The organism is Clostridium sp. KNHs214, from assembly GCF_000744935.1.
In the GTDB taxonomy this organism is placed as follows: domain Bacteria; phylum Bacillota; class Clostridia; order Clostridiales; family Clostridiaceae; genus Haloimpatiens.
On sequence record NZ_JQMW01000009.1, the window covers coordinates 173,015 to 230,685 of the forward strand.

53 protein-coding genes (2 of these 53 running past the window's edge) are annotated in these 57,671 nt (G+C 29.8%); 43 read left to right on the forward strand and 10 right to left on the reverse strand.

The features are described from left to right. The 7 genes from htpG to CC89_RS19400 form a co-directional block, all read left to right on the forward strand. Nucleotides 1–66, forward strand: partial view of a molecular chaperone HtpG gene (gene htpG / locus CC89_RS03425; RefSeq protein WP_035289057.1) — the 3' portion only. 1,809 nt of this gene lie to the left of the window's left edge; only the last 66 of its 1,875 coding nucleotides appear in the window; its start codon lies beyond the left edge, outside the window; the stop codon is at nt 64–66. A gap of 177 nt (nt 67–243) precedes the next feature. Next, nucleotides 244–1,143, forward strand: coding sequence for a helix-turn-helix transcriptional regulator (locus CC89_RS03430; RefSeq protein ID WP_035289060.1), 900 nt, complete (start codon nt 244–246; stop codon nt 1,141–1,143). A gap of 90 nt (nt 1,144–1,233) precedes the next feature. Then, a complete protein-coding gene (locus CC89_RS03435; RefSeq protein ID WP_502685624.1) occupies nt 1,234–1,494 on the forward strand; it encodes a zinc ribbon domain-containing protein in 261 nt (86 codons plus the stop codon). A gap of 585 nt (nt 1,495–2,079) precedes the next feature. Further along, nucleotides 2,080–3,972, forward strand: a complete 1,893-nt coding sequence (abc-f, locus tag CC89_RS03440) for a ribosomal protection-like ABC-F family protein (RefSeq protein WP_035289066.1) — start codon at nt 2,080–2,082, stop codon at nt 3,970–3,972. A gap of 51 nt (nt 3,973–4,023) precedes the next feature. Beyond that, nucleotides 4,024–4,572 (forward strand): pyruvate kinase alpha/beta domain-containing protein, encoded by a 549-nt coding sequence (locus tag CC89_RS03445; protein WP_035289069.1) that lies wholly within the window; start codon nt 4,024–4,026, stop codon nt 4,570–4,572. Nucleotides 4,573–4,659: 87 nt separating this feature from the next. Next, nucleotides 4,660–4,830, forward strand: coding sequence for a hypothetical protein (locus tag CC89_RS20350; protein ID WP_185750666.1), 171 nt, complete (start codon nt 4,660–4,662; stop codon nt 4,828–4,830). A 171-nt stretch (nt 4,831–5,001) separates the two neighbouring features. Beyond that, entirely contained in the window at nt 5,002–6,150 is a 1,149-nt protein-coding gene (locus CC89_RS19400; RefSeq protein ID WP_051931450.1) for a phosphodiester glycosidase family protein, read from the forward strand. 9 nt (nt 6,151–6,159) lie between these two features. Here CC89_RS19400 and CC89_RS03455 read toward each other — a convergent pair whose 3' ends face one another. Then, the gene (locus tag CC89_RS03455) at nt 6,160–7,011 is read right to left on the reverse strand and encodes a DegV family protein (protein WP_035289072.1); all 852 of its coding nucleotides are present in this window, start codon (nt 7,009–7,011) and stop codon (nt 6,160–6,162) included. A gap of 446 nt (nt 7,012–7,457) precedes the next feature. On the opposite strand from CC89_RS03455, the gene CC89_RS03460 reads away from it, so the two are divergent. From CC89_RS03460 to CC89_RS03485, 6 genes are all read left to right on the forward strand, one after another. Continuing rightward, nucleotides 7,458–8,222, forward strand: coding sequence for a 3'-5' exonuclease (locus tag CC89_RS03460; RefSeq protein WP_035289074.1), 765 nt, complete (start codon nt 7,458–7,460; stop codon nt 8,220–8,222). Between the two features lie 66 nt (nt 8,223–8,288). Then, nucleotides 8,289–9,311, forward strand: coding sequence for a spore photoproduct lyase (splB, locus tag CC89_RS03465; RefSeq protein ID WP_035289077.1), 1,023 nt, complete (start codon nt 8,289–8,291; stop codon nt 9,309–9,311). Nucleotides 9,312–9,357: 46 nt separating this feature from the next. Next, entirely contained in the window at nt 9,358–10,077 is a 720-nt protein-coding gene (locus tag CC89_RS03470) for a creatininase family protein (protein WP_035289079.1), read from the forward strand. Nucleotides 10,078–10,268: 191 nt separating this feature from the next. Then, complete coding sequence (gene surE / locus CC89_RS03475; protein WP_035289082.1) at nt 10,269–11,024, forward strand: 5'/3'-nucleotidase SurE; 756 nt, start codon at nt 10,269–10,271, stop codon at nt 11,022–11,024. A gap of 87 nt (nt 11,025–11,111) precedes the next feature. Then, a complete protein-coding gene (mntA, locus tag CC89_RS03480; protein ID WP_035289085.1) occupies nt 11,112–11,525 on the forward strand; it encodes a type VII toxin-antitoxin system MntA family adenylyltransferase antitoxin in 414 nt (137 codons plus the stop codon). Beyond that, nucleotides 11,522–11,947: a HepT-like ribonuclease domain-containing protein gene (locus CC89_RS03485; RefSeq protein WP_035289087.1), complete on the forward strand. Its 426-nt coding sequence runs from the start codon at nt 11,522–11,524 to the stop codon at nt 11,945–11,947. The genes mntA and CC89_RS03485 overlap by 4 nt, the downstream gene beginning before the upstream one ends. Nucleotides 11,948–12,023: 76 nt before the next feature. On the opposite strand, the gene CC89_RS03490 is transcribed toward CC89_RS03485, so the two are convergent. After that, entirely contained in the window at nt 12,024–12,677 is a 654-nt protein-coding gene (locus tag CC89_RS03490) for a 4Fe-4S binding protein (RefSeq protein WP_035289091.1), read from the reverse strand. A gap of 648 nt (nt 12,678–13,325) precedes the next feature. Between CC89_RS03490 and CC89_RS03495 the strand changes: the two genes are divergently transcribed. From CC89_RS03495 to CC89_RS03535, 9 genes are all read left to right on the forward strand, one after another. Beyond that, nucleotides 13,326–13,766 (forward strand): MarR family winged helix-turn-helix transcriptional regulator, encoded by a 441-nt coding sequence (locus CC89_RS03495; RefSeq protein ID WP_035289093.1) that lies wholly within the window; start codon nt 13,326–13,328, stop codon nt 13,764–13,766. A gap of 39 nt (nt 13,767–13,805) precedes the next feature. After that, complete coding sequence (locus CC89_RS03500) at nt 13,806–16,031, forward strand: ABC transporter transmembrane domain-containing protein (RefSeq protein WP_035289094.1); 2,226 nt, start codon at nt 13,806–13,808, stop codon at nt 16,029–16,031. Nucleotides 16,032–16,084: 53 nt separating this feature from the next. After that, the gene (locus CC89_RS03505; RefSeq protein WP_286161323.1) at nt 16,085–17,893 is read left to right on the forward strand and encodes an ABC transporter ATP-binding protein; all 1,809 of its coding nucleotides are present in this window, start codon (nt 16,085–16,087) and stop codon (nt 17,891–17,893) included. Nucleotides 17,894–18,142: 249 nt separating this feature from the next. Next, nucleotides 18,143–19,177, forward strand: coding sequence for an ABC transporter substrate-binding protein (locus tag CC89_RS03510; RefSeq protein WP_035289099.1), 1,035 nt, complete (start codon nt 18,143–18,145; stop codon nt 19,175–19,177). Nucleotides 19,178–19,623: 446 nt separating this feature from the next. Then, a complete protein-coding gene (locus CC89_RS03515) occupies nt 19,624–21,312 on the forward strand; it encodes an ABC transporter permease (protein WP_035289102.1) in 1,689 nt (562 codons plus the stop codon). 133 nt (nt 21,313–21,445) lie between these two features. After that, the gene (locus CC89_RS03520; RefSeq protein ID WP_035289104.1) at nt 21,446–22,519 is read left to right on the forward strand and encodes an ABC transporter ATP-binding protein; all 1,074 of its coding nucleotides are present in this window, start codon (nt 21,446–21,448) and stop codon (nt 22,517–22,519) included. A gap of 269 nt (nt 22,520–22,788) precedes the next feature. Continuing rightward, a complete protein-coding gene (locus CC89_RS03525) occupies nt 22,789–23,490 on the forward strand; it encodes an MgtC/SapB family protein (RefSeq protein ID WP_035289107.1) in 702 nt (233 codons plus the stop codon). 365 nt (nt 23,491–23,855) lie between these two features. Then, complete coding sequence (locus CC89_RS03530) at nt 23,856–25,682, forward strand: sensor histidine kinase (protein ID WP_035289109.1); 1,827 nt, start codon at nt 23,856–23,858, stop codon at nt 25,680–25,682. A 226-nt stretch (nt 25,683–25,908) separates the two neighbouring features. After that, nucleotides 25,909–27,477, forward strand: coding sequence for a response regulator transcription factor (locus CC89_RS03535; RefSeq protein WP_035289112.1), 1,569 nt, complete (start codon nt 25,909–25,911; stop codon nt 27,475–27,477). 59 nt (nt 27,478–27,536) lie between these two features. On the opposite strand, the gene CC89_RS03540 is transcribed toward CC89_RS03535, so the two are convergent. The 3 genes from CC89_RS03540 to CC89_RS03550 all read right to left on the reverse strand — a co-directional run bounded on the left by CC89_RS03540 (nt 27,537) and on the right by CC89_RS03550 (nt 30,319). Continuing rightward, nucleotides 27,537–28,052, reverse strand: coding sequence for a thioredoxin family protein (locus CC89_RS03540; RefSeq protein ID WP_035289115.1), 516 nt, complete (start codon nt 28,050–28,052; stop codon nt 27,537–27,539). Between the two features lie 300 nt (nt 28,053–28,352). Further along, entirely contained in the window at nt 28,353–29,489 is a 1,137-nt protein-coding gene (locus CC89_RS03545; protein WP_035288450.1) for an ISAs1 family transposase, read from the reverse strand. A 260-nt stretch (nt 29,490–29,749) separates the two neighbouring features. Further along, nucleotides 29,750–30,319 carry a PHP-associated domain-containing protein gene (locus CC89_RS03550; RefSeq protein WP_286161295.1) on the reverse strand — a complete coding sequence of 190 codons (570 nt, stop codon included), beginning with the start codon at nt 30,317–30,319 and terminating at the stop codon, nt 29,750–29,752. A gap of 335 nt (nt 30,320–30,654) precedes the next feature. Here CC89_RS03550 and CC89_RS03555 point away from each other — a divergent pair, with 335 nt between their 5' ends. From CC89_RS03555 to CC89_RS03585, 7 genes are all read left to right on the forward strand, one after another. After that, a complete protein-coding gene (locus CC89_RS03555) occupies nt 30,655–31,713 on the forward strand; it encodes an ABC transporter substrate-binding protein (protein WP_035289118.1) in 1,059 nt (352 codons plus the stop codon). After that, nucleotides 31,713–33,398, forward strand: coding sequence for an ABC transporter permease (locus CC89_RS03560; RefSeq protein ID WP_035289122.1), 1,686 nt, complete (start codon nt 31,713–31,715; stop codon nt 33,396–33,398). The genes CC89_RS03555 and CC89_RS03560 overlap by 1 nt, the downstream gene beginning before the upstream one ends. Next, nucleotides 33,361–34,296 (forward strand): ABC transporter ATP-binding protein, encoded by a 936-nt coding sequence (locus tag CC89_RS03565; RefSeq protein ID WP_035289125.1) that lies wholly within the window; start codon nt 33,361–33,363, stop codon nt 34,294–34,296. The genes CC89_RS03560 and CC89_RS03565 overlap by 38 nt, the downstream gene beginning before the upstream one ends. 877 nt (nt 34,297–35,173) lie before the next feature. Then, nucleotides 35,174–35,842, forward strand: a complete 669-nt coding sequence (locus tag CC89_RS03570; protein ID WP_035289127.1) for a response regulator transcription factor — start codon at nt 35,174–35,176, stop codon at nt 35,840–35,842. Next, nucleotides 35,839–36,858, forward strand: a complete 1,020-nt coding sequence (locus CC89_RS03575; RefSeq protein WP_035289130.1) for a sensor histidine kinase — start codon at nt 35,839–35,841, stop codon at nt 36,856–36,858. The genes CC89_RS03570 and CC89_RS03575 overlap by 4 nt, the downstream gene beginning before the upstream one ends. Nucleotides 36,859–36,987: 129 nt before the next feature. Then, the gene (locus CC89_RS03580) at nt 36,988–37,755 is read left to right on the forward strand and encodes an ABC transporter ATP-binding protein (RefSeq protein ID WP_035289132.1); all 768 of its coding nucleotides are present in this window, start codon (nt 36,988–36,990) and stop codon (nt 37,753–37,755) included. Continuing rightward, nucleotides 37,745–39,754, forward strand: coding sequence for an ABC transporter permease (locus CC89_RS03585; RefSeq protein WP_035289135.1), 2,010 nt, complete (start codon nt 37,745–37,747; stop codon nt 39,752–39,754). Before CC89_RS03580 ends, CC89_RS03585 begins: the two co-directional genes overlap by 11 nt. Nucleotides 39,755–39,961: 207 nt before the next feature. Here the strand turns inward: CC89_RS03585 and CC89_RS03590 are convergent, their stop codons facing one another. Continuing rightward, nucleotides 39,962–40,540, reverse strand: coding sequence for a Uma2 family endonuclease (locus CC89_RS03590; protein WP_286161296.1), 579 nt, complete (start codon nt 40,538–40,540; stop codon nt 39,962–39,964). 561 nt (nt 40,541–41,101) lie between these two features. On the opposite strand from CC89_RS03590, the gene CC89_RS03595 reads away from it, so the two are divergent. Further along, nucleotides 41,102–41,602 carry a GNAT family N-acetyltransferase gene (locus tag CC89_RS03595; RefSeq protein WP_051931452.1) on the forward strand — a complete coding sequence of 167 codons (501 nt, stop codon included), beginning with the start codon at nt 41,102–41,104 and terminating at the stop codon, nt 41,600–41,602. A 24-nt stretch (nt 41,603–41,626) separates the two neighbouring features. Continuing rightward, on the forward strand, nt 41,627–42,253 hold the full coding sequence (locus CC89_RS03600) for an HAD family hydrolase (RefSeq protein WP_035289144.1): 627 nt from the start codon (nt 41,627–41,629) through the stop codon (nt 42,251–42,253). A 145-nt stretch (nt 42,254–42,398) separates the two neighbouring features. Here the strand turns inward: CC89_RS03600 and CC89_RS03605 are convergent, their stop codons facing one another. The 3 genes from CC89_RS03605 to istA form a co-directional block, all read right to left on the reverse strand. Continuing rightward, entirely contained in the window at nt 42,399–43,643 is a 1,245-nt protein-coding gene (locus tag CC89_RS03605; protein WP_035289147.1) for an IS110 family RNA-guided transposase, read from the reverse strand. Nucleotides 43,644–43,828: 185 nt separating this feature from the next. Beyond that, nucleotides 43,829–44,587 (reverse strand): IS21-like element helper ATPase IstB, encoded by a 759-nt coding sequence (gene istB / locus CC89_RS03610; RefSeq protein WP_035289149.1) that lies wholly within the window; start codon nt 44,585–44,587, stop codon nt 43,829–43,831. Next, the gene (gene istA / locus CC89_RS03615) at nt 44,588–46,180 is read right to left on the reverse strand and encodes an IS21 family transposase (RefSeq protein WP_051931454.1); all 1,593 of its coding nucleotides are present in this window, start codon (nt 46,178–46,180) and stop codon (nt 44,588–44,590) included. A gap of 329 nt (nt 46,181–46,509) precedes the next feature. Here istA and CC89_RS03620 point away from each other — a divergent pair, with 329 nt between their 5' ends. The 12 genes from CC89_RS03620 to CC89_RS03675 all read left to right on the forward strand — a co-directional run bounded on the left by CC89_RS03620 (nt 46,510) and on the right by CC89_RS03675 (nt 56,936). Further along, a complete protein-coding gene (locus tag CC89_RS03620) occupies nt 46,510–47,259 on the forward strand; it encodes a DUF5694 domain-containing protein (protein WP_035289151.1) in 750 nt (249 codons plus the stop codon). A 662-nt stretch (nt 47,260–47,921) separates the two neighbouring features. Then, the gene (locus CC89_RS03625; RefSeq protein WP_035289154.1) at nt 47,922–48,611 is read left to right on the forward strand and encodes an HAD family hydrolase; all 690 of its coding nucleotides are present in this window, start codon (nt 47,922–47,924) and stop codon (nt 48,609–48,611) included. 87 nt (nt 48,612–48,698) lie between these two features. Then, nucleotides 48,699–49,121, forward strand: a complete 423-nt coding sequence (locus CC89_RS19405) for an NUDIX hydrolase (protein ID WP_051931455.1) — start codon at nt 48,699–48,701, stop codon at nt 49,119–49,121. Nucleotides 49,122–49,295: 174 nt separating this feature from the next. Continuing rightward, complete coding sequence (locus CC89_RS03635; protein WP_051931457.1) at nt 49,296–49,883, forward strand: HAD family hydrolase; 588 nt, start codon at nt 49,296–49,298, stop codon at nt 49,881–49,883. Nucleotides 49,884–50,139: 256 nt separating this feature from the next. After that, the gene (locus tag CC89_RS03640) at nt 50,140–50,715 is read left to right on the forward strand and encodes a DUF6431 domain-containing protein (RefSeq protein ID WP_035289157.1); all 576 of its coding nucleotides are present in this window, start codon (nt 50,140–50,142) and stop codon (nt 50,713–50,715) included. Nucleotides 50,716–50,822: 107 nt separating this feature from the next. Next, complete coding sequence (locus tag CC89_RS03645; RefSeq protein ID WP_035289160.1) at nt 50,823–52,082, forward strand: DDE-type integrase/transposase/recombinase; 1,260 nt, start codon at nt 50,823–50,825, stop codon at nt 52,080–52,082. After that, nucleotides 52,075–52,878, forward strand: coding sequence for an ExeA family protein (locus CC89_RS03650; RefSeq protein WP_035289163.1), 804 nt, complete (start codon nt 52,075–52,077; stop codon nt 52,876–52,878). Before CC89_RS03645 ends, CC89_RS03650 begins: the two co-directional genes overlap by 8 nt. Nucleotides 52,879–53,278: 400 nt before the next feature. After that, a complete protein-coding gene (locus tag CC89_RS03655; protein ID WP_035289166.1) occupies nt 53,279–53,785 on the forward strand; it encodes a GNAT family N-acetyltransferase in 507 nt (168 codons plus the stop codon). A gap of 56 nt (nt 53,786–53,841) precedes the next feature. Next, complete coding sequence (locus CC89_RS03660; RefSeq protein WP_035289169.1) at nt 53,842–54,300, forward strand: hypothetical protein; 459 nt, start codon at nt 53,842–53,844, stop codon at nt 54,298–54,300. Beyond that, the gene (locus CC89_RS03665) at nt 54,294–55,178 is read left to right on the forward strand and encodes a serine hydrolase domain-containing protein (RefSeq protein ID WP_035289173.1); all 885 of its coding nucleotides are present in this window, start codon (nt 54,294–54,296) and stop codon (nt 55,176–55,178) included. The genes CC89_RS03660 and CC89_RS03665 overlap by 7 nt, the downstream gene beginning before the upstream one ends. Nucleotides 55,179–55,287: 109 nt before the next feature. Further along, nucleotides 55,288–55,533, forward strand: coding sequence for a TIGR04076 family protein (locus CC89_RS03670; RefSeq protein WP_035289174.1), 246 nt, complete (start codon nt 55,288–55,290; stop codon nt 55,531–55,533). 614 nt (nt 55,534–56,147) lie between these two features. Then, entirely contained in the window at nt 56,148–56,936 is a 789-nt protein-coding gene (locus CC89_RS03675; protein ID WP_035289178.1) for a GNAT family N-acetyltransferase, read from the forward strand. A 280-nt stretch (nt 56,937–57,216) separates the two neighbouring features. Here the strand turns inward: CC89_RS03675 and CC89_RS03680 are convergent, their stop codons facing one another. Next, a protein-coding gene (locus CC89_RS03680; protein WP_035288450.1) for an ISAs1 family transposase crosses the window boundary here: on the reverse strand, nt 57,217–57,671 show its end. 682 nt of this gene lie beyond the right edge of the window; 455 of the gene's 1,137 nt are visible here — the last part of the coding sequence; its start codon lies beyond the right edge, outside the window; it ends in the stop codon at nt 57,217–57,219.

The window sequence follows — 57,671 nt, forward strand, 5'->3', positions numbered from 1 at the left end:
ATTGAAGGGCTTTCCATAGAGGATCCTGTACAATTTGCTAATGATGTATGTAATTTGATTAAGTAGTTTTATAAGAAAAATATATTAACTTGTATAAAGTCTCCAAAATTTAAATTTATAATATTTTGGAGACTTTATACTTATATATTCATTAAATTATTTGCTATGGATATAATTTAAATAGATTTTTTGAACTTTTCATGGGACACGGAATGTGTAGTATAATTATACAAGGTGATAAAAATGCAGATTAATAGATTATTTCAAATCGTATATATACTTTTGAACAAAGAAAAGGTGACAGCTAAAGAATTGTCAGAGAAATTTCAAGTATCGCAGAGGACAATCTACCGAGATATAGAAACTTTGTGTCAATGCGGTGTTCCCATTTATACTAATAAGGGTAAAGGTGGGGGAATCAGTTTACTTGATAGTTTTATCTTAAATAAATCGGTACTTTCATCACAAGAACAAAAAGAAATTTTGTGTGCTTTACAGGGGTTAAATGCTGTAAATTATCCTGATATTCATAATGTACTTTCAAAATTAAGTGCATTATTTGGTACCAATAATCCTAATTGGGTAGAAGTTGATTTTTCAGATTGGAGCCATGTACAAAAGGATAGGTTTATTTTAATTAAAATGGCTGTTACAAATAAAAAAGTAATTTGCTTTGATTATTACAGCAGTTATGGAGAAAAAACTTATAGGATTGTGGAGCCGCTTCAATTGTGGTTTAAGGATAAGACATGGTATTTAAAAGCATTCTGTCGTTCAAAGCAAAGTATGAGAATATTTAAGTTAACACGTATGAAAAATTTGAAGGCAACTGATGACTTCTTTGAAAGAACTTTACCTAAGGAAAATCCATCTATTCTAAATGATATACCTATTGCAAATGTAGTCACATTAAAATTGAAGATAGATGCTTCACAGGCTTATCGTGTCTATGATGAGTTTGATGAAAGTGAAATTTATAAAAATGAAGATGGCAGCTTTGTAGTTAAAGTTTCTTATCCAGAGGATGAATGGGTATATGGGTATATTCTTTCCTTTGGTCATTTTGTGGAGGTTTTAGAACCTGGCTATATACGGAAAATTATAAAAAATAGATTAGAGAAAACTTTAAAATTATATTCTTAATATGACATGCAGTTGTCATATTATACTTGATACAATGATGTCATAGCAAAGCTATATAATATGAAACAAGGAGGGAATATTATGGAGAATATGAAGTTTTGTCAGAGCTGTGGGATGCCTATGGGAGAAAATCAGCAGCTATATGGGACAAATAAGGATGGAAATAAAAATACTGATTACTGTGTGTATTGTTTTAAGGACGGAGAATTCACAGCTAATGTAAGCATGGAGCAAATGATTGAGTTTTGCGTTCCTCATATGGTAGCTGGTAATGAGGGAATGACAGAAGAAATTGCAAGACAAAAGATGAAAGAGTTTTTCCCAATGCTAAGGCGCTGGCAAACTAAATAAGAACTTTTCCTAGAATATATTGACAAAATATATAATATTGTATAATATGAATAATATAATATATATGCCTATAAGGTGCAGGAGGAATATCTTATGAATATAATCCATGTACCAGCTATGAATACAGAAATTTGCTTCGCATAGAGACCATAAATGAAAAGGTGATGCTTTATTCGGAGCTAAATGTTTATATGTCACCGCTGGAAAAGTAGAACAAAAAATATGATAAAAGTTATAGTTATTTAAAATTAGCTTTGTTAAAGTTTTTTTGTTGTGCAAAAATTTCAGCGAGGGTATATGTGTTAAGGTGATTTTATAGTATTTAACTATTTGTATAAAGAAATTAAAACATGAGTTTCTTTTTACTTAGTTTTTAACTAGTGAAAATTTTGCCACGGATAAAGTATCGTTATCCGTGGCTTTTATTATGAAGTTTAGCTGGTGTGGGCATCAAATAAATTTTTAATTAAAGGCCATGGGTATTTTAAATACTGATGGTCTTTTTTCTATGCATAAAATCAAAATAGCAAGTAAAATATGGACTTTGTTTAATTAAGCAAGGTGTAATTTGAAGGAGGAGTTAAAATGAGTTTATTAACACTAGAAAATATTTGGAAAGAATACAGAAACCAAAATGTATTAAAGGGTGCATCTTTAAGAATTGAAAGAGGAGAAAGAGTATCATTAGTAGGGCCTAATGGAGCAGGGAAAAGTACTTTAATTAAAATAGCTTTAGGTATTGAACAGGCTGATAATGGAAAAGTAGTTAAACCTAAGGCAACTAAAGTAGGATATCTATCTCAAGATATGATAGAATTGAATGATGTTAAAGAAGACACAGCCCTGTGTGTACAAGAGGTAATAGCTTTAGAGGAAAAACTTAAGGAATTAGAAATAGCTATGGTAGAATTGCATGGGGATAAGGATAAGAAAAAGTATGAAGCTATTTTAAAAAAGTATTCCAGTACTTTAAATAAATTCGAAGCTATGAATGGATACATTATAGAAAATAAAGTTACTAAGATACTTTTAGGATTGGGACTAAAAAAACAGGTATTAAAACTCCCCATAAACAAACTCAGTGGAGGGGAAAAGATGCGAGTTCTCCTTGCTAGGATATTAATTAATGAGCCAGATTTGATTATATTAGATGAGCCTACTAACCATTTAGATATTAAAACTATAGAATGGTTAGAAAATTTTTTAAAAAAGTTCAGTGGAGGTGTTCTAATGGTATCTCATGATAGGTATTTTTTAGATGAAACTTCCACAAGAATTGCAGAGCTTAATAATGGTACTATTTGTGAAAAGAGTTGTAATTATAGTAAATTTATTAAAGAAAAGCAGCGCATGAGAGAATACTATAGATGGGAACAGAAGGGATTAGAACTTAAAATAAAGAGAGAAAAGAAGATTATAGAAGAACTTAAATCTCACAGAAAAATTACAGCTTTTAAAAGTAGAGAAAAAAGACTTAATGCTTTTGTTGAAGAAAGGAAGAGAACGCAAGAAAATTTTAAACATTGTAATCATTTAAAGAATGATAATAAGCCTAAAATAGAATTTGGAAACGTAGATCACGCCAGCCACCATATTGCTTGGGCAATAAATTTAAGTAAATCTTTTGGAAATTTTACTCTTATAAAGGATGGAAATTTTAATATATATGGGGGAGAGTCAGTGGGAATCGTAGGGGACAATGGCTGTGGTAAGACTACTCTTTTGAATATTTTATTAGGGAAAGATAGAGATTTTAAAGGTGAGGCAACTATAGGCAATTGGGTTAAGTATGGTTATTTAGGTCAAGAAGTTAATTTTGAAGATGAAGATCTATCAATTCTACAAGAAATTATGAGTGTAAAGGAAATGGATGAAAAGGAAGCTAGATTTCATTTGAGTAAATTTCAATTTTATGGAGATGAAGTTAATAAAACTCTGAAAGTTTTAAGCGGAGGAGAAAGAGTCAGACTTCATTTTGTAAAGATGATTCTTCAAAATCCTCATTGCCTTATTATGGATGAGCCTACAAACCACCTGGATTTAGAAGCTAGAGAATCTATAGAAAAAGCTCTTAAAGAATACAAAGGAACTGTAATTGCAGTTTCTCACGACAGATATTTTTTAAATAAATCCATAAATAAGATTATTGAAATCTGTGATGGCAATATATCTACTTTTTATGGGAATTATGATTCTTATAAAAAGGAAAAGAAAAAAATTCAAGAAGGAAAGCAAAGCAAAAAGAACAAGATTAAAAATTTAAAAGTTAAGGAGCCGAAAAAGTCTAATGGAACTAAGAAAAAAAATCTAAATAAAAACAAAGAAGATTATAAGGAAATAGAAAATAAGATAATTTATTTGGAAGATGAAATTAAAGCTTTAGAAGAAAGTTTTAATGAAAACACTGAATATCAAGTATATACAAAATATGAAAGAATGACAAAAGAAGTAGAGAGGTTGTATGAAATGTTAGTATAGTTTAGTATGTTATAATAAGATAAATTACTGATTTGATTGGAGGATGATACCATGTATTTTAAGGAAAAAGGAAAAACAAATACTGAAAAATGTGTAGAAATTGCAATTAAGGAAGCAAGAAATAGACATATAAAACATATTGTTGTAGCTACTAATAGTGGATATACGGGGAAGTTATTTAAAGAAGCTAAAGATTTAAACATTATTTGTGTTACACATGCTTATGGATCTAAAGAGCCTGGTGAAAATGTTATGCTTCAAGAAACAGTAGAAGAGCTTAAGAATTTAGGACTTAAGGTGCTCACAACTACCCATGTGCTAAGCGGTGCAGAAAGAGGTATAAGTAAAAAATTTGGTGGAGTAAGCCCTGTGGAAATCATGGCTCATACTTTAAGGATGTTTGGACAAGGAACCAAAGTTTGTGTGGAAGTAAGTGTTATGGCTTTAGATGCGGGACTTATACCTTACGGCGAGAAAATAATTGCAGTAGGGGGCAGTGCAGAAGGTGCAGATACTGCTGTGGTTATAAGTCCAGCTCATGCAAATAATATATTAGACACTAAGATAAATGAGATAATATGCAAACCTAGGAATTTCTAATATCAATACTTTCTTTGTAATCTGTGGGTATTTCAATATAATTAATTGGAATACCTTCATTAATTTAATATATTAAAAATCTCTTCCATGAAAATGCCGCGCTTACCTATAATACTACAAGTTGGACTTTCATTTATTCCTAAGATTATAAATAATTTATTAGATAAAATAGGATCTTATATTTTAATTTATCTTTTAATTACTTATTTACCAAAGCAATATAGACCTTCTAAATCTTTAGAAAGAGAAATGAATTAAACAATTAAATTCAATTTTAAACATTTGCAAATTAGTAGACTATATCGTTGAATATGTAATTTTATTCAATGATATAGTCTATTTTAGTTATTGTAGTATAGAATTTTTTGTTTTTTTAGAAATATTACTATGCTATAATAAAATAAATTATTAATAAATGGGGGAGCAATGGTGAGTGATTTAATGACAGAGAGTTCAGTAGATAGAGATAAATTAATGGTTTCAAGAAAAGAAAGAAGAAAATCCAGAAAGGTGAAAAGAAAGAATAAAAAAAGAAAAAGATTTAAGCTACTATTAGCAATATTTATATTACTTACAGGTATGTATTCAAGCTTGGTATTTTTAGATATACCTGTAATTTCAGAACTTAGAGATATATACATAGAAACTGCAATGACAACAGCAACTCATCAATGGTTGGCTACATTATTTTTTCCAGATTGGCTAATAAATAGGGTTATGAGCAAAAAAGTGAATAATTCTAATTTAGTATCAGTTACAAATATAGATAAAGGTGCAAATGATAGTGAAAATAAAGGCACAAATAATGGACAAGCAGTAGATATTTTAAATCAGAGAAATTTAAAAGTTGGAGACAAAGATTATGCAGGAAATGACGTAGTTATAAATGATATTGAGCAAGGGATTCTAATATCTAAAGTTAATGGTGGGAAATTTAAAGGGAAAATTGCATTGATTGATGATCCAAAGAGGGTATTTGTGGGCACTACAGATAGAAAAGGTATTTCAGGAAGAGTGATTTTAGATTTTATTAATATATATGATGCTGTATTAGGTATTAATGCTAGTGGATTTAATGATGCTGGAGGTATAGGTAATGGTGGCAGTATTATAGGAGTTACATATGCAAATGGAGAAAAATGGGGAGAATATACAAGTGGATATGGAACAATAGCCTTTGACAAAAATGATAGGCTTATTGTTGGCGGAATACGAAATTGGGATAAATATAATATAAGGGATGGAGCTCAATTTTCACCTGTGTTAATCTCAAATAATAAAAAAATAATTAGTGGTTCAGCAGGATGGGGACTTCAACCAAGAACCATTATAGGACAAAGAAAGGATGGCGCTGTACTGTTTTTAGTTATTGATGGTAGGCAGCCAAGCTATAGTTTAGGTGCAACAATGGAGGATTGTGCACAGGTTATGCAATCCTATGGAGCTGTTACAGCAGCAGCCTGTGATGGTGGATCATCGTCTATTATGGCTTATGACGGAAAAATTTTAACAAAATGTTCTTCACCATCAAAGATTGGAAGACTTTTGCCTAATGCATTTTTAGTTAGAAAAAAATAAGAGAGCCTTTTAAACTAAAGGCTCTTTTTCTATGACTACACCTATAAGACCAGGACCAGTATGAACGCCAGCAACTGGGCTTATATCTCCAAAACCTAGATAAGTTATATCAGGGTTATCTTTTAGTGAATCGTAGAAGTCTCTACCTTCTTCGTAAGCACCACCGTGCATTACCCAAACTTTTGCCTTTGTATTATTTAAATTTTCCTTAACTATATCCATAAGTTTACTTCTTGCCTGTTTTTTGCCCCTTACTTTACAATAGGTATAATAGATTCCATCATCATTTATAGATATTATTGGCTTAATATTTAATAATTGTCCTAAAGTTCCAGATACTTTTCCAATTCGTCCACCCTTTATTAAGTATTCTAAAGTATCAACTATATAATAAACACTAATGTTATCTCTCATATGAGGAAGTGATGATACAATTTCATCATAACTTTTTCCATTTTTTATCATTTCACCACAACCTATAATCAGTGCACCAGCTCCAAGGGTTAAAGATTTTGAATCAAAAACTGTTATATTAAGATTAGTATGTTCACTGGCTGCAAGTTTTAATGTGTTATATGTGCCAGATAATCCAGAACCGATAGGAATTGCAATAGCGTGAGTATATCCTTCATCTTCAAGCTTATAAAAAAGTTCATGCATGTCTGCTACAGAGGGCAAGGATGTATGAGGAACTTCAACCTTTAAGTTGTCATATACTTGCTGAGGAGTTATATCAACTTTATCAATATATTCTTTATCCTTGTAAATTATTTTCAGGTTAAGTATTTTTACATCATATTTTTTTATAAATTCATTATTTAAATCACATGTGCTATCTGAAATTAAAGCTATTTTTTCCAAAATAATGCCTCCTAATAAATCAATTTAATACACGGTTTTGAAAACTACATGTAAGTATATTAATATAATACCACCTAGTGAGTAATATATCAACTAAAAGATTCCATAATATCATCAGTAAATAATATATGAGCTAAGGCACATTCAAATAAATAATAAGTCAGTATGGTAGTCTATTTTACGTCATACTGTGTCAACAGAACCCGCCGATAGCCTTACTAGCGCAGGGATCTGATTCCTTGTATGACACAAAATATACTAGCATCTTTGAATTGTTATTTCTTTTCATGTACTTAAAACATTCTAGCTAGGATGTATAAAATCCTATTATGGTATAATAAGATAAACTATTAATTTAATTGGAAGTATATTAATATGTATTTTAAGCAAAAATAAAAAATTAATACTAAAAGTATGAAATGATTTTGAGGGAGAATACGAATAAAATGAATTACATCATATTTGATTTAGAATTTAATCAAGGTTGGGATAAGCAAGAGAATAAAGTAATTATAAATTCAAAAAATCCTTTTGAAATAATTCAAATTGGAGCAGTTAAACTTGATGAAAATCTTAATATGGTTTCAAGTTTCAATAGATTAGTAAAGCCTAAAACATATAGACAAATAAATCCTTATGTAAGAAAGATAACTAATATAAGCATGAAACAATTGAATGAAGCGGAGGATTTCAAAAATATATGGAAAAAATTCATGAAATTTTTTACCGATGATAGAAATGTATTAGGTGTTTGGGGAACTTCTGATATTAAAGAACTACTGAGAAATATTGAATATCATAAGTTAGATTCATCAATAGTGCCGAGGGAATATATTAATATTCAGTATTATGCTTCTAAATATTTTAATTTGCACAAAGGCAAAAATATTGGACTTAAAAACGCAGTGGAACTATTAAACATTACAGTGAATAATGAATTTCATGATGCTTTTTATGATGCATGTTATACGGTAGAGGTTTTTAAGAAAATTTATAATGAAAAAATTCAACCCCAAATATATAATCCACCTAAAAGAGGTAGAAAAAACAGATATGATGAAAATAAGGAAGTTGATTTTGAAGGCTTAATAAAGCAATTTGAAAAAATGTTTCAAAGGAAAATGAGCCCAGAAGAAAAATCTATGATTAAGTTAGCTTACATTATGGGGAAAACAAATCAATTTTTAAAAGAGAGTAAAAAGAAAGAATAATTTTGTATATTATTTAATCTCCATGCAAAAATTAATGGTAAACAAATGAATGGAGGATCTTAGAATATGTTTATTCCTAAGAGAATAATATTTGAAAAGGGAAGTCTAGATTATGAAATAGGCAGATATGTACTAAATTTTTTTAAAGAAAATAATGATGTACAAATTATAAATATTACATCAAATAGAATTAAAGAAAATATTCCAGGGGAGAATTTATATAATTTCTATAGAGAGGGTAAAAAAACTTTAGTGGTGGGGGTAAAGAAGGGATTAAAGTTTCAATCCTGTAAGCCTTCAGCACATTATCAACTGCCATTAGTGTCTGGTTGTACAGGGCAGTGTCAATATTGTTATTTAAACACTAATTTAGGTGATAAACCTTACGTAAAAATTAATGTAAATGTTGAGGAAATACTTTCTAAGGCACAAAGTTATATAAATGAAAGATTGCCAGAGGTAACTATATTTGAAGGTTCTGCCACCTCTGATCCTGTGCCCGTGGAGCCATATTCTCATTTGCTAAGAAGGACTATAGAATTTTTTGCAAATAATGAAAATGGCAGGTTTAGATTTGTCACAAAATATAATGATGTGGATAGCCTTATAAATTTGAATCACAAGGGGAAAACAGAAGTAAGATTTACTTTAAATACAGATAAGGTTATAAGAGAATATGAAAGTAAAACAGCCTCTATTAATAAAAGGATAGAAGCCAGTGTCAAGTTAGCTAAGGCAGAGTATCCCATAGGATTTATAATAGCACCTGTATTTATTTATGAAGGATGGAAGGAAGATTACAGGAGTTTATTAATAGAATTAAAAGATAATTTGCCAACAAATTTAAAATATCAATTAACTTTTGAAGTAATATCTCACAGGTATACCTCAAGAGCAAAAGATATAATATTACAGGTATTTCCTAATACTAATTTACCTATGAATGATAAGGAGAGAAAATATAAATATGGTCAATTTGGTTATGGTAAATTTGTGTACGAAAAAGAACAACTTCAATATATGAAGGAATTCTTTACAAAGGAAATAGAAGAAATATTTAAAAACAGTACCATAAAGTATATAATATAAGTTATATGTTAGTGTACAACGAAATAATGTATTATGGGGGGATTGTATGTATATTGTAGACTATACTTCTGATGATTTTAATGATATTTCTAACAGGGTAGATACTGTAATAATACCTATAGGTTCAGTAGAAGCTCATGGACATCATCTTCCACTGGGCACAGACATATTTTCACCTAGGCTGTTTTGTGAAAATATAAATAAAAAAATTGGAGATAGGATTTGGATTGCACCAGAGATTCCATATGGTCAAAGTTATGACCTAGCTATATATCCTGGTACAGTTACAGTACCTTCTGAGGTAATGGCAGAGTACCTTTTCCATGTGTGCAAAAGCTTTTATAATAATGGTCTTAAAAATATAGTTTTTTTTAATGGACATGGAGGAAATATAACATCTCTTAGCTTAGCAGCAGAAAAGCTAGTGGATTTAGGTGCTGTGGTTATGACTATAAATTGGTGGATGGATTTTTCTAAAGATGTACTTACTATAACTGAGGGGCAAGGTCATGGGGGAGAAGATGAAACTTCAGCTATTTTGTATTACGATGAAAGTTTAGTTCAAATGGATAAAGCCACAAAGAATCCTAATAAACAATTATATCCTGTGAGATTTAAAGATAGAGGAAAAACTATTTTTCAAGATGCCATTACGGGAGATGCAACTTTAGCTTCTAAAGATAAAGGTGAAAAAATATTTAGTTTATTGGTAGATAAGATAATAAATAGAATAAATCTTATGAAACAAGGAAGGTATTTTGAATAGATAATAAAATGATTAAACCACGAAAAGATACAGTGTGGTGGAATTATGAAATTTCATAATTCAAGTAATTTAATATTTTTTGTGGGATAATCATAAAGTAAATTAATTTGTGGAATCATTAACAAAATTTACGATTTATTATAGAAGAAATTTAGGATACAGTTAACATATACCTAGAAAGGAGTAACTAAATGAATATATTAATTACTAACGATGATGGAATAGATGCTAGAGGAATAAGAGCTTTAGCAGAGAAAGTTTCTGAAAATCATGAAGTTTTAATAGTTGCCCCAAGAGAACAGCAGAGTGCTACTAGCCACTCTATATCTATAAATAAACCTATAAAAATAAAGGAAGAAAAACTTGAAGGGTTAACCTGTAAGGCTTATAGTGTAGCTGGGACTCCAGCGGACTGTACTCAAGCAGGCTTGTCTTTAATTGGGAAAGATATAGATTTGGTGATTTCAGGAATTAATAGAGGACTTAATGCTGGTACAGATGTATTATATTCAGGTACAGTATCTGCGGCCATAGAAGGAGCTATTTATAATGTTCCATCCATTGCAGTTTCTATGGGAGTAGATTGGGAAAAAGATGATGAGGACTACAATAAGGCAGTAAAATGGACAAGTAAGATACTTGAAATGGTGGAAAAAGAGTATTTAAGAGGAGACGTAGTTCTTAATATAAATATTCCTAATATAAAGGAACAATATATAAAAGGTGTCAAGGTTTGTAGAATAGGAAAATCTACTTATAAAGCAAAATATACATTAATAGAAGATAGTGAAGATAAAATATATAAAAAGAATGGAACGAGAAATGAAATTCAGGAGAAGGATTCTGATTTATATTTCCTTTCTGAGGGGTATGTAACTGTAACTCCACTACATTTTGATTTTACTAATTTTAAGATTTTAGAGGAAGTAAGAGACATAATTGAATAATATGGTTTAATATAGTATATCTTTTGGGTATAATATAATAAAGGTACTTTAGTTTAAGTGGCGTTGAGTTTCCGAGGGGGAATAAAAATGAGAATTATTAAGCAAAAGATATTAGATAAATTAAATAGCATTGAGTTTAAACAACATATAAGTAAAATGAATATTAACACCGTGTTAGTTTTTGGGAGTGTTTTAACAGATGATTTTCATGAGTGTTCCGATGTAGATATAGCCATATTAGGTAAAGACAGTATTAAAATAAAGGAAATTTTAGACTTAGAGTTGTATTTAGAAAACTTTTTAGAACGAAGTATAGATGTGATTGATTTAAATAGTGATACATTGGATATATTTATAAAAATCAATATACTAAACACCGGTAAGGTTATTTATTCTTCAGATTATAATAAGTCTATAGAAGAGCTAATTGAAAGAGTTCATTGGTATTATAAGCAAAATGAACATTATTTTCATTGCAGAAGGAGAGATTTAATATCATGAATGAGGATAGGTTATATAAAATAATTGAAGATATGACCGATACTATATCTCTTTTAGAGGGATGTATGAATTCCCTAAAAAATGAAAAGGATGCAAATAAATCTTTGTATATAGAATATGGTTTAAAACAAATATTTGTTGATTTTTTCATAACTGTTGAAAGTTTAACGTCTTTGATATTAAAGGAATTAAAGAAATTTAAAATTGCGATTGATATGAAGCAATCACTTGAAATTATAAAGGAAAACAATATTATTGATGAAGAGTTGCATTTATTTTTAGATGAAGCAAGACTTATGAGAAATAGAATTTCTCATAGATATAAGGAGCCTTCTAGAAAAGAAATATTAGAATTTATTAACTCAAATATAGATAAGTTTTCTAGAACTTTAGAGATTACGAAAAAATTAATAGACATGTAAATAAAAAGGGGGTGTCGCACTAAAAAATTAGTGCGACACCCCCTTTTTATTTACATGCGTTTAGCAATGAATTTTACTAAAAGGTTTTGCCGATAGATTTTTTAGGACAGGAATAAACACATTTACTGCATTGAATGCAGTCCCTGTGAGTAATAGCGTCATTTTTAAATTCATAAGGTGCTATGCCCATAGGGCAATTGCGTTCACATATTTTGCAGGATATGCAAGAGTTATTTACTTTAAGTAAAGAAGAAATATTTTTCTCATTTTTAAAAAATGATATTAATGAAGCTATACTGCCCATAGGACAAAAATTACACCAGGTTCTATGGTTGTAAAATAAGGATAAAATAATACCAATTAAAGTAGTAACGGCTATAAGTCTATAAAATATAAATCCCATTTCATATAAGTTGCCCCAATTTTTTATCATTCCTAAGGTGAACATGGTGAGCATGATAACAGTAACAATTAATCTAAAAAATGTTGATTTAAGAAATTTAGGTACTTTCTTTTTATTACTAAATTTAGACACTACATTATCGTAAAAGCTGCCTCTAGGACAAATGTTTCCACACCAGAACCTTCCCTTAAATAAAGATAGTATTATAGGTCCAACCATGCAGAGTATTGCAATTAATCCTATTCTAAAATCAAATAACCCAAGTATCATAAAGGTTATTAGAATTACATAAGAATATTTTTTCCAAATTAAAGATAAACTTTTCATCATAGGCACCTCCGTTTTCAATATACCCCATATGGGTATCTGAAAGTATTATATTTTATATTTGTTATTGTGTCAATATAAACTTATGAAATATATACAAAATCTATGATTGATTTTTGATAATGTTTTAGTAAAACTTATGAAATATAGGCAAAATTAATTACAAAATAATTATATATTGAAGGGTAATTTTTATTACAATATTCTGTAAGTATATTCTAGAAGTATTTATTCAGTGTTATTTAGCAAATAATATATACCAAATATTGGATTTTAACTTTAGATTTCTTATTTTTTATAATTTGTAATTGAAAAAAAATTGTTAACATATTGATAAAAAACTTGACTAGTGTTATTAAAAAGATTAATATATTTCGTATGCGAAATATATTAATGCGAATAATTTTAATACAAAATATAAATATACGTTTTTAATTTAAAATTTAGAATGTAAAATAGAAATTTATAGAGTAGGTAAGAATTAAGTAAGAAGTAAAAGGTAAGAGCTTTATTCTTCATTTTAAATTTTACAGTTTTATTTTATAACTGCAAAAGTTAAATTATTTATTATTAAAAATATGCATAAGAAATTATTAGCATTAGGCATTTATAATACTTTTAATTATATAGAAAGGAGGATACTATTTTATGAATGATGCAAATAAATCAATTGAGATAGTTAGGATGCTGAAGCAGGTTATGGATTCTATAAAGCAAAGTGTGAGAAAAGAATTTAAAGATATGAAGTTAACGGCGCCACAGGGTATGATTATAGGCATGTTGTCACACGAAGGAAAAATGAAAATAAGTGATTTAAGTAGGCGTATAGGACTTTCTAATAGTACTATATCAGGTATAGTAGACAGATTAGAAAAACAAGGTTTTGTAGAAAGAATTAGAAGCGAAGAAGATAGAAGAGTTGTTTATGTAGATGTAAATCCTAAATTTAGAAAAAATTCAAAAGACCGTTTTTGTCAAATACAAAGGAAAATTGAGACAATGGTAAGTAAAACATCAGACGAGGAAGCAGATAAAATACTTGAAGGTTTGTCCATATTAAAGGAAGTAGTAGATAGGGAAACTTTCTAGATTTTCAAATATAACCTTAAGAAAGGGGTAAGAGTTGCAATGTACAAATTAGCTAAATATTTAAAACCATTTGTATCATCAATACTTATTGCTATAGTTCTTCTTTTTGTTCAAGCTATGACGGACTTAGCATTGCCAGACTACATGTCTAATATAGTTAATAAGGGTATTCAGCAGGGTGGTATTGAAGATGCTGTGCCAAAAGCTATAAGAAAAGATGAAATGGAAAAGCTTACTATATTTATGAGCGAAAAAGATAAGAAAAAGGTATTAAATCAATATACCCTAATAGATAAGAAAGATTCTGATTATGAAAAGTATGTAGAGGAGTATCCAATTCTTAAAAAAGAGGATATATATGTTTTAAAAGATAATGATAAGTTAAAAGTAGAAGAATTAAATTTAATAATGGGAAAGTCATTTCTAGCAGTTTCTGGTGTTGACAAGATGAAAAAAGAGGCAAAAAATGGACTAATTGACATAGGCGGTAAAAAAGTTCCTGCTAGCACTGATTTATTTATGTTATTTAAAAATTTACCTGAGGAGCAGCGTTTAAAAATAAATAATGATATGAATAAGAAGTTTGCTGCTTTAGGGGATAATATGGTAATTCAAGCTGCAGCAAATTCTGTAAAAGCAGAGTACAAAACACTAGGAGTAGATACAGACAAAATCCAAAGTAGGTATATTGGAAATACAGGAATTAAGATGCTTTTAATATCCTTGTTAAGTGCAGTATGTATAGTTATGGTAGGATTCTTTGCATCAAGAATAGCAGCAGGATTAGCTAGAAATTTACGCAAAGATGTATTTAAAAAGGTTGAAAGTTTTTCTAATGCAGAGTTAGATAAATTTTCTACTGCATCGCTTATAACAAGAACTACTAATGATATTAATCAAATTCAAATGCTTATTGTAATAATGATTAGGATGATATTTTATGCACCTATCGTAGGGGTAGGGGGTATAATTAAAGCTATTAGCAAGAGCACATCCATGTCATGGATTATAGCAGTTACAGTAATTGTGCTTTTAGGTTTAATGCTTATAGTATTTTCAATAGCTTTACCAAAATTTAAAATTGTACAAAAACTTGTGGATAGGCTTAACCTGGTTACTCGTGAAAATCTTTCAGGAATGATGGTTATAAGAGCCTTTAATACACAAAAATTTGAAGAAAAAAGATTTGATAAAGCTAATAAAGATCTTACTAGGACTAATTTATTTGTTAACCGTATAATGGCAGTTATGTTTCCAAGCATGATGCTTATAATGAATGGAATAACCTTATTGATAGTTTGGGTAGGGGCTCACCATATTGCAGAATCAAGTATGCAGGTGGGAGATATGATGGCATTCATGCAGTATGCTATGCAGATAATTTTTGCATTCCTTATGATGTCATTTATGTTTATTATGATACCAAGGGCTTCAGTATCCGCACAACGTATTTCTGAAGTTTTAGAAGTGGAGCCAACTATTTTAGATCCAGAGAAAAGTAAAAGTTTTAATGAAGAATTAAGGGGTGTAGTGGAATTTAAAAATGTATCCTTTAAGTATCCTGGTGCAGAGGAAAATATGCTTAAAGACATAAGTTTTAAAGCTATGCCAGGTGAAACCACAGCCTTTATAGGAGCTACTGGTTCTGGTAAAACCACATTAATTAATTTAATACTTCGTTTTTATGATGCCACAGAGGGCAAAGTACTTATAGATGGAGTGAATGTAAAAGAGGTTAATCAATATGAACTTAGAGAGAAAATTGGTTACGTACCACAAAAAAGTTCATTATTTAGTGGAGATATTGAATCAAACTTAAGATATGCTAATGAAAATGCTTCAAAAGAGGAATTGGATAGGGCCATAGAAATTGCTCAAGCTAAAGGATTTGTAGAAGAAAAGGGTCAGGGACTTTCACTGGAAATTTCTCAAGGAGGAACCAATGTTTCAGGAGGTCAAAAACAAAGATTATCCATAGCTCGTGCTATTGTAAAGAATCCTGAAATTTCTATATTTGACGATAGTTTTTCTGCTCTTGATTTTAAAACAGATTTAGAATTAAGAAAGGCTTTAAAAGAAAAAACTGGTGAAAGTACAGTAATGATAGTAGCACAGCGTATAGCTACAATTAAAAATGCTGAAAAGATAATAGTTTTGGATGAAGGCAGAATAGTAGGAATGGGCACTCATAAGGAGCTTATGGAAAATTGTGAAACTTACAAAGAAATTGCTTTATCACAGCTTTCAAAGGAGGAATTGGCATGAGCGACAACAAAAGCAAAGTAAAAGAAATTCATAATCGCCGTCCACCTAAGCGTATGGGTCATGGCCCAGGTGCTATGATGCAGGGTGGAGAAAAAGCAAGAGATTTTAAGGGAACTATGAAGAAGTTAATTAAACACTTAAGTGCCTATAAATTTTCAATAGTAACAGTGTTAATATTTGCTATAGGTAGCTCAGCTTTTTCTATAGTTGGACCTAAGGTATTAGGAAAGGTTACTACAAAAATTTTCGAAGGTATTATGGCCAAAATTTCAGGTATAGGCAATATAGATTTTGACTATATAGAAAAAATAATAATTATACTAATAGGCTTATACTTGTTAAGTGCAGTGCTTAGTTACATTCAGGGATGGATAATGACTAATGTTGCAATGAAGGTTAGCTATAATTTTAGAAAAGAAATTTCCGAAAAAATTAATAAAATGCCTCTTAAATACTTTGATAATACAAATCAAGGAGAGGTATTATCCCGTGTTACCAATGATGTAGATACTTTAAGTCAAACTCTTAATCAAAGCTTAACTCAAATTATAACATCTGTAACCACTGTTATTGGTGTGTTAATTATGATGTTTACTATAAGTTGGCAAATGAGTTTGGTAGCCATTGGAATAATCCCAGTGTCTATGATTATAATAATGGTTATTGTTAAGAATTCTCAAAAATTCTTTAAACAGCAACAGGATTATTTAGGAAATGTAAATGGGCATGTAGAAGAAATGTATGGTGGACATATAGTAATGAAGGCTTTTAATGGCGAGAGGAATAGTGTTGATAAGTTTAATAAGTTAAATGATAAACTTTATGGAGCAGCATGGAAATCTCAGTTTTTAACTAGTATTATGATGCCGCTTATGAATTTTGTAGGTAATTTAGGTTATGTGGCAGTTAGTATTTTGGGTGGATATCTTGCAGTTAAGAGAACTATAGAAGTGGGAGATATTCAAGCGTTTATACAGTATGTGCGTCAATTTACACAGCCTATTGCTCAAATTGCTAATATATCTAATATACTTCAGCAAACGGCAGCTTCTGCAGAGCGTGTATTTGAATTTTTAGATGAAGAAGAGGAAGTGCCAGAAGCTAAGAATCCTATAAAGCTTGATAAAGTTCAAGGTTATGTGGAATTTAGAAACGTACACTTTGGATACAATCCTGAAAAAATTATAATTAATAACTTTTCAGCAAATATAAAACCAGGGCAAAAAATAGCTATAGTAGGACCTACTGGTGCAGGTAAAACTACTATGGTAAAACTTTTAATGCGTTTTTATGACGTAAATCAAGGGAAAATATTGGTAGATGGTCATGACATAAGAGATTTTACTCGTAAGGACTTACGTTCAGTGTTTGGTATGGTTTTACAAGATACTTGGTTATATAATGGCAGCATTATGGAGAATATAAGATACGGAAGAGTTGATGCTACAGACGAAGAGGTAGTTGAAGCTGCCAAATCAGCTCGTGTAGACAGTTTTGTTCATGCTTTGCCAGATGGATACAATATGGTACTTAATGAGGAAGCATCTAATATATCTCAAGGTCAAAAGCAGCTAATAACTATTGCTAGAGCTATTCTTGCAAAGCCTAAAATTCTTATTTTAGATGAGGCCACTAGCTCTATTGATACCCGTACTGAAGTGCAGATTAAATTGGCTATGGATGCACTGGCAAAGGACTGCACCAGCTTTATAATAGCACATCGTCTATCAACCATAAGAGATGCAGATTTAATTTTGGTTATGAACAACGGAGATATTGTGGAGCAGGGAAATCACAATGAGCTCCTTGAAAAAGGTGGATTTTACGCTAAACTATATAAGAGTCAATTTGAAGTTTCCTAAATTATAAATTTTAAATTTTTGATTGTAATTTATTATAGTGATGCTGAAACAATAAAAAAGGGGTAAGTGTAACAATAATTTATATTGCTACACTTACCCTTTTCTTATGGTTTTATTCAATATGTGTAAAAATTTTACCTATATGTGTTTTATTTTGTTCAGTATTTATTAATGTAGTATTAAATAATTTATAATAATATTTGTAAACGATGTTAAGAATACATAAAGAAATGGATTGGGAGGATTAATATGATTAAAAGAAGATTATTAGCTTTGACTTTAGGCATGGCTATGCTTGGGAGCACTCTTGTTGGTTGTGGCAAAAGTGAAGCTTCTAAAAAGGGAGACAAACAATTATCATTGACAATATATGCGGGACTTATGGAAGATCATGCAAATGCTGTGGCAAAAGAATTTGAAAAAGAGTCTGGTGTTAAAACCACTGTTATAAGATTAAGTGGTGGAGAAGCATTAAAGAGAATAGATGCTGAAAAACAAAATCCTAAAGCTTCAGTTTGGTATGGTGGTCCAGCAGATACATTTGTAGCTGCTAAGGAACAAGGATTATTAGAAAAGTATGAATCATCTACAGCAAAAGAAATACCAGATAAATTTAAGGACAAAGATGGATATTGGACAGGAATATATAATGGATATTTGGGATTTGTTTGTAATTCTAAACTATTGAAAGAAAAAAATGCTCAAGTACCAAAATCATGGGAAGATTTATTAAAACCTGAATACAAGGGACAAATAGTTGTAGCTAATCCAGCTTCATCAGGTACAGCATACGCTATGATTGCAACTTTAGTTCAGTTAATGGGCGAAGATAAAGCTATGGAATATGCTAAAAAGCTAGATGGACAAGTAAGACAATATCCTAAAACAGGATCTGCTCCAGCTCAAATGGCAGGAACAGGAGAAGCTATGATTGGTATTTGTTTCTTACACGATGGAATTAAATATCAAAAGCAAGGATATTCTGATATAGTTTTATCAGCTCCTTCAGAAGGTACTGGTTATGAAGTAGGTGCTGTATCTATATTAAAAAATGCTCCAGATATGGAAGCTGCTAAGAAGTTTGTAGATTGGTGCTTAAAGAAAGAAGTACAAGAAGTTGGACAAAACTATGGTTCATTCCAGTTCTTAACAAATAAAAATGCTCAACCACCTAAAGAAGCTGAACAATTAAAAGATACTAAGTTAATTGATTATGATATGGAGTTTGCAGGAAAGAATAGAAAGAAATTAGTAGACGAATGGCATAAGTTAACAAATAAATAGTATTTAAAAACAGGAAAAAATTAGAACAGTAATAGAAAACTCGTTGGTAGATGCATTTTATGATACTAACGAGTTATTTATTAAAATATTAGTGAAATTTCTCCTCCATGACTTGCATAAGAGCTCGGAACAATAAATTTAATTTAAGAAATTCTAATCTTTTAGTCATATAAAATTATCTAACGCTCACATTCAGCGTCCTGCCTCAGGTTCGCTAGCCTGGCGTCCTTTTAAGGGTTACGATAATTTTATCTGTCTAAAAGAAGAATTTCTAAAATTAAATTTAAACAGTTCCTTTGCTTCTTATGCAAGTCATTCCAGAGAAATTTCATAATTCAGGTAATATAATGCTTTTTGTGGGATAATCATATGAAAAGTATTTAATATATTTACTAATTTCGCTTAAGGTAAGTGTACATGCTTTATACAGGAAAGGAGAATGTTGAATGGCATTCAATAAGTATAGAAATAAAATGAAAAGTGATGTAACGGATATGAAAAAAATATGGAGAGATCCAATGCTTCTAGTTACAATAATTTTTGTAATAGCAATATTATTAATATTTATTTTATATCCTTTATTTGCAGTGCTAAAAGAGAGCTTTATTGGCAAAGATGGTTTTACGTTAAATGCATACTCTGAAACTATTAAAAGTATTGACTTTAGAAATACATTAAAAAATACATTGATGTTAGGGTTTATTGTTGGAGGCTTATCTACTTTAATTGGATTTATATTTGCATATGCAGATTCCTATATAAAAACAAGATTTAAAAAATTATTTAATATTGTATCAATACTTCCTATTATTTCACCACCTTTTGTACTTGCATTATCAGCAATTATGCTTTTTGGACAAAGAGGATTTATAACTCATAAATTACTTCATATTTCAGATGCAAATATATATGGACTAAAGGGTTTAGTTATTGTGCAGACCATGACATTTTTTCCAGTGGCATATCTTTTATTAACAGGACTTTTGAAACATATTGACCCTTCATTGGAAGAAGCAGCACGAAATATGGGTGCATCGAGATGGAAAACTTTTACTACTGTTACATTGCCACTTATGGCACCAGGGCTTGCTAATGCATTTTTACTAACATTTATAGAAACTGTAGCGGATTTTTCAAACCCAATGGTTATTGGAGGAAACTTTTCAACATTGGCAACACAGATATATTTGCAAGCCATAGGTAATTATGATATGCAAGGGGGAGCTACTGTAGCGGTTATTTTGTTAGTGCTTACCATATTACTTTTTGTTATTGAAAAATATTGGATAGAAAGAAAATCTTATATAACAGTTACAGGAAAGGCATCAAGAGGAAGAGATTTAATTGATGAAAGGAAGATAGTATATCCTATAGATGCATTTTGCTTAATTGTGACTATTTTTGTATTAATATTCTACGGACTAATACCTTTAGGAGGATTATTTAACATATGGGGAATGGATTATACTTTAACTCTTAAGCATTTCAAATATGTTTTTGAACTTGGAATTAAACCATTAATAGATACTACTATATTATCTGCTATTGCAACGCCAATTACAGGGATACTTGCTATGGTTGTTGCATTCCTAATTGTTAGAAAAAAATTCTATGGACGTGGTTTTGTTGAATTTTCATCTTTATTAGCTATGGCTGTGCCTGGAACTGTTATAGGTATAGGTTACGTTTTGGCTTATAATACTAGACCATTATTATTAACTGGAACTGGAACAATAATAATCATAGCTTTTGTTATGAGAAGCTTGCCAGTTGGAGTAAGATCAGGAGTAGCGGCTCTTCAACAAATAGATCCTGCTATAGAGGAGGCAGCTTCAGATTTAGGAGCAGATACAACTAAAGTGTTTAGTTCTGTAACATTGCCGCTTATAAAACCGGCGTTTTTCTCAGGACTTGTTTATAGCTTTGTAAGAAGTATGACTGCAGTAAGTGCAGTAATATTTCTTGTTTCAGCAAGATATAGCCTACTTACTGTAAATATACTTTCACAGGTGGACGCTGGTAGATTTGGTGTGGCTGCGGCATACTCTACTTTACTTATTATAATTGTATATATTGCTGTTTCTATAATGTATTTTGCATTAAGTAAAATGGGAGTAAGTAAAGAGCAAATTTAAAATATAGTAACTAAAATAGAGAGGGATCGGACAGAGAGAAGTTCAATTATAGATTTATCCTAAGTATTTTAAAATTATAGGAAGATTAATCTAATAATTTAGAAGCATGGATAGTGAAATGGAGGAGCATATTATGGAAAAAAGATCTAAAGGAGTTAATATAAAAAATTTAAGTAAAATATATATTGGTGCTAATAATAATGAATTTAAGGCAGTAGATAATATATCAGTGGATATAAAACCAGGAGAATTTGTAACTTTACTTGGACCATCTGGATGTGGTAAAACTACCACATTGAGAATGATAGCAGGATTTGAAATTCCCACAATGGGAGAGATATATTTAGGGGGAGATAGGATAAATGACCTTCCACCAGATAAAAGAGATAGTGCTATGGTTTTCCAAAGCTATGCTCTTTTTCCTCATTACAATATTTATGATAATATTGCTTATGGTTTAAAGTTAAAGAAAATAAGTAAGGATGAAATAAAAACAAGAGTGGATAATATTATAGAATTAGTTGGATTAAAGGGAATGGAAAATAGATATCCAAATCAATTGTCAGGTGGACAACAGCAAAGAGTTGCTCTAGCTCGTGCTCTAGTTATGGAGCCTGGGGTATTGCTATTTGATGAACCTCTTTCAAATCTTGATGCAAAGCTTAGAGTATATATGAGAACAGAAATTAGAAAAATACAACAAAAAGTAGGAATTACAGCAGTTTATGTCACCCATGATCAGTCAGAAGCTATGAGCTTGTCTGATAGAATTATTATTATGAATAAGGGACTAATTGAGCAGGTTGGAACTCCTAAAGAGATTTATTATACACCAAAAACAGAATTTGTTGCAGATTTTATTGGTACAGCAAACTTTATAAGTGGTACAATAGATAGTGTAGAGAATGGTATAGCTGAAGTATCAATTTACGGTAAAAAAATGAGTATACCTTATAAGGGAGATAAGAAAGCAGGCAGTACTTGTAAATTGGTTTTAAGACCTGAAGCAGTGGAAATAGGCAGAGAAGGATTTTTAGAAGGAAAGGTTATGTTATCAACATTTATGGGATCCTATCAAGATTATGTAGTTAAAGTTGGAGAAGACGAGGTTAAAATTCAACATAACAATCCTCAAGTGAAAGAAATTTTCAATGAGGGGGAAAGTGTGAAAATAAGCTTTTCACCATACAATGTTCATATAATATAATGTTAGTAAGAGGTAAGAGCTTTATTCTTTATTTTAAATTGCATATTTTTATGTTATAACTACGAAAGTTGAAATGGAGGAGAAATTTCATAATTCCATCACATTATACCTTATTGTGGGTTAATCATTTTATAAATTATCTTAATATGGGACATTTAATTGGTGGGAGGTGAGCTGTTGCGATAAATCTATAAAACATCACAAATAAGAGACATTGAAGGGTGAATTAAATGATGTTTATTTTATAGATTATTGGCAACTAAGGTTATATGCTAATTCATGAGGTGGTTTTAAGGATTGTTCTTGCCGTTATAGTAGGCGGATTAATTGGATACGAAAGAGAATTTAAGAATAGACCAGCAGGATTTAGAACTCACATTTTAGTTTGTGTAGGTGCTGCGGTGATTTCTATGATTCAATTATATTCAGTGGAAGAAACTACTAGATTAATATTAGCACATCCACAGCTACAATCGGCTTTGAAGGCTGATATTGGGCGGCTTGGAGCACAAGTTATAAGTGGCATAGGTTTTTTAGGTGCAGGTACTATAATTCATGAAAAAGGTTCTGTAAAAGGACTTACCACTGCTGCAAGCCTTTGGGTGGTAGCATGTATTGGTTTGGCTGTGGGACTGGGATACTATACTTTAACCTTATTATCAACAGCTGCTGTTTTTATGGTATTAGCTACACTCAAAAGAGTTGAGGACAAATTTATGGAAAAAGGAAATTTAGTTAAAATAGAACTTCAATATAAGGATAAAAAACAGTTAATAAATATTGTTGAAGGATATTTTGAAACTAAAAATATTAAAGTACAAAATATTGAATTTTCTTTAGAAGATGATGAGGATAGCCCTTATAAAACTAGTCTTTATACAATAGTAGTACCTAGATATATAAAAAGAAGTAAAATAATTCAAGAATTATCTGTTTATGAGGGTGTGGAAAAGGTTAATTTAATTAAGTAAATATATATTAATTCTTCAATAGAAAAGTTAAGTATTTAAAAAATAATTTAGGTACATGAAAAGAAATAACAAGTCAAAGCTGCTAGTATATTTTGTGTCACACAATAAGATAGGTTCCGTGGTTAGTAATACTATCTGCGGGTTCTGATGACGCAGTATGGCGCAAAATTTGACTTATTATTTAGTTGAATCTTAATATAATAGAATACAATATTTTTAACCTATATAGCTCAATTGTGTTACAATTGAGCTATATTAAATTTTAGTATATATTTTAAAAATGTGAAGAGATTTAGTTAATAAACTTTGTTTACAATAATAATTAAGTTGTAGTAAATACATTATGATTTTTTAAGGGGACTTTTATGAAAAGGAAATTTTCATTTAAAAACAAACTTTGGTTTAGAAATAAATGTATATCTAACATTTTAAATAGCAACAAATGTATATATAGATTTAAGAAAATTTTTGGTGTATTATGTAGAAATGACAGTTTTAAGGATAAGCTATTTAGAGGTTTTTTATTAGTAGGAATATTGCCACTTTTAAGTATGACGATTTTTTCTTATTATAATACTAGTAAGTCAATTAATAGTAGATTAGATATTTCAGTAAAAGAAAACTTAGAGGTAGTGAGCAAGCTTATAGATTCATCTTTAGGGAGTTTTATAAGTATCAGTAATTATATATCAGAAAATAAAGAAGTGAAGGAAATTTTAAAGAAAAAAGATTATAATAATTATGAAGAAAAATTTTTAGATATTCAAAAAATATATAGAATAACTAGCGGTGTATTAGCTACACAAAAAAGGGATGTGCCTATATATATAACGGGAATGAGTAAATATAGTCATTTTAGTACTACGGACTATTATCCACCTATATATGAAGATTTAAACAGCGAATTTTTTAAATCCATTGATAAAAGAGATAATGAGAAGCTTTTGTATATACATAGGAGAGTAGATGGAAAAGATAGAAAAGACATTGTAATGGCTATAGGAAAAGGAATAAAAGATGTAGAAAATGGACAAAAAATAGGGTATGTAGTAGTTGATTTATATGATGATTACTTTAATGATATTTTTAAATATTTAAAGGTATATAAGGACAATAATATTTTTGTATTGGACAGAGATGGCAAAATAATTACGGATAAAATCAACAAAAATAAAACAGGATTTTATTTTTATGAAGAATACTTGAGTGATATATTAAATAATACTAACGGGAAATTCTCATGCAACATAGAAAATAAAAAATATACAGCGTATTTTACAACTTTAAGTGATACAGGTCTTAAGATAGTGGAAATAATTCCTCAAAAACAATTATATAAGGATAAAAGAGTTATTATAATTACATTTATGTTACTACTTGTTTTATTTGCTATATTAGCTGTAATGGCTTCTTTGGTGTTGTCTAAAAACATTTCTAAACCAATAAATGAGCTGGCAAATTTGATGGATAAAGTTGAAAAAGGAGATAGAAACGTAAATTTCTCTATTAATACAAATGATGAAATTGCACATATGGGTAATAGTTTTAATAATATGCTTAAGGAAATTAACAGATTAATAGAAGAGGTTTATATTAAACAGTATTTGCTGAAAGAAGCAGAATTTAAAGCACTTAAGGCTCAAGTAAACCCTCACTTTTTATACAATACATTGGAGTCAATTAATTGGATGGCAAAGCTTGATGATTTGCAAGGGGTAAGCACTATGGTTACAAGTTTAGGAAAATTTTTGCGATACAGTATTAGTAAGAAAGGTGATATAGTAACTGTAGAGGAAGAGCTGCAACAGGTTAATAATTATTTAACTATACAGAAAATTAGATATAGAGATAAATTTCAAGTATCCATAGAAGTGGACCAGGAGGTATATAAACAAAATATTCTTAGGCTTTTAATTCAACCACTGGTGGAAAATGCTATAACTCATGGCTTGGAACAAAAGAGAGGCAAGGGAAATCTTATTATAAAAGGGTATTTAGAGAAAAATATAGTTTATATTGATGTGATAGATGATGGCATTGGAGTGGGAAATAGCAACAGTTCAGGAGAAAAAATAGGCTTAAGTAACGTGGATAATAGAATAAAACTTCACTATGGAGATGAATATGGTGTAAAATTATTTAGCGAAGAAGGATTTACTATATCTAGAATAAACATACCTGGTGAATTGTAAAACATAGGATAATACTTAGCTGACAGAGCATCTGTCATTATTAGCCTATGCATCAATTAATAAAAGAATAGAGTAATGTACAATTAGTAATTTAATATTGAATCAGCGAATATATGTGTGTCATTAATAGGCAATGGCGAAAGAACAGAGAAAATTTAAATTGAAGTTACATTGGTAAAGTGATTGTAGTAGATATAAATTTAATGTTTTGAGGAGGACGGCGCTTTTGGTTAAAGTCATAGTGGTAGATGATGAGTATTTAGCTAGGGAGGGTATGAAAAAAACTGTTGATTGGAATAAATATGGGTGTAACATAGTAGGCGAAGCAGAGGATGCATTTCAGGCAATAGAACTAGCAAAGGTGGAAAAACCAGATTTAATTATAACGGATATTAATATGCCGGAAATGAATGGATTAGAAATGGCTAAAAATATTAGAAAAATTTTGCCTAACAGTAAGTTCATCATAATTACGGGCTATGATGATTTAAACTATGCAATAGGTGCCGTTAAAGTAAATGCTATGGATTTTTTATTAAAACCTATAGATGAACAAGAATTTTTGAATGCTATAGAAAAGGCAGCTAATGAATGTATAAAGACTAAAGAAAGTGTATCTATAACTCAAGAAAAAATGTTATTAGATATGATGAGAGGAAAGCTGAGAAGTTATGAAAATATTTATGAAGAAATAAGAAGACATAATATATCTTTGGAGAAACTCATGATTGTTTCTATTCAAAATGATAATTATGAAAATATATTGGAAATGGATAATATGAAATTAATTTATGAGGAAAATCAGATAATTAGAGATGCAATAAATAAGTTTTTTTTAAAGGAACATTATGTTATTGAATGTCATGAGGACAAGTTAGCCTTGATATTATGCTGCAATAATATTAGTTGTGAAAAAGAAATCCACAGCAAACTGAAAAATATTCAAAGCATTGTAAAATCTAAATGTAGTATAACTATAAGTATGGGTGTTTCTGGTATAATGAATTTGGAAAGCATACAGGAGATATATAGTCAAGGGAAAAGAGCTTTAAAAAATAGATTATATAGTGGCAAGGGCAGTATAACTTATTTTAAAGATATAGATAAAGAGGTATGTGATGAAGAAAAACTAGAATGGAATGATTTACATCAAAAGGAAAGAGAGCTTTTATTATGTATTAGAGCTTGTGATAAAAAGAGAGTTAAAGATGGATTAAAATATATTTATTATGATATATTCAAGTGCAATAAAATAAGCGATGATACCATAAAACAAATTAGCATTAATTTAATTTTAAAGGCACTAGACATCCTTAAGGATTTTAATATTAACATGGCAGATATAGTAGGAGAAAACTTTAATGTTTATAAGAAAACTACAGAACTTAACACCATTGGGGAATTGTATACATGGGTTGAAGGCTTAATATTTGAAATATTATATGCTATAAAGGAAGTTAAAGTGCAAATAGCTGAGTCTGGAATAAAGGATACACTGGATTATGTGACAGAACACTATAATGAGAATATTTCTTTAAATGACGTAGCTACTAAAGTTTATCTAAGTGAAAGTTATTTAAGTAGAAAGATTAAAAAAGTAATGGGAGTAAGCTTTGTAGAGTACTTAACAAAACTTAGGGTAAGTAAAGCTATGGAATACCTAACAGAGCCTGAGGCAAAGATAGCTGATGTGGCTTCTAAGGTTGGTTATACAGACTATAGATATTTCTCACATGTTTTTAAAAAGCACACAGGATATTCACCTAGTGAATTTATGAAAGCATCTTTAGGGTAAAGAACTTTATTTAATAAAAATCAATGGAAAAACAGTAGCCTATAAAGCTACTGTTTTTGTTAGATATTCTTATTAGCTATTATATTTAAAACATCCTTGATAGTATGAGGTATAAATTCTCCCTTTCGATATTTCTTTTTTGTAACTATTACATCTACTTGGTTTCCGCTGTTCTCTACTTTTCTAACTATTTCTGGCCTTTCTATAAAGGCACCTAAAACTTTTTCATTTTTGTCTGTAACTATGAAAGTAGGTATTTTAGGTTTTCCATCTACTGCATAGTTATCTAAATAGTTTTCATTTCCCTCTCGTGAAACTACTTTAAAATTAATCTTAGGATTTAATATATGAATTTTCTCTAGTGCGGGTACGTTGATCATGCAATCAGGACACCATATTTCTGCAAAAGCAATTATATCAACTTCTTTATCTATGCCTTTAATCTTATCCTCTAAATCCCTTCCTATTTCTATATTATTATATATTTCTAAAACTTTATTTTTTGTATCCAAATCTTTACTATCTAGAAAATCTGTATATTCTATTCCACTTTCATATAAATCTTTTAAACTCATAAAAACTACTCCCTTCTAAAATCTTATTAAAGCTATTTTTGAGAAAAAACAGAATCATCAACTATTAAAATTTTCATATACATTTCATCCTAAAACCTATTCTTTAACATTTTACTAATAAAGATTGTAAAAATCAATATTGTTGGATAAATAACTTAGGGCAAACGCATCTTTATATTGTATTTCTTTCAATATAAAGATGCGTTTTTATAAAATATGTAAAATAAATGAGCTACTATAAATAAAGTGAATATTGAAAAAACTATTCATAGACTTTCCCTAGTGGTATTTTAATATTCTTTATTCTTTACCTCGTAGAGGGTCGAAAATAACTTTTTCTAGATATTTTTTATCTAATGCACATTTAACTTTTTTTATATTTAAACTTTTCTTTAAAGTTTTTTCTTGTCTAAGTAGATTTAAGGCTAAATGTCGTAAGACAGCCAAATTTTCAGCTGAATTATCTTTTCTAGCTCTACATTTATCCTCATTAAAAGATACGTCTAAAACCCAATGGAGCTTATTTTCTATACCCCAATGTTGCCTAACTGCATTTGAGAATAACTCTATAGACTCTAAACTTGTTATATAGTAGCTTCGCTCAAAAGTTTCTTTATCTCCTACAATTCGTTTTCTTTCAACCATACCTATAGATTGAATGTTTCTCCAGTCTTCTTTATTATCTAGCCATGAAATTTCATTAACTAAAAAGTATTTTCGTGTTTCAATTCTCCCATGATCTTTATCATGAGTAGTATGGGTTTGTACTTTTATATCTGTACTTTTATATCTCAATATAGAGTCAAAAAATAATTCAACATTGTCATGAAGAGTTTTCTGATTTTCTTTTAATGCCAACACATAGTCAGCCTCTTTTTCTATAATAACTTCTGCTATTTTCTTTTGAGTTCCCATAGCATCAATTGTAACAATAGTATCTTTTAATTCTAATAGTTCAATTAATTTTGGAATTGCTGTGATTTCATTTGATTTATCATCTGTTTTGATTTGCCCTAAAACTACCTGATTCTGATTTGCCCAAGCACTAACCATATGAATTGATTTTTGATTTGAACTATTACAAGATGATCCTCTCACTGTTTTACCATCTATAGATACTACTTCTCCATTTACTAATTCAGCTAAATTCTTCATTAATTCATTAAAACATTTTTGAAATTGTTTAGGATTTATTTGGGAAAATACCCTATTGAATGTATCATGTGAAGGAATTCCATTAGGTAACTCAAAATATTGCTTTAGCCACTCTTCACTTGACTCTCCAAATTCTTCAATTTCATTATAAGATTCCATTCCACTGGTTACAGCACATAGTGCTATACCGATTATATCTATAAATTTATGTCTCTTGTTATCGCCTCGTGGGTCTTCGACCTCATTAAATGCATCAAATATTATACTTTCAATATCAAACATGTTTGGTTTAATAATAATCTTCCTTTCTATCTTTTGTACAATTTAAATTATAAGCATTATTTCAACAAAATAAAAGGGCTAGCGCCAAAAAATCATATGCGTTTGCCCTGATAAATAACTTACTTATGGTATAGTTTTGGAAGTGAATATAGTAAAAAAATTAAGTTTAAAATTAAATAATGAAGGAGGCTATGTGAATTCCATAAATGGAATCTACATAGCCTCCTTTATATTGCTTATTTTTCATTTAAATTTCATGTTTATTTTATTAAAGTATCGTAAATATTTATTTCTTCATATTTCCCATCTTTTAAAATAGCAGGACAAGTGTTTTTTGACTTAATAGCCTCTATGAAATCTTTTTCATCTCTTATGATACCATTAAATACTGTGGCATATTTTCCAATGTTTCTAGTAACGTGAGCGTCACTAGCGCCAAAAAGTGGCAGATTCAGTTCTGTGGCAAGAGCATATGAATATAAATTATGGTGTGGGGTTGTACTGCCGTTAAAGACTTCCACTCCTGAAAGTAGATTTTTTACTATTTTTATATGATCTTTAAGACCCCTGTTATTGGTTTTAAAAGGATGTGCGCTTATAGCTGCTCCATTATGTTTTTTTACAATGTTTAAAAGTTCTTCAGCATGAATCATTTCTTCTGGTAGGTTATCCACTCCGAAAACTAATATGTCACCTTCAAAAGTAAGTATTTCAGGTCCAACTATTATTAAAAAATTATTCTTTTTTCCATAGTCTAATGCCTCTTGCTTTATTTTATTATTGTCGTGGTTTGTTATACATATCCCATCTAGTCCAATTTTTTTTTGCAACACTAACAGCTTCTTCAAGAGAAAATTCGCTATCAGGGGAATATTTTTTTTCATGTATGTGAGTATCGATAATCATATATAATCCTCTATTAATATCTTATGTGCAAGGTGTTAAGTCTATCTGCTGTACTATATTTTCAATGAATAGTATACTAATTCATTGATTTACATTCACGCTATAAATTTTAATTCAAATTCTGTTTATATTAAATGCTTATTGATAATATCAATAGAAGATAAATTATCTATTTATAATATAAATTTGATATAAGGGTATTAGTATGTGATAATAATTGTGGAAAATTTAGATTATTTGTCATAATGGAGGGAAAATAATGAATAAACTTAAGAAAATAATGTCAGTTGCACTTTCATTAGTTTTAGTTTTAGGACTTTCTGCTTGTTCAAGTAAGAAAAGTGCAAAGGATAGTACAAAAGATTCAACAAAGGCTTCAACAAAAGATTTAAAAGGAACAACACTAAAAGCTATAGCTACTAGTGAATATAAAGAAGTATTTGAAAAATTTACAAAAGAAACTGGCATAAAAGTAGAAACTTTGTCTATGTCCTCTGGTGAGGCAATTTCAAGAATAAAGGCTGAAGGTGGAAAGCCTATGGCTGATTTATGGTTTGGAGGCGGAATCGATGCCTTTATACAAGCTAAGGAAGATGGCCTTCTTGAAAAATATGTTTCTCCTGAATTTAAGGATATACCTGACAAATACAAAGATAAAGAGGGATATTGGATTTCAAAAGGAATAACTATTGTAGGATTTATAGTTAACAAAGATGTACTTAAGGAAAAGAACCTAAAAATGCCAAAGACTTGGCAGGACTTAACAAAGCCAGAATATAAGGGCGAAATTTTAATGTCAAACCCTGCAATATCTGGAACAAACTACGGTGTATTATGTGGACTTCTTGAAAATATGGGTGAAGAAAAAGGATGGGAATATTTTAAAAAGTTAAATGAAAACATCACTGCATATTCAAAAAGAGGAAAAGACCCACAAGTAAAGACTGTGGCAGGAGAAGCTGCAATAGGAATTACTTACATAAATAAATCAATAACTGACTTAAAGGATCAACATAATGTAGAAATTGTTTATCCAGAAGATGGACTTCCATGGATACCTGAAGGAGTTGCTATATTTAAAAATGCAAGCAACGTAGATGCCGCAAAAGCGTTTTTAGATTGGATTTTCAAAAAAGATAATATGGAATTCCTAGCAAAACATGAAGGTAGGGATGGGGTAACTTGTTCTAAACCAAGTGTAAAGGGATATGATTTAAAAGTGCCAAAAGATAAATTTTTTGAAGAAAATTTTGCTGAATACGGTAAAAATAGAAAAGACATATTGGCTAAATGGGCTAATTTAACAGGAAATAAATAATGGAAAAGAAGAAAAGGGTATCTAAATTTCTAGATACCCATCTTTATAATTTTTTTGACTTATTAATTATATTAATACTAATTTCTTCAATTTTGATATTTATCTTTTGGCCAATTTTATCTGTGGCAAAGCAGAGCATTTATCATGACGGAGGATTTTCTTTTAATTTTTATAAAGAGATTTTAAAAGGAAATAAAAAACTTATAACTAATGGTATTTTTGTTGCTTTCTTATCTACATTTTTTTCTATAATTATTTCCATATATGTGGCTGTATATATTAGTTTTTCTGAAAGTAAAATTAAAAAACTTCTTTTTATTATTTTAATGATCACTATGATATCTCCACCATTTGTATCGTCACTAGCATATATTAATTTATTTGGAAGAAGAGGAATTATAACTCATGATATTTTAAAACTTACATTAAATACTTATGGATGGTATGGAATAGTGGCAATGCAAACCTTAAGTCATGTTTCTCTAAGCTCTATAATATTATCGGGAGTTATAAGTGGTATGGACAAGAGTATAATTGAAGCTTCATTAGACAGTGGAGCCAGTGTAAATTACACCATTAGAAAAGTAGTGATTCCAATGATGATTCCAGGAATTATAGTAGCATCTCTATTAACTTTTGTACGGTGCTTTTCAGACTTTGGTACACCTATGATAATTGGGGGTTCCTTTAATGTTATTGCAACTCAAATATATATTGAAATAATAGCTAATGGAAATCTTCCTAAGGCTGCGGCAATGAATATGCTTTTAATTATTCCATCTATTATAGCTTTTATGGCATATAGATTTTATATGAAAAAAAGTAATTTCACTTTAGGAGGAGCCCAAAAGGTAAATTCAAGGGAAATGAAGCTAAGATTTAATGGATTCCTTGGAGGCTTAATAAAGATTATAACTTATACATTTATCTTTATAATGGTTCTTCAATATCTATCTATTTTTATTTCTGCAATAACTGTATATAGAAAAGGAAAAATATATTTTTCTCTGAATAATATAATTAAATTAAAAGATTATAGTGGCAGCAGTTTTATAAGAAGTATAGTATATTCCACCATTGCTGGGATTATTGGAAGCTTTATAGGAATGCTTACAGCTTATTATACTGAAAGAAGAAAAATATTAGGCATGAAGCAAGTGGACTTTATTGCAACACTTCCTTATATTATTCCAGGGACGTTTTTTGGTATTGGATATATTTTAGCGTTTAATGATTATCCAATGAAACTTACTGGAACTGCTGCTATAGTTATATTGAATTGTATATTTAAGCAGCTACCTATGACTACGAAGGTAAGCAGTGCTGTAATTTCATATATAGATCCCCAAGTTGAATATGCAGGAAAAGATTGTGGTGCTTCAAACTTTTTTATACTTAAGGATATTATAATACCTTCCTTAAAACCAGCATTTTTAATGGGATTTATAAATAATTTTACTGCTACTATGACTACTATTGGTTCTATAATATTTTTAATATATCCAGGTCAGAAGGTTGCTACAGTTGAAATGTTCGATGCTATTCAAAGCGGAGAATATGGACTAGGCGCTGTTATTGCATGCATAATAATATTAATTACTTTAGTTGTTAATTTGGTATTTTCCAAATTGGTTTTAGGAGGGAAAAATGTTTCTACAATTAAAAAACTTAGTAAAGAGTTTTAAGGATTTAAAGGTTGTTAATGACTTGAATATGGACATAGAGAAAGGTGAAATGGTTTGTCTTTTAGGTTCTAGTGGTTGTGGTAAAACAACTACACTAAGGATGATTGGTGGATTTTTAAAGCCAGATGGTGGGAATATAATATTGGATGGAAATAATATAACAAATTTAGAATCACAGGAAAGGCCTGTGTCAACAGTTTTTCAATCTTATGCATTATTTCCTAATATGAATGTTATACAGAATGTAATTTATGGATTGAAGTTTCAGGGGTATAAAAAGAAAGAAGCTCTAAGGATAGGTGAAGAATACCTTCATTTAGTGGGACTTGATGATTATAAAAATAGTAGTGTGAGCAAATTAAGCGGTGGCCAACAGCAGCGAGTTGCTTTAGCAAGAGCTTTGGTTTTAAAACCTAAAATTCTTCTTCTAGATGAACCACTAAGTAATTTAGATGCTAAGCTTAGATTAAAAATGAGGGATGAGATAAAAGATATAAATGAAAGGTTTAAAATTACAATGATTTTTGTAACTCACGACCAAGAGGAAGCTTTAAGCATATCAGATAAAATCGCAGTTATGAATGAAGGAAAGATAGAGCAAATAGGAACTCCAGAGGATTTGTATAATAATCCTAAAACAGATTTTGTAGCAAACTTTATTGGAACATTAAATAGGCTGAAGCTTCAGGAGGGAAGTATAAAATTTATAAGACCTGAGAAAATCATTATTCACAGTGATAAGGGACAGCAGAATGCTGAAATTATAAAAAAGCAGTTTTTAGGTCCTAATTCAATATATTCTATTAAGACTAGTGATGGGCAAGTTCTTAAGGTGCAAGTTATAAATACTCTAGATAATTTTAATGTTGGAGATAAAGTTAATTATACTATAGTATAAAATAAAGTTAAAATATTATCAAAGCATGGTATATTATAGTTGTGTACTACATAAATAAGTTTGACACATACTAAGAATATATTTTGAAGCAAGTGCAATAAGAAAAATCTGTCTTTAAGTCCACAATAAATATATTTTTTTAGACTGCTCGCAATACGCCAAGTAATTCTAATGTTTTCAAATTTCAATACCCTAAAGCTTTCAAACTCGCTTCTGACGGCGCTCAAACATGAAAGCTTTTTAACGGGTATTGAAATTTGAAAACAAAGAATTTCTAAGGCTAGCTCGATAGTCTAAAAAAATATATTTATTGTTACCTTAAAGACAGATTTTTCGGTTCATGCATAAGCTATTTAGGGGAAAGAATACAGCTAACTAAAAGATGATTTTCCTCCGCTGCGCTATGAAAAATCTTTAATTAAATAGAAAAGTTAAGGCAAGAAAAGCTAAAACTACTTCATTCTAATGGAATAGTTTTAGCTTTTCTCTTTAAGTGCTTTACAAATCTTTTATTGGCGGCAGCCAGCCTAAATACGAAGATATGGTTAAGAACTCAACTTTCCCATATGAGTTTTAAGATCTACGTTAGTTTTTGATTTAAAATTTAGAAGATAAAATGAAGGTTGAAATTCCTAAGGAATTTCTTGAATTTATATTTTATATAAAGCTCCAAAGGAGTTTTATCCTTAATATGTATTAGTACAAAAAGGTTAAATTTTATAATAGGTTTAATTTTAAAGCACTCATTAATGTATTGAAACTGAATTGGGTGTACGGGAATAGGAAATGGTAATTTACTGCATGAAGCTGTATAATAAATTACAGAATGTCGGGTAATGTTTAGAAGCATTGAAAAAAGCATGGAGGGTAAAGTTTTATGAAAAAAATACTTATTGTGGAAGACGATAAGAAAATTCGTGGAGAATTAAGTACATTTATCTCTAAAAATGGTTATGTATGTGAAGTTTTAGATGATTTTAATAATGTGGTAGAGGGCATAATGTCTAAAGAAATTGATTTAGTACTTTTAGATATTAATCTTCCATCTTTTGATGGATATTATGTATGTCGGGAAGTAAGAAAAAAATCTCAGGTACCTATAATTGTTGTTACTAGTAGGGATACAGAAATTGACGAACTTATGGCTTTAAATTTGGGTGCGGATGACTTTATAACCAAGCCATACAATCTTCAAATATTATTAGCTCATATATCTTCTGTTTTAAAAAGGACTTTAAGAGAAAAAGAACCTGAATATATAAGTGGTAGAGATTTTACAATAAACATTTCTAAAAGTACCATAAAGCATAAGGATAAAGAATATGAACTTACTAAAAATGAGCTGAATATACTTACACTTCTATATAAAAAAAGGGGCAATATAGTTAGTCGTGATGAGCTTATGGAAGAACTTTGGAACAGCAATATGTTTATAGATGACAATACCCTTACAGTTAACATTAATAGGCTTAGAAAGAAACTTGAAAGTATAGGGATAGATGAAGTTATAGAGACAAAAAGAGGCAGGGGGTATATGGTAAATTGAGCTTATGGGAATTTGTAAAGGAAAAAGTTCTGTATATTACATCATTGACGCTGGTGTCTATTTTAAACATGTGTATAATATGGGTCTTAAACCCTAGGAAAAGTTTTCAGTTGCCCCTACTCATAGGAAGCATATACATAATAGGTGCCGCGGTTCCAATAATTTTTGAGTACGCAACTAAAAGAGAGTTTTATAAAGATATAACCTGTATTTTTGAATCTCTTGATAAAAAGAATCTAATTGCAGAGATGATTTCACGTCCTACTTTTAAAGAGGGTATAGTTTTATATGATATATTGAAAGGTTCTAATAAGGCAATGATAGAGAAAATAAATAAATATAAATTTATGCAAGAAGAATATAGAGAGTATATAGAACTATGGGTTCATGAGGTAAAGACTCCAATTTCTGCATCAAAACTTATAGTGCAAAATAATAGAAATGAAGTAATGGATAATATATGTGAGGAAATAGATAAAATAGAAGACTTTGTGGAACAGGCCTTATTTTATTCAAGAAGCAACACTGTTGAGAAGGATTATTTAATAAAGAAGGTAAATTTAGAGGAACTATGTTTTGATGTTTTGAAAAAGAACTCAAAGATTTTTATTCATAATAAGGTTCGGGTGGAAACGAAAAATTTGGATATAAATGTTTTTACAGATGTTAAATGGATAAGTTTTATGTTAAAACAGATACTTACTAATTCGGTGAAATATATGAATAAATTTGAGCCAAACATTAAAATAATAGCATACAAAATGGATAATGGTGTAGTACTTTCTGTTAAGGACAATGGAGTAGGAATCAAAAAAAGTGAGTTTTCAAGGATATTTGATAAAGGGTTTACAGGTACTAATGGAAGATGTGACGAAAGATCTACTGGCATGGGACTATATATCTGCAAGAAGCTTTGTACTAAATTAAATCTCTCCATTAAGGCATATTCAGAATATAGTGAAGGAACAAGGGTGGATATAATTTTTCCTAAAAGTTCTATGATGAATGTTAGGTAGGGAAAAGATATATAAGGAGAAGATAGAAAGTCTTATCTTACATTTTTTAATAATAGTGTAAGGTAAAATTATGGTATATAAAAGTAAATTATATTAAAATGAAACCATCAAGATGATGGAGGGATTTGTATGGCAGAGATACTTAAGGTTTCAAATGTTGAAAAATATTATGGAAATAAAGAAAATATCACAAAAGCTATTGATAATGTTAGCTTTTCTGTGGAGAAAGGTGAATTTGTAGGGATAATGGGTGCATCTGGCAGCGGAAAAAGTACACTTTTGAATTGTATATCTACAATTGATTCAGTTACAGCTGGTCATATATATATAAGAGGTAAGGACATAACTGAAATGAAGAGTCGTGCTTTAGCTAGATTTAGACGTGAAGAGCTAGGGTTTATATTTCAAGACTTTAATCTTTTAGATACACTTACTGGATTTGAAAACATCATATTACCATTGACTATATCTGGAACACACCATAAAGAAGCTGAAAAAAGGGTATTGGAAATGGCTAAAACACTTGAAATAAGTGATGTGCTTTCTAAATATCCCTATGAGATGTCAGGTGGACAAAGACAGAGAGTGGCATCTGCTAGAGCTATAATATCAAATCCAGCAATGATACTTGCAGATGAACCTACAGGAGCATTGGATTCTAAGTCATCTCGCATGCTTCTTGAAAGCATGGAAGATCTTAATAAAAATTTAGATGTAACTATACTTATGGTCACCCACGACGCATTCACTGCAAGTTATTGCAGCAGGATACTATTTATAAAGGATGGTAAAATTTTTAATGAGATTATAAAGGGAGATAGTACTAGGAGGGAATTTTTCAATAAAATAGTTGATACTGTAACGCTTCTTGGGGGTGACATGGATAATGTTCTTTAAGTTGTCTTTAAAAAATGTAAAAAAGAGTTTCAAAAATTATACTTTGTATTTTCTAACTCTCACCTTTGGAGTTTGTATATTTTATATTTTTAATTCTATTGAAGCACAAAAGTCAATGATGAGTATATCACAGTCTACCTCTCAAATTATGGAAACTTTAACTAGACTTATGAATATAATTTCAGTATTTATATCTATAATACTTGGATTTTTAATTGTATATGCAAATAATTTTCTTATTAGGAGAAGGAAAAAAGAAATAGGTATATACATGACTCTTGGCATGGAAAAGGGAAAGGTATCTAGGATACTTGTAACTGAAAACTTTATAATAGGTATATTATCCCTTGCTATAGGACTTTTAGCTGGCGTATTTTTATCTCAAGGGCTTGCAGTTATAACAGCAAAGCTCTTTGAAGTGGACATGACTGAATATCATTTTATATTTTCATCCAGTGCATTTATAAAAACTATTTTATATTTTGGTATAATATTTTTGGTTGTTATGTTTATGAGTACCATATCTATATCAAAGTATAAACTAATAGAACTTATAAATGCAGAAAAACAAAATGAAAAGCAAAAGCTTAAAAATCCTGTGTTCACAGTAATATTATTTATACTATCTATTGCATGTATTGGTACAGCATACAAATTGGTGTTGAAAAATGGAATTGGAAATTTTGATAAAAAACTTATATTCGAAATAATACTTGGTTCCATTGGTACATTCTTATTTTTTGCATCTTTATCAGGAATTTTTCTTAAATTACTTCAATCAAGCAAAAAATTGTACTTTAAAAAACTTAATATGTTTATTTTGCGTCAGATAAATTCTAAAATAAACACAGCACATATTTCAATGTCAATTATATGTCTTATGCTATTTTGTACTATAGGTATATTGTCTACAGGACTTGGTATTAATAGTGTATTGAATAAAACTTTTAATAATGTTATACCTTTTGATGCATCCTTTGTAGCTCAGGGAGGAGAAAGCATTGTTAAAAAACTTAAACAATATAATTTGGATTTTAATAAATACAGTGATAAAATTGTAGAGTATTCATTATATAATTATAAAAATGGAGAAATTAACAATAAAGTTATATTTGAAAAAATGAAAGGGTATGAAAGTAAAAGGCCTATCAATATGAAAACACCTATTTTATTTATGAGGATTACAGATTATAATAAGCTTTTAAAACTTGGAGGAAAGGAAGAAATTAAACTTTCTGAAAATCAGGTAGCTTTGTATTCCCCTGATTTGAAGAATGAACCAGAGCTTAAAGATGCACTTTATAAGTATATTAAAAGTGATAATACTGTCAAAATAGGTGAAAAACAATATAGTATTTATTCTAAGGCATTAACTTTTGGCTTTGAAAGTAATATGAGCCCATCTACAATTATGCTTGTAGTACCAGATAAAATAGCAGAAGGGTCTGTTAAACAAAGTACTGTTGTATCTTTTAACTGTAAGGGAGATAGTAAATTGATGCAAAAGAAGCTTGAAGATGAGCTTTATTCATTGACTGAAAAAACTAAAAATGCAAAGAATGAAATTAAAATATCAGGTATGACCAAGGAAGCTTATAAAGCTATTGGAGCAGGAGCGGAAGCTGTAATAGCCTTTGTAGGAATATATATAGGGATAATATTTCTTATAACTAGTGCTGCAATACTTGCTCTTCAGCAACTTTCAGAAGCTGCAGACAATAGACATAGATACGAGATTTTAGAGAAGATAGGAGCAGATGATAAACTTGTAAAATCTGCGCTCTTTAAACAAATAGCTATATATTTTATGTTACCAATTATACTAGCATGCATACATTCAGTTGTGGGTATAAAGGTTGCAAATGATATAATACGGGAGGGCGGAAAGATTAACGCTACAAATAATATAATAATAACAGTAGTATTCATTACCATTGTATATGGAGCATATTTCCTTGCAACATATTTTAGTAGTAAGAGAATTGTTTTAAGAAGATAGTAGAGAACGCCCATAAATTTGTGTAAAATAAAATGGGTTGCCGCGTTAAGAAATTCATATACAATATATTGGTTTAAAATTTAATATCAAACATAATGTTTTATAGAATTTATTCTTAGTGCTACAGCCCCGATTTTTTTCTACTTATTATTTAATACCATAGATACAACACAAATGGACTTGTATCTATGGTATTTTTAATGTTATTTATAAGATTTTTTTAAATATATTTTCAAGTTTAAATTTTAAATCTAAGTATACTGTACTCTCGTAATTATCTTTAGAGTAAAAAACTCTTGGAGTTCCGTAAGAGCCCTTAACTAGAGTATATTGAGTTATTGAACCGCTTGGTTCAACTATATTATATTCTAATACACCAAATTTTTGATATACACGTGCCTTGATAAAATAATCATTATCAGAGTATTTTTCAGATACCACTTCAAAAACTATTTTAGGTGATGAAATAAAGCTTTCTCCTAATGTTTTAGCATCTTCACACATAACAAAAATATCAGGTAAAAAATTATATTGTTCATTTTCATTTTTGAATATAACTTCAATTTGTTCTGCAAAAGGTTCACAGCCAGTTCCCTCAAAATATGCATCCAATTTTGCTGATATTTTTCTTACTATTCTATTGTGTTCTTGAGATGTTCTGGAACTGAACAATATTTCACCATTTAGATATTCACAGACTCCATCATATTTATTTTGAATCTCTTCAAATTGTTCTGGTGTAACAAACACATTTCTAATAGGTTCCATGTTTTCATCTCCTAACATTATACAATATTCCTATGCTTCTATTATATATATTTTTTCACCAATTAGCAATTATAAGTAATATGATTATCCCACAAAAAGCATTACATTACCTGAATTATGAAATTTCTCTGGAATGACTTGCATAAGAAGCGAAGGAACTGTTTAAATTTAATTTTAGAAATTCTTCTTTTAGACAGATAAAATTATCGTAAGCCTGGCAAGGACGCCAGGCTAGCGAACCTGAGGCAGGATGCTGAATGTGAGCGTTAGATAATTTTATATGGCTAAAAGATTAGAATTTCTTAAATTAAATTTATTGTTCCGAGCTCTTATGCAAGTCATGGAGGAGAAATTTCATAATTCCATCACATTATACCTTATTGTGGTTTAATCGTAATATTAACAACTTAAAATAATGTAAAAAAAATTAGTTATATGATGTTTAATGGTATTAATGTTATAATTATTATAGAAGGTTTATAGTTTAATTAAAGATATTTGATACCAAGGTCAAATATTATACGCTTAAAAATTAATTTAACGGTTGTTTTAAAAGGTATTAATATGGGGGAATTAAAATTGACTAGTAGAGTATATTTTAAAAAGTTTATTTCTGAGGAGGATTTTAAATATTTTTCGAAGTTAGTTTTTAATGAAAAAATAATGGTGATGAATTATGGAAGAGTATTTACAATGGATGAAGCAAAAAATTACTATAAGTATCTATTAGAAAATAATGAAACACATGATGATTTTGGAAATTTTAAGGTTTTTGAATCATCAGCTAACAGTTTTATAGGTATGTGTGCTAGTACAATAAGTAGCGATTTGAAAGAGGCGGAGATTGAATATATGCTGCTTCCTGAGTACTGGAGAAAGGGATATGGAAGTGAGATTGTAGACAATTTATTAAATATGATTGAAGAAACAAAGAGTATTGAAAAGGTTACAGCAATAACAGACCCTAATAATGTTGGGTCAAGAAAAATATTACTAAAAAACGGTTTTGTATCTTGTAAGGTATACAAAATTGATGATGGTTCACTAGCAGAAAGGTTTAGTAAAAAAATAATGCATTAACTGTATTATTATGGAGGGCAAAATATGAAAATAGATAGTTTTATTTTTGATTTAGATGGGACTCTTTGGAGTTCTATAGAAGGAATTTGTAAGGCATGGGGCACTGTATTATCAAAGTATCCAAAGTTAGAAAAAGTAGTAACACCTACTGAAATGGAAAAATGTATGGGACTTCAAATGAATGAAATAGGTAAAAAACTATTTCCAGCTCTAGATGAAAATTTTCAAGCGAAATTGATGAAAGAATTTTGTGAAACTGAACAAGCCTATTTGGAAGAACGTGGTGGAAAGCTATTTCCTGAATTAGAAGAAACACTTAAGAAGTTATCAGAAACACATAAATTGTTCATAGTTAGTAATTGCCAGGACGGTTACATACAATGCTTTTTTAAAGCACATAAACTAGATAAGTATTTTACTGATTTTGAATGTTCAGGGGTAACAGGATTACCTAAGGGAGAAAATAATAAGATTATAATCAAAAGAAATAATTTAAAAAGTCCAGTTTATGTAGGAGACACCATTATGGATGCAGATTCAGCAAGGGTAGCAGAAATTCCATTTGTGTATGCAAGATACGGATTTGGAAATGTTGAAGAATATGATTATGTGATTGATAGTTTTGAGGAAATATTAACCTTAGGCTTATAGTTAAAAATAAGGTTTAGGATAATGGGTAGGGGAATGGTAAGGTTGAAAATTAAAGTATGAACTGACACTAAAGTAAAAGTGCATAGCAAACAAGCCATCTTTAGATAGCTTAAAAAAATTTAATATACAGGTGTGAAAGTAAAAATTAGACTGCTGACTTGATTTTGTAACCCTGACGCTGTGCAATTAAAATTGCCTGCTCCACAGTAATTTCACGTTCAACAGGAAGACAATCAGATTTTTTATATAATTCAGCATTATAGGGTTTATTATTTTTCAACATGTTGTATAATGCTGTTAGAAGCATCCTTGCAATAGCAATGATTGTCTTCTTGTGACCACGGCGTTTCTTTATGTGGAGATAACGGTTGCGAATTTCAGGATGCTTTTCACTTTTAACTACAGAAGTTGCACATTGTACTAAAAGTGGTTTAATGTAGCATCCAGCTTTGGAAACCCGAACAGATTTTTTCTTCCCTGCACTTTCATTATTGGTAGGAGTGAGTCCTGCCCATGAACACAAGTGTTTCGCCGAAGGAAAAGCTTCCATGTTTACTCCAATCTCTGAAATAATAGTTATTGCAGAGAAAGGATTTTTAAATGATGGAGCAGTTAGAATTAGGTCGAGTTCTTGTTGATAGGGACTGGCGAGCGCAAGGATCAGTTTTTCTAACTCAGCTTTTCGGGATTCCAAATCTTCATAATGTCTTTTGATAATCTTTAACTTACCAGCCTGTTCTGGAGAAATATATCCATCAACGGCAAGCTTAAGTTCGGGAAGTTTCTTTCTCATTGAGCCATGAATTAAAGGTTTAATATCAAAAGAAATATCTAAGGGATTTTCAAGAATCTTGTCTAAAATGTTCATAGAACTTTTACCAAAAGTGTCCGAAACAACGTTTCCCAATTGAATATTGGAAACCGTGAGACAATTTTGAAGACGGTTCTTTTCACTAGACATAAAGCAGGTTAGTTTATGACGATAGCGCATTAGATCACGCAGTTGTCTAATATCTGCTGGAGGCATAAAACTACCAACAACAAGATCATGCTTAAACAGGTCAGCAATCCATTTCGCATCTTTCTTATCAGTTTTTTTACCACGAATAGCTTTAACGTATTTAGGATGTGCAAGTACAATAGAACAGTCTTTTTCTAAGACGTTGTACAAAGGTATCCAATACTTGCCTGTAGATTCCATACAGACATCTCTACAATTTGAATCAAGTAGCCATTGTAACAGATGTTTCAAACCTTGAGTATAGGTAGAAAATCGGTGGCTTTTGTAGGTAGTAACACCGTTAGAATTAGTAGAAGCAATACAAGCGACTACAAAAGTTTTGTGGACGTCAATACCACAACAAATTTTATACACGATTTTTAAGGACATAGGGACTCCTTTCTGAACTAAAGAGTTCTGAAAATTATAGGGGAAAACGGCATTGACTGATAGACTAGCATTTAAACGAGATTGTTTAAACAAAGATAAGGTTACGTTGTGCAAATGTCAATATAAAAATGTAGGTTTTTTCAAAAATAATATGGTAGGAAAACCTACATTTTTATTTAGTACTTTTACCCCTCCTCAGCAGTGATTGATTGAAGTTGATCTTTAAGGCGATATGATGGACCATTTATATTGATAACTGAGCAATGATGCAGTAATCTATCCAAAAGAGCATTTGTTAATACTGGCTCCTGAAAAATATCACCCCATTTTGAAAAGGGAGAATTAGTTGTTATTATTGTAGAAGATTTCTCGTACCTTTTGGCTATAAGATTAAAGAATAAGTTGGCAGACTCATTATTCATCTTTTGATATCCCAGTTCATCTATTATAAGAAGTTTATAACGGCAAAACCACTTTATTCTTCTTTCTAACCTGTTTTCTTCACTTGCTTTTTTTAGTTGTGATATAAGTTCCTGGAATGTGATAAAATACACACAATTACGTTGCTTAGCCGCTTCAATACCTATTGATACAGCTAAATTTGTTTTCCCAACTCCTGGACTTCCACAAAATATTATATTTTCCGTCTTTTCTAAAAATCTAAGTGTTATAAAATCCATGATTTTTCCCTTATCTATTGAGGGTTGAAATCCAAAGTCAAACTGATCAATTTCTTTTAAAAACGGAAAATTAGCAACTTTTACATTCCCTTTTATTACAGCATCCTTCTTGAAATTTATTTCTAATTGGCTTAATTCATATAAGGCATCAACAGGTGTTTTGCTACCGTCTGTCATCATATCTATGTATCTATCAATGTTCTCTCTAATTCGCACTAATTCAAGTGTGTCCAGGTTATTAATAAGGGTATTGTAGTTGTTCATTTAGCAATTCATCCTCACGATCCCTGGAGCCTGCCCTAAGGTAAACTCCTGTATTTCTTTTTCATATTTATTATGAATTATTTTATATCCTTCATCTGTTAGAATGCATTCTGCATCGCATACTGCCATAAAATCATTTATCCAGCAATCATAATCTAATTGCTTACACCAATTGTTTTTAACTGAAAATTTTAAATTAGACATGAAGATTTCTTTATTCTTTACATAAGGAAGTACTAAATTCATTCCTTTAATAAAGGTGCTTCGATTTTCTTTTGACATATGGGCATACTGCCCTATAATCCAGTTACCATAGGGGCTCCCATTCATATATGCTAATAATGCTTCGGGTGACTTTGTAGCCTCTATATTTGAAATATCTATTTTTCTTGATTCTAATAATCTATCCATAAGTTTTAAATTTTCATTAGCTACAGCCTCTAAATCTGCAGCCTTAACCTTCCCTTTCATAAGTATCGTGTAATGTTCTGGAACATAATTAATTGGATTTTTATTAATTGAGTGAAATGTTACAAGTTTTCCTTTATAATAGATATATAGTTTATTGTCGAGGATATCAACGCTAACTTCCTCATTAATAAGCTTAGGATGTACGGAATATTTGCTCTCTCCAAATCTAATTAGTGCTTCATTTGAAACTTTATATTTATTTGGTGATAGATAGGTATCAATAATTGAAGCTTTTGGTAAAGAATGCAGATATTCCTTTTCCTTATAAAACAGAGCGGTTGGCGACATGCCTGTTTCCGTATTAATATTTATATTCATTTTTAAATTAATTTCCTTTAGTTTCTCTAATAAATTATCTAATGTATCAAATTCACCATCATATGCCCGAATCCAGTCAATTACCTTATTTTTTGCTTCAACAGTCCCTTTTGTTTCAGGCTTTCTTGCCCCACACAATCTGACATTAAATCCAAAATCTTTTGCAAACTTACCCATTGTTTCAGTAATCTTTTTCTTTACTCCATGTACATTTGCAACAGTGGACATGTTATCAAACAAAAGCTCTTCTGGTATTCCTCCAAAGGCTTCAAAGGAATTAATAAGACATCTAAAAACATCATCTGTTTTTTTTTGAATGGATAGTCCTAAGTAGCTATATCTTGAAAAACTAAGTGTTACATGCAAAATATTTATAGTGTATTTTTCCCCAGATCTTGAAGTAAGTGTTATATCCTCCTTCCAGTCAACTTGCCCTTGTTTTCCAATTTTTGTTTCATAACGTGGATGGCCAGTATTACTTTGTTTAGGTAGTAACTTGTTTTTCTTGATATAAGTGATGAAATTTGAATAGGTACCTATAGTATTAATCCCATGTTTATCCACCATAAATTCATAAACACCTTTCATTGTAATCCTACGAATTGCTAACTTATCAGTAATTTCTACACGATATGGGTCAAGCTTGCTTTTCTTAATTCTCGTTTTTGGTTTCCCTTTGTAGCCTTGATCATACTTTTTTACAGTCCTCCAATCCATACCATATTTTTTTGCCAGTTGGGCGTAATTTGGTTTAATTCCTATGCTATTAATTAGAAATAGCTCTCCTTGTAAGTTGTTAATCATAGTTGTTATACCTCCATGTAGAAGTATAGCAATTATGTCCAAAATACAAAATAAGAATGTAGGTTTTTATACATTTTTATTTTGTATTTTTCCTACATTCTTATTATATTATTTGCAACGTGCTCGAAGCTACACTTATTTGTGCTTGAAAAGTCTATCTACACATATATTTATGCGGTCATCTGACAAGTCAGACAGCCCACTCACCTCCCCGTGATTTGTAGTGTACCCAAATCCCTATGTATAGATGATAAAATAAAATTTGCTCAAAGCCAACATTTTTCATTACGTTTTGTACCTTGAGCAAAGCGAAAGGAATGGATATATTTATGAAAGAAAAAGTAAAGGTGCTTATATTAGGAACTTATCATTTTGCAAGTTGCGGAAAACATTTATATTATATTAAAGGTGAAGATATTACTACTGACCAAAAGCAAGAGGAAATTAAAGAGGTAGTACAAAAACTGGCACAGTTTAGACCAAATAAGATTGCAGTTGAGTCAGAAAAGGGGGAAGAGGAAAAATTAAATCGAGTTTATTCAGAATATTGTAAAAATAATTTCGATGAAGGTAATGAAATAGTAAGCTATAATAATGAAATTGTTCAATTGGCATTTAGACTAGGTAAGATGCTTGAGCATACTAAAATTTATCCAATAGATTATACGGTACATTTGCCAGAAGAAGTATTTGAATATGCTGAGAAAAATTATCCAGAATTTTATAAGAAATTTATGAATGAAATAAATGAACAGGAATTAAATGACAATGAGCTTATGAAAAACAATACAGTAAGAAAAATTTTGAGATATTTAAATAATCCTAAACGTATTGAAAAAGAGCAGAGTAATCTTTACTTAAATTTAGCGAGAGTAGGAGCTGGAGATAACTATTGTGGAGCAGATATGCTTACGGAATGGTATAGAAGAAATCTTTATATTTTTGGAAATCTACAGAATATAGCTGAAGAAGAGGATAGAATTTTAGTAATTTATGGAGCTGGACATTGCAAAATACTTCAAGAATTAGTTAAGGAGTATAATGAATTTGAGATTGTTGATGTATTACAGTATTTATAAAGGCAATGTAAATTTTGTGATTCAATAAATATACCAGTATTTACATTGGTAAAACTATAACGAAAATGTAAAAAAAAATTCCATATACCTTAGTATTTATATTGCCAAACAAATAAAAAAATCACTGACAAGCTTTATGACAAAGTTGAGGAAAAGAAGGTATATATTTTTAACTAGATCTATTTCATAATTCCATCACATTATACCTTATTGTGGTTTAATCATTATATCTATTTTGTTTTTTTATTTATTATCTTTATATATAGCAAAATATAAGAATAAATTATTTTATTTATTAAAATATATAAGTAAATATTCCTTTCCGGCTTATTTAATGCATGTTTTAATAATTGCAGTCATATCAACAATTGAAAGCAGCTTTATAAGTACAAGTAACTGTTTATTATTTTCAACAATGCTTTGTATACTTGTAGTTATATTTATTCCATTTATTTGTAATTTGATAAATTTTTAACCTTTAAGTGAATATATTATAGGAGTTAAATCTAAACCTAAAACTCCTATAATATTTAAAAAGATATTATATAAACATTTCACTGGCAGAAATGTTTAGTAAAAAATAATGCATAATTAGTAATGAGTTAATATGCAAAGCATATGAATATAAAATAATATTTCATATGTTGGAAGGAGAGTTTTATATGAAATATAAAGCTATATATTTCGATCGTGATAATACGCTAACCCACGCTAATCTACACAAAATTAAGTGGAGAGATAAAATGATCGAAAGTTTATCGGGTAAAAAATTTGAATTAAATTATGACAAAATGCTTGATTTGTTTTGTAAGGCTGGATATCCTAAAGGAGGATTAAAAACTGTAGAGAAAGAAATAGAATTTTGGAAAAGGTATTATCAGTGCATTCTCATTGAGGAAGGTATAAAGGATAAAATAGAAGAGAGAGCAAATTTGATTTTTCAAGAATTATGGCTTAAAGATAGAATACTTTTCCCAGAAGTTATTGAGGTATTAGAATATTTTAAGAACAATGGATATAAGATTGGTGTTATAAGTGATACTTCACCTTCTTTGGAACTAACACTAAAAGCTTTAGGATTGTCAAAATATTTTGACTGCTATATTTGTTCTGATCTCGTAGGTGTTATGAAACCTGACCCTAAAATTTATCAGGAAGCACTAGATAAATTAGGTGTATCAGCTGAGGAAAGTATATATGTTGATGACTATGATGTAGAAGCAGATGGAGCAAGAAACATTGGATTTACATCTTTTCATATAGACAGAAAAAATAAATTTAAAGATCAGTGGGACATATATACTCTTAAAGAGATTGTTTATTATGTTGAGAGAAATAAAATGGGTAATTAGAAAATTTATAAATACAGTAGGAGAACATTTAAAATAAATACACATATTAAAAAGACTATTAGGGTTTTGTTAAAGGTGGCTGAAGGTATGAATAAAAGAGTTAATGTACAAGCATTTGTTTTTTCAAATAATCCATCTTTTAAGGTTCTTATTTTAAAAAGAACTCCAGATAGGAGTGGATATTGGCAACCTGTTTGTGGTGGTATTGAAAATGATGAGAGTTCAAGAGATGCTGTAATAAGGGAAGTATTCGAGGAAACAGGAATAACTGATATAAAAAACATTATAGATTTAAATTATACATTTAATTATAGAGAAACTAAAAATGGAATTTTAATGGATATGACAGATATATGCTTTGCGGTGGAAGTTGACGGCATATCCCATGTAAGAATATCTTATGAACATGAGGCATATAAATGGTGTTCATATACGGAATCAAAAAAATATTTAAATTGGAAACATAATTTAATAGCGTTAGACAGGTTGATGAAGTTAATTAATACTTGATTATTATAATTGAATCTTATGATAATAAATGCATTCAATAGTAAAATGAGGAAGGGTTATGGTAGCTATGAAAGAAAAAGTAAAAGTACTTATATAATAATCCTAAACATATTGAAAGAGAGCAGAGTAATCTTTACTTAAATTTAGCAAGAGTAGGAGGTGGAGATAACTATCATGAAAAAACCGAAGATGATTATATTTGATTATGGTCAAACACTTGTTAATGAAAAAATTTTTGATCCACTGGAAGGTACGAAGGCTGTATTGCGTGATGCTGCAAAAAATCCAAATGATGTTTCAGCGGAGGAAGTACAAGCCTTGGCTAACGAATTGAATAAGGAAATAAGACGGTATGGGATGGACATTGAAAAATATGCTATTGTTGAAGTTCATACTCATATTTTTCAGAATTATCTTTATGAATATTTTAATATAGAACTGACAAAAACACCGGAAGAAGTGGAACACATATTTGAAAAAGCTGCTTCGATATCAGAACCAACAACACATATAGAGAGTTTTCTAGAATTTCTATATGACCACAAAATACGCACAAGTGTAATAAGTAATATATCTTTCAGTGGTGAATTGTTGAAGAGACGAATTAACAGATACATTCCGTTTAATAAGTTTGAATTCATCATTGCAAGTAGCGAATATGTATTTAGAAAACCTCACAAACGAATATTTGAACTTGCACTGCGCAAAGCAGAGCTTGATTGCAGTGATGTCTGGTACTGCGGAGACAATGCTGTATTGTAGTGCGTCAAAATATAGCTTTTGAAAACTGCATTTCTAAGTCAAATTATAACTATAACTCCAATAACTATCCAGTAATTAAATGCATTTTAAATAATCATATTATTGCTAAATAAAACCTCCTAATGACTTGACATCATTTGGAGGTTATTTTAAGCTTATTATAAAAACTAGAGAAAGGAAAGGGAAGAACCCCAAGCCGTGCAAAGCGAAGGTTCTTCCCTAAAAATAAGAGCGTAAGCTCTTACAACCTATTATTATGATAAGATTATTTTCACAACTATGCAAGTGTTTTAAACAAATTTCTTTTGAAAATGAGATAAATATTTTTGAAGAGTATATGAAAACGGTTAATTCAGAGGCTTTGGTATGTCCAGTCTGCGGATCTAAACACGATCTATCCCTATTTGCCTCTTATAAACGCCATCTTGTGACTTATGATAATAATGAAGTTCACGATAATATAATAACTATCAATAGATATATTTGCCCGTCATGTGGACATACTCATGCTATCCTACCTTCGGTAATTGTGCCCTACATGTCATTTAGCTTTAAATTTACTGTGTCTATTATTCATGATTATCTTGTACATAAATTTACCTCTGTAGAAGCTATGTGTGAACATTATTGTATAGCAATATCCACATTCTATCGAATTTTAAATAAGTTCAAAAAACATAAACAACTATGGCTTGGACTTCTACAAGACAAGCTTATTTCTAATCTAAGTTTTATACAGCGTGTTATAAATAGTACCTTTATTGAAATTGAAACCTTTATAACAAACTTTTTTAATAGAAACGGCTTATCCTTTTTTCAAGGAACATCATAATTAAGCTATAGCTATATACTTTTTATTTTATTTTATATATACCACTTAATACGATAATGGATATTATAATTTCCCCATGATAGCATTTTTATAGAGGTGATGTTGAAATGAATAACAAAGAAATGATTGAAATAGCTTCTATTAGACTAGCACTAATAGCTCCAGCTATAAATAATACTTATACTGAAAGCTCGAAAATTGCTTACTATAGACGTGTTGCTGCTACTCCTGTAAAATTACCTAACGGTAAGTCAGTTTTATATAGTCCTGGAACACTATCTAATTGGGAATCAGATTATAATAGGTTTGGTTTTGATGCCCTTCTACCGAAGACGCGTAGCGACATAGGGAAAACCAGAAAGTTAAATGATGTAGCTATAGAACAGATATATATGCTAAAAAATGCATTTCCTAAAATTAATGCTACTCTTATATATCATAAACTTATCGAAGATGGCTTTATCAATGAAAAAAATATATCATTATCTACAGTTCAAAGATTTATAAAAAATAATGATCTTAAATCTGCTAGATGCATAAATATGAAAGATAGAAAAGCCTTTGAAGAAGAGTTTGCAACTGGCATGTACCAAGGTGATACATGCTATGGCCCGTATATTACTGAAAATGGCATACGTAAAAGAACATATCTAATTATGCTAATTGATGATAAATCAAGACTTATCGTTGGCGGAAGATTCTTTTACAATGATAACTCTTATAATTTTCAAAAGGTACTTAAAGAAGCTATCGCTAGATATGGCATACCTAATAAACTTTACTTGGACAACGGTTCTCCTTATAAAAATGAGCAATTAAGTCTTATCTGTGGATCTCTTGGAATAGTAGAACTGCACACTATGGTAAGGGATGGAGCATCCAAAGGAAAAGTAGAAAGAAATTTTAGAACATTAAAAAGTAGATGGCTAAACACTCTAGATGTAGAATCTATATCCTCCTTAGCGGAGCTAAATGATGAGCTATTCGCATATATAAACAAGCATAATGTAACAGTACATTCAGCTACATCTCAACGTCCGATCGATAGATATAAAAGCGATTTAGCTCATGTTAAGGTAGCTACTGATAGTGAGTGGCTGGATAATTGCTTTATGAATCGCATACAACGAAGAGTTAATAATGACTCAACCATAAGCATTGATAAAATATCTTATGATGTACCTATGCAATTTATAGGACAGAAAGTTGAAGTAAGATATTTACCTGATGATATGGATAATGCATATGTATATTATGAAAATGCTAAATACAGCATTAGAAAAACAAATAAGATTGAAAATGGTAAAACCAAACGCAGGAATGCATTTACTATAGACTATTCAAAGGATGGTGTTAAAAATGTTTAAACAATTTTATGGTATGACAATGAATCCATTTGAAAAAGGCATAAAAGAAAAAGATGCCTATATGTCAAATGATCTAAAAGAGATGATATCAAGACTTGAGTATCTTAATGAAGCTAGGGGAATCGGCTTATTTACAGCTTCACCAGGTAGTGGAAAAACCTTTGCCTTAAGGTGCTTTGCTAAAAAAGTAAACCCTAATTTAACAAAGGTTATATATCTTTGCTTTACCACTGTAACTACTACTGAGTTCTATAGGCAATTTTGCATCTCCTTAGGAATTGAACCTTCTTCTCGTAAATCTGACATGTTTAAGAGCATAAAAGACTATATGGAAAGTATGAGTACAGATAAACGTGTGCATTATATATTAGTTTGGGATGAAGCACAATATCTAAATAATGATATTTTAAAGGATTTAAAGCTACTTATGAACTTCTCTATGGACTCAAAAGATTGCTTTTCCTTAGTTTTGATAGGACAACCTGTGTTAAATAATATCTTAGAAAAGCAGATACACGAGGCATTAAAACAAAGAATAATAATAAATTATAATTTTGAAGGATTTTCTGAAATTGAAGCTTTAGAATATATTAATTCTAGATTATCATTAGCAGGGGCTTCGCCAGAAATATTTGATAATAATGCTGTTTTGGCTGCATATAGAAGCTGTGCTGGCTCTATAAGACGCTTAAATATGATATTAACTAAGGCTTTAATAATAGGTGCGCAGCACGAAAAAAACGTAATCGATACTGATATAATAATGGCTGCCGCCAATGAAATATCACTGCATTAAAATCACAAGGAGCGCTAGCTCCTTTTTCTTTTAGGTGCAAAATGATTTTTCATTAAAAATAAAGTGATTTTGTAGAAATAATTTGACGTAAATTGTACTATAATTATAGAAATAAACTGACGTTTAAATTAGGAGAAATTTGACGTTTAACATATATGCTTTTAATTGAAATGTAGTAAGAATCAAGAAGAATGGTTAAATATAGAAATGGAATATAATTGTATGTTATAATTATTTTACAAGTTAATATATAAAAGTTTTGAATTATTGAAGATAAAGCGTGATTTAAAAAAAGCAATAAGAGAATATAGAGTAAAGATAATAGATTGTAATGAAAATATGAGAAATGAGAGATGAAACTGTGCAATAACGGTGGTTTGTGTAGTTAAAGGGGGATTTTATGTATAACGTTCGTTATGCTGATGTAGATGATGCAAAAATATTAGGACAGATCCATTCAGAATCATGGAAAGTAGCATACAAAGGTGTAGTACCAGATGAAGTATTAAATAATATTACTGCTGAAAAAAGACAAAAATATTTTGAAAAGGCATTAACAGAAGGATGGGAAGAAGATGCTATAATTTTTAAAGATAACAAAGCAGTTGGATTAATATGTATTGGAAAATGTAGAGACGCAGATAAAGAAGAATTCTGGGGTGAAATATGGGGTATATATTTATTGCCAGAGTATTGGAATATGGGTATAGGCTTTGAATTAATAAATTGGGGATTGAATGAATTAAAGAGAAGAAATTATAAAAAAATTGCCTTATGGGTTCTTGAGGGGAATCTAAATGCAAGAAATTTCTATGAAAAAATGGGGTTTAAGCATGATGGTACAATTAAAAAAATTACCATAGGTAAAACATTAAATGAATATCGTTATGTGATATCTATTACATAAATTCGAAATTTAAAATATATACAATAAAAAATCAAGTAAAATGTAAAGGAGGCTTTATGTATAAAAATCAATGGAGCGTAATTAAGAGTTTAGCTAGTATTTTTGAGCAGAACAATATAAAGTATCACTATGATGCTTCTACTTCTGTATTTGTGCATGAAATTGAATTTGAAATGGACGATATTGACATTGTTTTTATGTGGCATGAGGAAAATCATTTAAAGGAAGTATTTAAAGGTTATGGTGTAACAAAAACAGAATATATTCAAGAAATTGGTTTGAAGTATTTTTGGATGGAGATAGATGGGCAGAAAATTCATTGTCTGTTATATAAAAGTAATAATTCTAATTTAACAGAGAAAGAATTCAATAAAAATGCAGAGGTGGTTTACGTAGATGGACAAAAAATTATGACTCAAACCTTAGAATTTTATCTAAAAAATTCTAAGGACAAGAACAATTTGAAAACGAAAATCCGTGACTTTTTAGTTAAAAAAGGGGAAAGTAAATGTTAACTGAATTTGTAAATGAAGCTAGAAAAAAAGATCTAAATATTTTTGGCATTGTGGTTATAAAAGACGGTGCCAAGGTTTTTGAACATCATTTTATACCAGAGAAAAGACGAGAATTATATTCGGTTACAAAAAGTTTTACTTCTACAGCAGTTGGTATTGCAATAGAGGAGGGTTATTTTTCTTTAAACGACAGTTTGTTAAAATTATTTGAAGAAGAAATTCCAAAAGATATGTCACAGTGTCATATGGATAATTTAAATAAAGTTACAGTAGAGAGACTGCTTACCATGTCAATTAAGGATTATCCATATGAGAGCTTGACATCAGATAATTGGCTTTCATATATTTTATCATTACCTCTTCCAAATATAGAACAGAGAGTATTTGAATATTCCAATTTTTCTTCTTATCTGGCAGGTGTTATAGTAGAAAAAATTACTGAAATGAATATTATGGACTACCTTCAACCTAGATTATTTACACCACTTGGAATTAAAAATGTTGAATATGAATATAGCCCAGAGGGTTATTTTTATGGAGCAACTGGTATGAAATTAACAATTAATGAACTCAGCAGATTTGGACAACTTTATTTACAAGAGGGGTATTATAATGGACAACAATTATTGACGAAGAAATGGGTAGCTAGTGCTACAAAAAAGCAGATTGATAATAGAGAAGGTGGGTATGGATATTATTTTTGGAGACATGAAGGAAATTGTTATCGAGCTAGTGGAATGAAGGGTCAAGTTTGTATTGTAATTCCAGAGAAGAATGCAGTAATAGCAGTTATGTCTGATTTAAATAGTAAAAATAAAACCAATGAAGCTTTAGAAATGCGACAGTGTATTTGGGATACAGTTTATACTAAACTATAGTTAATATAATATTAATATGGACGTAATTACATACGCATATTAAATTTTTGTTTTAAGGCACATCTTAAATTTTATTGTGCCATAGATTTAGAGCGTGGGGGGGATGGAAATGTCTAAAGTAAAACTAACAATCATGAAAAGCAATTGTAGGTGCGGATATCACAAAGAAAATGATTCTTTTATTGTAGGAGATATTTGTCCGCCCATATGTCATGAGCTATGGAATAATATTTATCCAAGCGTATATGTTCTTTTAAATGGAGGAGTACTAGATTATGGCGATACTAAAGAAAAGAAGTTTGAAATGAAGTGCCCAGACAATGGCAGGGTAGTGATACGTGGTGAAGTTGTATGAGAATATATTATGTGAGACATTGATTAGATGAAAAATTCATTAAGTCAATAGTATAAAAGGCAAAAGAAAATTTTTAACTGTGTTATAAAAATATAAAATATAGTAGATAAGGATGAAGTTCACAGATATAGTGTCCATTAGATCAATTGCTTTAGGGGTAACTATACCAATAAGTTACCTATTGAAATCATAATTTCTACTACAGTAGCTTGTATTTTGATGATATTTAGACATAAAAGCAACTTAATAAGGCTTATAAATAAAGAGGGAAAATAAATAGACATGTCAAAAAGGCAAACCTATAACTATATTTCCAAGTTAATCTATAGCGCCGTAAAAAGCTATGATAGGCTGGTTCCCTTGTTAAATGCATCATATAAGTCAAGAATTGAAAATTATTTAGATATATGGTCATGTTACTATCAATTTCATGTATGAAAGTTTATAGAGCCACTAAATTCTTTATAATTTTAGCGGTAATTAAATAAATTTAATTAATGCCTTGCCCATTACGTGACGTAATGATTTATAATTACAATAAATATTACAGTAAAGTTTTAGAAATATATGTAGAAGTAAGAAAATAAAAGAGGTATGGGGAGGTGGCTACAATTATGATACGAAAATTAACTCAAGAGGATAATAACGAGCTTATGAAATTAATTATGAAGGAGCCAGAGTTTAATCTTTATATAATTGGAGATGTGGAAAACTTTGGATATAATCAAAATTTTCTTGAATATTTTGGTGAATTTGATAGAAAGGGTATTTTAACAGCTGTTTTAGTTAGATATTTTAGCATTTTCAATTTGTATGCGAAAAATGAATTTGATGTAAATGAATTTGTAAATATAATGAAAAATCAGGGTAAGGTGGGAATGCTATCTGGAAAAACAAATTTAGTATCAAAATTTGAGAAAACATCATTAGAATTTAATGAATCTGAACTACATTATTTTGCTGTGTTAAAGGAAGTAAAAGAACCATTTAAAGTAGATAGAGAAATCAATGTAAAAAAGGCAAGTGTTGAAGACATTGGACGTATAGCTGAATTGAGAGAAAAAATTAAAGAATTTTCTCATGGCAGTCATGATTTTAAGGAAATTATTTTAAATGATTTTAAAGCTGGCACAGCTCATGGATATTATGTTGAAGTTGATGGTAATATAGTATCATATGCCCAAACATCTGCAGAAAACAGTATGTCAGCAATGGTGGTCAGTGTTATGACTGACAGTAAATATAGAAAAAAAGGGTTTGCATCTGCTTGTGTGAAAGTCATATGTGAAGACTTACTTAAACAGGGAAAAACTCCATGCCTATTTTATAAAAATCCTGCTGCAGGAGCTATATATAAAAGTATAGGTTTCAAGGAAATAGGATTCTGGAGTATGTATATGTAAGTATAAGTTTTTTAGCGCAATGTAAAAATGTAAGCTATTAAAACATATAAAGTTCACAATTATTAAATATTACGTGAAATATAAAAGAAAAATTTAAGAAGTAATGTCGTAAATTTTTAGAGTTAAGCGACATACCCAGGGCAAACGCATCTTTATATTGTATTTCTTTCAATATAAAGATGCGTTTTTATAAAATATGTAAAATAAATGAGCTACTATAAATAAAGTGAATATTGAAAAAACTATTCATAGACTTTCCCTAGTGGTATTTTAATATTCTTTATTCTTTACCTCGTAGAGGGTCGAAAATAACTTTTTCTAGATATTTTTTATCTAATGCACATTTAACTTTTTTTATATTTAAACTTTTCTTTAAAGTTTTTTCTTGTCTAAGTAGATTTAAGGCTAAATGTCGTAAGACAGCCAAATTTTCAGCTGAATTATCTTTTCTAGCTCTACATTTATCCTCATTAAAAGATACGTCTAAAACCCAATGGAGCTTATTTTCTATACCCCAATGTTGCCTAACTGCATTTGAGAATAACTCTATAGACTCTAAACTTGTTATATAGTAGCTTCGCTCAAAAGTTTCTTTATCTCCTACAATTCGTTTTCTTTCAACCATACCTATAGATTGAATGTTTCTCCAGTCTTCTTTATTATCTAGCCATGAAATTTCATTAACTAAAAAGTATTTTCGTGTTTCAATTCTCCCATGATCTTTATCATGAGTAG

What these genes read in the sequence shown, in the direction of transcription:
- CC89_RS03430 (WP_035289060.1), top strand. Translation starts at nt 244, where the DNA reads ATGCAGATTAATAGATTATTTCAAATCGTATATATACTTTTGAACAAA.
- CC89_RS03435 (WP_502685624.1), top strand. Translation starts at nt 1,234, where the DNA reads ATGAAGTTTTGTCAGAGCTGTGGGATGCCTATGGGAGAAAATCAGCAG.
- abc-f (WP_035289066.1), top strand. Translation starts at nt 2,080, where the DNA reads ATGAGTTTATTAACACTAGAAAATATTTGGAAAGAATACAGAAACCAA.
- CC89_RS03445 (WP_035289069.1), top strand. Translation starts at nt 4,024, where the DNA reads ATGTATTTTAAGGAAAAAGGAAAAACAAATACTGAAAAATGTGTAGAA.
- CC89_RS20350 (WP_185750666.1), top strand. Translation starts at nt 4,660, where the DNA reads ATGAAAATGCCGCGCTTACCTATAATACTACAAGTTGGACTTTCATTT.
- CC89_RS03460 (WP_035289074.1), top strand. Translation starts at nt 7,458, where the DNA reads ATGAATTACATCATATTTGATTTAGAATTTAATCAAGGTTGGGATAAG.
- splB (WP_035289077.1), top strand. Translation starts at nt 8,289, where the DNA reads ATGTTTATTCCTAAGAGAATAATATTTGAAAAGGGAAGTCTAGATTAT.
- CC89_RS03470 (WP_035289079.1), top strand. Translation starts at nt 9,358, where the DNA reads ATGTATATTGTAGACTATACTTCTGATGATTTTAATGATATTTCTAAC.
- surE (WP_035289082.1), top strand. Translation starts at nt 10,269, where the DNA reads ATGAATATATTAATTACTAACGATGATGGAATAGATGCTAGAGGAATA.
- mntA (WP_035289085.1), top strand. Translation starts at nt 11,112, where the DNA reads ATGAGAATTATTAAGCAAAAGATATTAGATAAATTAAATAGCATTGAG.
- CC89_RS03485 (WP_035289087.1), top strand. Translation starts at nt 11,522, where the DNA reads ATGAATGAGGATAGGTTATATAAAATAATTGAAGATATGACCGATACT.
- CC89_RS03490 (WP_035289091.1), bottom strand. Translation starts at nt 12,677, where the DNA reads ATGAAAAGTTTATCTTTAATTTGGAAAAAATATTCTTATGTAATTCTA.
- CC89_RS03495 (WP_035289093.1), top strand. Translation starts at nt 13,326, where the DNA reads ATGAATGATGCAAATAAATCAATTGAGATAGTTAGGATGCTGAAGCAG.
- CC89_RS03500 (WP_035289094.1), top strand. Translation starts at nt 13,806, where the DNA reads ATGTACAAATTAGCTAAATATTTAAAACCATTTGTATCATCAATACTT.
- CC89_RS03505 (WP_286161323.1), top strand. Translation starts at nt 16,085, where the DNA reads ATGGGTCATGGCCCAGGTGCTATGATGCAGGGTGGAGAAAAAGCAAGA.
- CC89_RS03510 (WP_035289099.1), top strand. Translation starts at nt 18,143, where the DNA reads ATGATTAAAAGAAGATTATTAGCTTTGACTTTAGGCATGGCTATGCTT.
- CC89_RS03515 (WP_035289102.1), top strand. Translation starts at nt 19,624, where the DNA reads ATGGCATTCAATAAGTATAGAAATAAAATGAAAAGTGATGTAACGGAT.
- CC89_RS03520 (WP_035289104.1), top strand. Translation starts at nt 21,446, where the DNA reads ATGGAAAAAAGATCTAAAGGAGTTAATATAAAAAATTTAAGTAAAATA.
- CC89_RS03525 (WP_035289107.1), top strand. Translation starts at nt 22,789, where the DNA reads ATGCTAATTCATGAGGTGGTTTTAAGGATTGTTCTTGCCGTTATAGTA.
- CC89_RS03530 (WP_035289109.1), top strand. Translation starts at nt 23,856, where the DNA reads ATGAAAAGGAAATTTTCATTTAAAAACAAACTTTGGTTTAGAAATAAA.
- CC89_RS03540 (WP_035289115.1), bottom strand. Translation starts at nt 28,052, where the DNA reads ATGAGTTTAAAAGATTTATATGAAAGTGGAATAGAATATACAGATTTT.
- CC89_RS03545 (WP_035288450.1), bottom strand. Translation starts at nt 29,489, where the DNA reads ATGTTTGATATTGAAAGTATAATATTTGATGCATTTAATGAGGTCGAA.
- CC89_RS03555 (WP_035289118.1), top strand. Translation starts at nt 30,655, where the DNA reads ATGAATAAACTTAAGAAAATAATGTCAGTTGCACTTTCATTAGTTTTA.
- CC89_RS03560 (WP_035289122.1), top strand. Translation starts at nt 31,713, where the DNA reads ATGGAAAAGAAGAAAAGGGTATCTAAATTTCTAGATACCCATCTTTAT.
- CC89_RS03565 (WP_035289125.1), top strand. Translation starts at nt 33,361, where the DNA reads ATGTTTCTACAATTAAAAAACTTAGTAAAGAGTTTTAAGGATTTAAAG.
- CC89_RS03570 (WP_035289127.1), top strand. Translation starts at nt 35,174, where the DNA reads ATGAAAAAAATACTTATTGTGGAAGACGATAAGAAAATTCGTGGAGAA.
- CC89_RS03580 (WP_035289132.1), top strand. Translation starts at nt 36,988, where the DNA reads ATGGCAGAGATACTTAAGGTTTCAAATGTTGAAAAATATTATGGAAAT.
- CC89_RS03585 (WP_035289135.1), top strand. Translation starts at nt 37,745, where the DNA reads ATGTTCTTTAAGTTGTCTTTAAAAAATGTAAAAAAGAGTTTCAAAAAT.
- CC89_RS03590 (WP_286161296.1), bottom strand. Translation starts at nt 40,540, where the DNA reads ATGTTAGGAGATGAAAACATGGAACCTATTAGAAATGTGTTTGTTACA.
- CC89_RS03600 (WP_035289144.1), top strand. Translation starts at nt 41,627, where the DNA reads ATGAAAATAGATAGTTTTATTTTTGATTTAGATGGGACTCTTTGGAGT.
- CC89_RS03605 (WP_035289147.1), bottom strand. Translation starts at nt 43,643, where the DNA reads ATGTCCTTAAAAATCGTGTATAAAATTTGTTGTGGTATTGACGTCCAC.
- istB (WP_035289149.1), bottom strand. Translation starts at nt 44,587, where the DNA reads ATGAACAACTACAATACCCTTATTAATAACCTGGACACACTTGAATTA.
- istA (WP_051931454.1), bottom strand. Translation starts at nt 46,180, where the DNA reads ATGATTAACAACTTACAAGGAGAGCTATTTCTAATTAATAGCATAGGA.
- CC89_RS03620 (WP_035289151.1), top strand. Translation starts at nt 46,510, where the DNA reads ATGAAAGAAAAAGTAAAGGTGCTTATATTAGGAACTTATCATTTTGCA.
- CC89_RS03625 (WP_035289154.1), top strand. Translation starts at nt 47,922, where the DNA reads ATGAAATATAAAGCTATATATTTCGATCGTGATAATACGCTAACCCAC.
- CC89_RS19405 (WP_051931455.1), top strand. Translation starts at nt 48,699, where the DNA reads ATGAATAAAAGAGTTAATGTACAAGCATTTGTTTTTTCAAATAATCCA.
- CC89_RS03635 (WP_051931457.1), top strand. Translation starts at nt 49,296, where the DNA reads ATGAAAAAACCGAAGATGATTATATTTGATTATGGTCAAACACTTGTT.
- CC89_RS03640 (WP_035289157.1), top strand. Translation starts at nt 50,140, where the DNA reads ATGATAAGATTATTTTCACAACTATGCAAGTGTTTTAAACAAATTTCT.
- CC89_RS03645 (WP_035289160.1), top strand. Translation starts at nt 50,823, where the DNA reads ATGAATAACAAAGAAATGATTGAAATAGCTTCTATTAGACTAGCACTA.
- CC89_RS03650 (WP_035289163.1), top strand. Translation starts at nt 52,075, where the DNA reads ATGTTTAAACAATTTTATGGTATGACAATGAATCCATTTGAAAAAGGC.
- CC89_RS03655 (WP_035289166.1), top strand. Translation starts at nt 53,279, where the DNA reads ATGTATAACGTTCGTTATGCTGATGTAGATGATGCAAAAATATTAGGA.
- CC89_RS03660 (WP_035289169.1), top strand. Translation starts at nt 53,842, where the DNA reads ATGTATAAAAATCAATGGAGCGTAATTAAGAGTTTAGCTAGTATTTTT.
- CC89_RS03665 (WP_035289173.1), top strand. Translation starts at nt 54,294, where the DNA reads ATGTTAACTGAATTTGTAAATGAAGCTAGAAAAAAAGATCTAAATATT.
- CC89_RS03670 (WP_035289174.1), top strand. Translation starts at nt 55,288, where the DNA reads ATGTCTAAAGTAAAACTAACAATCATGAAAAGCAATTGTAGGTGCGGA.
- CC89_RS03675 (WP_035289178.1), top strand. Translation starts at nt 56,148, where the DNA reads ATGATACGAAAATTAACTCAAGAGGATAATAACGAGCTTATGAAATTA.